Origin of the sequence: Bradyrhizobium sp. 164 (assembly GCF_023073715.1) — a bacterium.
GTDB lineage: Bacteria > Pseudomonadota > Alphaproteobacteria > Rhizobiales > Xanthobacteraceae > Bradyrhizobium.
In genome coordinates this window covers 285,386-343,056 of sequence record NZ_JADPKA010000026.1, presented here as the reverse complement: position 1 = coordinate 343,056, position 57,671 = coordinate 285,386, and the positions used below count along the sequence as shown (strand labels likewise).

Below are 57,671 nucleotides of genomic sequence, written 5' to 3'. Positions count from 1 at the left end.
AACAGCTTCCTCTTCCCGATTGAGATCAGATATTCGGAGTCGGCGACCGGGATCCGAGGTGAACTTACACTGAACCGTACCCACACCTGTCTTTGGATTTTTCGCCGATGCCATGAGAAATACGGCGTCTTGTCCACCGTCTTGCGCCTCCCGATAGATTGAAACGGTGCGCCCGAGAACCTCTTCACAGACTTGAGCGCCAAGATCCTGAAATGCTTTCCAGCCGAGAGTATGAAGTGCCAAAGACGTCCAAGGACCCTGAGCCTGCGCGACCACCCGATACCCCCAAAAAAATAAGATTAGAACATCCGTTGGATTTTGTGACCTTGAGTTTATCACTATCTTTTATTTTGAGCAGGCAGGACTATCCGTCTCCATACTTGATGCGGTCCCGACCACCGATTGCGCGTTAAGACTCGAAAGGCCCCGCGAGTGTACCTGCGGCGAGCTTCCTGTCGCCTGGATATCAAGCCGCTAGAGGTGGCTCGGCCGCGACTATCGCAGCTGATTCACCGGCGGCTTTGCGCAGGAACCGGGCGAGCGCTGCCTTTCGGGAATCTCGATCGAGAGCGTAAGCGGTGTGTTTAAATTCCTTGCCGTCGAGAAGACCCCGAATGTAACCTGAGATCGTATCTGCCGCCATGATGAGCGCCGTATCGAGTGTGTGGATAATGTGGCCAGTGTCGGTTACGATGGTTGACGCTTTTTTTGGGCGCCCGCCTTTTCCAAGTATGAGACCCGTCTTTAGGTCGGTGAAATAGAGGTCGCAAAGTTCCTTCACTGTGATCGCACTATGATCCAGCTGACGCTCCTCGGCCGGATTGTCGCCTTGCGCAACCCGCCCTAGCTGAACTTTCGCCTCTTTCCTTGCAAGCTCCGGCGTCCAGACGCCATGCTGGCCGATAGTGTATCGACGCGAACGACCGGCCGAACGATACTGGATCAGGTAGCTACGTTTGCCTGATGCGAACACCCGAAGACCAAAGCCAGGCAGTTCATCATCCCAAATGACGTAGTCTTTCACCCGGGCTTCCGCGGCGTCGACGATCCGCTTACTGAGCTTTGTCATCGAATCCCTCCGACTTGAAGCCCGTTTCCGCGTAAGCACCACGTAAGCAGTTGGGGAGAAATCGGGGCGAGCAGCAGGGTAGGAGCTGCGGGCCGCCGCTTCCAGTTTCCATAACGATTTTAGTAAGATAGCGAAGCATTGAGTGCCCTATCGCAATTCAGCGTAGGGCAGGTTAAATTGCTCCGAAGGCAAAGGTCACACGTTCGAATCGTGTCGGGTGCGCCAGATTCTCCTTTATCTTTCAGCGCGGTATGGACGTGCGGACTTGAGCTTGATCTCTGCCTTATTCCAGCGAGTAAGCAGTCCGGAGGAAAATCCGTCGCCGAGTACATAAAACCCGGCAACTAACGACATCGGTCGAAAAGCAGCCGAACCCGCGATAGTTCATCCAAATCTTTCGCGTGAGGCATTTCGTGAGCGCCTGAGCGAGTTCAGTTCGAAAGTCCACGACCTTAGGTCGGGCGAAAGCGACCGATATCGCGGAGACTCGAACGAGGGCGCAATTTGGCGCTACTCTCGTAGCACGGTCGCAATCGCCGTAGCCAGAACCACTATTCTCACCTACGTGGTTCGTATCGTGAGGCGCCGGGCTAACGTTAGATTCAATTTGGTTCAGTTCGGAGCGAAGCAAGACAGCACGATAGTCTGGTGCACAAAAATCCTACCCGCTATCCTGCCTACACGTTTGGTCACGGCTCACCTGCAAGTGATCAAACGTGATCTTTTTCTTTCCGACAGCTGATGCTGTGTCTACGCGCTTTTCAACGTTCGCCTAATGCTGCTGTCGGAAATCAGCAAACCATATATGCGCCGACTGGGCAGGGAATCGTTTCGAGACCAGAGCGCCGAACGTGTAAAGCAAAAATAATGATCCGCTCGGCATCACGCTGACGCCGGCGATGTCGTCATACTAGGGCGCAGGACGATTTGAAACACGGCGCCCTGGGGTGAATTAGGGAAGGCCAACAAGTTTCCATCGTGAGATTCGACGATGGAACGGCAAATCGACAGACCCATCCCCATACCCTCAGGCTTAGTCGTGAACAGTGGGTTGAATATCTGATCGATATCTTGCGGCTCGATGCCTTTTCCGGTGTCCGAAACCGATACCGCTACGCCGCCATCCTCGTTCAACTCAGACCTCACGCCTAAAATGCGAGGTCCCTCCCCGACCGCGATCATTGCTTCGATGGCGTTTGTGATCAAGTTCAGGAGCACTTGCTGAAGTTGGATTCGGTCTCCCATGATCTGCAGTAGCTCTCCGCGCGATTCTATGCGAACCAAGATCCGCTGCTGCTGTAGATCACTATGTACAAGGGTCAAGGTTTCCTCGATAAGCATATTGATGTCGAGCCAGGTTCTGATCTGGGCGTCCTTCTTGAAGTTCGCCCGAATACCTTCCATCACCGCGCCCGCGCGACGACCATCCGCGACGATCTCCTTGAATTGCTCCTTCGCTTTATCGGGCTCAGGCGTCGTGCGATCAAGCCAACGCAGGCCCGTCTCCGCCCTGGTAATAATTGCAGCAAGTGGCTGTTTGATCTCGTGAGCGATCGTGGCTGCGACCGCATCGCCAGTGATCAGACGCGCGCCGCGCTCGCGACTCTGGGCCCGGACGGCACCAATCAGGCGCGCATAGACGATGGTGATCTCGTACAGCAAGACAAACAGAATGAGACTGCCGGACAGCAAGCTGCAGGTCCTGCCGGCATACCAGCCAAGGGTGAAGCGCGCCGAAACCGGAAAACTGCTTATGAGAACTTCCGTCAGGAAAACGAGCATGACCACCATCAACCAAAGATCGAGCAAGGACTTCCGCCGGACCCAAAGCAAGATAATGGCCAGAGCACTCAACAGCGCTATGATCGCTGCGGTATAGTACCACAAACCAGAAAACATTACTGCATCGATCATGAAGCTTGGCAGGTACGGCTGGAGAGCTATCAATAGATATGTCGCCGCAGATATGCTGGCTGCCGTAACAATAATGCACGAAAGGATAGCCGAACCCGCAGAGAATCTCCTCAGTCGCATCGCAGGCTCTGCATCCTTCAACAACGCATAAACAATGACGAACACGGGAAAGCCGGCGTGCCACAGGGTGTAGAGCCAGACCGTAATCTCGGAAGAACTCCCGCCCAGAAGGCCACGTGGGGCAAACACACCGGGAAACGAGAGGAGCCAGGGGATTACCACCAGCGCGGTCCAGACATAACCGCTTGAAATTACCAGAAGCGCACGCGAGCGAACTATGGAGAACTGCGTGAACAGCAAAACTGCGGTAATCGAGTCGCTCGCGAACATCGCCATGCCATAAAGAGGCACCAGGGCGTCTATTGCCGCCAGTCTGACCTGCTGTTCTCCTGTCGCCGATATGAGAAACGCCGCCAGCACGATCACCAGTGCGACGCTGAGGGCGAGTTTCTGCTGCGTCCTGCTGGGCGGCAAGTTCGAGAGAACCAGGTCTCCCTCGCGCGAAGCCATCGATATCCTCTCGGGCTGCAAATCTCAGAGCCTTCAACACCATCGGGTCTTAACCGGCACCAATCACTATTTAGCTCGTCCCAGACACTAGCCTTGTCATTCGTGGATCGACCATAGGCTCACGGAACTCTTGCAGGCAGTTCGATGATAAGTCTGGCCCCGCCAAGGGTCGATTCGTTGTCGGCCCGAATGAGCCCGTTGTGTGCTTCAATGATCGACCGCGCGATGGGTAAGCCCAGTCCCATCCCCGTTTCCTTGGTCGTAAAAAAACTGTCGAACAGGCGCGGCAGATGCTCGGCGTCGATGCCGGGGCCGCTGTCCTCGACAACGCAGCGGACCGTTTCCGCATCGATCTGCTGTGTTCGAATGACAATTTTCCTGTGCGCCTCTTCCGACGTGGTCATGGCTTGTATCGCATTGATGACAAGGTTCACGATAACCTGCTGCAATTGGGTGCGGTCGACCATCACCTTCGGCAGGTCGGATGCCAAATCGAGCGAATTCGACACATTCTTCGATTGGAATTCCTGATGCAACAAAACCGTGCATTCTTTGATGATGTCAGCGAGCGCAATCTCCGACCGCCGGGGCGCCCCCTTGCTTGCCATCGTGCGAACACGGTCGATGACGTCTGCTGCCCGTCGCGCATCATTGACGACACGCTTCAGGACTTGCTGCACCTTCTCGAAATTGGGCTCTGGCTGGTCTAGCCAGCGCAGTGCAGTCTCACCGCTTGTCAATATGGACGCAAGGGGCTGGTTTACCTCGTGCGCGATAGACGCCGTCAATGCTCCAAGGCTGACGACCCTGCTTACATGCGCCAGCTCGGAGCGGACCTTGTCGCGCGCATCTTCCGCGAGCCGACGTCGTGTGATGTCCTGAATCGCACCGAGACATTCCAGCCGGCCATCGTCGTGTCTCACCACACGCGCGCACACCCATAGATATTTGACTCGACCATCCGGCATTTTTAGCCGCAATTCATAATCCGGATTGTCAAATCCCGCACGCACCTGATCCAGGTAGACACTCGACATTCGGCGATCTTCGGGATGGGTACGCTCACGAAGCAGATCGAACGTCACAACGGTAAAGGGTTCGAGCTCCCAAGTCCGCTTCAGTTGATCTGAAAACGTGATCTCATCCGTCGCTACTTCCCATGCAAAAGTACCCGTTAGACTTATCCGTTGACCTTGCGTGAGATAGAATTCACTTCGCTTGAGCGCGGCTTCAGCCTGTGAACGCTCGATCGCGATACTGGCTAGGTGCGCAACATGCGCAATCACTTCCTGGTGATGCGGAGACGGACTACCCGGCCGTTGCTGGTACACGCAAATGGTGCCGATGATCGGCCCCTCCCGCGAGCAAATTGGCGTACTCCAAACCGCTCGAAGCCCGTGCTCCAATACATGGCTGCGACAAGGAGCCTCCATCCAGCGCGGGTCCGATTCAATGTCTTCAGTGATCACCTGCGCATTTTGACTGATTGATCGGCCGCGCGGGGAGTCATCGGCAGCAACCAATACTCCCTCGATTGGCTGGGTGTAGCCGGCTGGGAGAGAGGGCGCGACGCCGAATTCGAAGGTTTTGTTGCGGCCATCGATCGGATAAATGCCGCAGTGGCAATCCGGCGCGGCTTCCTCAAAAAACCTACACAGCGCGGCGAGCACCTCCCGAAGAGGTCGCCCCGATGCGATCAACTCCAATACGTGCTTCTCTCCCGCGAGATAAGCCTCTGCCTGCTTCTGACGTTCGACCGCTTGCGCCAAATCGCCATAGAGATAGGCGTTTTCGAGAGAGATTGCAGCTTGTAATGCCAGCAGCTTCAGTACCGTAGCTCGGCTCGACGTGAAGACGCCGGGAGTGAGATTGTTCTCAAGATAGAGCACGCCGTTTATCCTGGCTTCGTTGACAAGCGGCAGGCACATGACAGACCTTGTCCTGCGGCCACGCACATACGGATCCACGGAATGTGTCGGGTGAACCGACGCATCGTCGAGAATCACGATCTCCCGAACTCGCCTTACATATTGAACGATTGTTTCTGGAAACAGTGCTGCGGACTCCTCCGGTCGACGGACGACGATGCTATTTTCGCCGACGATCGCTTCGGCTTCCTGCCGGAGTGTATTCCCGCGCGATAAAAGCAACACGCCTCGCTCAGCGCCCGCGTGCTCGATCGCCAGGCGCATGAGCGTATCGACCAGTTTCCCTAGCACCGTCTCACCTGACAGCGCTTGCGACACCTTGACCACGGTCGCAAGATCGAGGTGATCGATCCCGGTTGCGATCGTCGCCGCGGCGGCATGTGTGGGCTCGATCTCCCGCAGATAGGGATAAAGCGTTTCCAGTTGGCGCACCTTGCCCTCGGCGCCCCACCGTCGATAGCAGGACCGGGCCTCCCGCAAATAGGTATGCGCGATCGTCTCAAATCCGCGCGAGGCGTAGAAGCCCGCTGCAAGCTCACTGGCGATCGCTTCATTGTTGACAAAACCGTTCGTGCGCGCGGACTGAATCGCGCGCTCGTACAACCTTTCGGCCTCCAGCTCACTGCCTTCAATGCGCGCGATCTCAGCGCCAACAAGTGCGGCGCGGTTCTCGAAATTTTCGGGACATCGCATCGCCCAAGCTGCAAGCTCCTTGTAGTGGGCTTCCAACGCCTTCAGCAATTCTGGTCGCTTGTCCTCCGAAGTATCCTCATATTGGGCAGCGAGCGCCAACGCTCCATAGAAGTGGAAGTCCGCCAGCACAAGGAACCCAGGTACTGTCCACAACAGTGTTTGCGCTTTTGATCTGGCGGCGACAGCGGATGGAGTGTCTATGGCATAAAATTGGCCCTGCAGTTTTCGGATCCAATACCAACAGGCCGGCATCGCAAGGCCGGGATCCGCGTCGAGATGCCGCTCGAACTGACGCTCGTCGAATTGATCGTCGTTGAACGATGATAGATCAACCGTTAGGCCCCTGAGCGCTCGGATAAGACCGAGTTGTCCGAGGATCAAGTCGGCGGCGGTGCCGAATCGAGCCTTCTGAACGAAAGCCAATCCGATCTCGGCTTCTCGCTGCACTTCGCTCAAAAGGCTTGCTGCGGCGAGATGAGTCGAAATCATGTTGGCGTAGCTATACGCCACAAAGGTGGGGTCGCCGGTTTCCTGTGCCGCGTTAAGAGCGCGGCGCAGCAAGTCGAAGTTGGTACGTACGTGCCTGGTCCAGGGATTGATGGCGTTCCCGAAGTTTAAGTAGACGCGGGCCTTGAATCGATCGAGCCCACCCTGCTCCACCAGATCGACGCCGAGCTTGCCGAAGCGGAATCCCGCGTCGTAGTTACCGAACCTCGATTGTAGGATCATGCCCAGAAAAACGTAAGCGAAGCAGGACCCGTCGGCATTACCATGCTCAAAGCTGAGATTCGCCATGCGGCCGATGGTGAGGGCAAGTAAATTCCCGTCGATGAAATTAGCTGGGGCGTGAACTGAAGTGAGCACATCGAGCGTGGCGCGATGGTCCACATCAGTCATCGGGGGCAAATTGACGAGATCCTCGACCGGACGCCGACCGAGCAATTGCCAAATCCGCTCGTATTCCTGCGCCACGGTGTCGTCAGTGGGATGGAGCGGCCACTTGATGCCAACATGTTCAAGGCACTCCAGCCCGATTTCGACCGCGCGGTCAGCCCGATCCAAGTTCGTGAACAGGTCCACCCTCAAGCACGTGACGGCAGCGCGGTCGGTGAGACTTCGGGCCCGGCGGTAAAGGGTAGCGAGGTGCTCCTGTGCCGATGCTAAATCGCCCGTGACATACTCGCACTCAGCTCGCTGAAGAGCCAACGCGAAGGCGAGCGCTTGGCAATGTCCCCAATCTTCCTCTGATAGAAGTTCGGCGCCGGCAGTAAAATACGCCAATGCCGACGCATAGGCTGCCGAACTCTTGGCTCTCCTGCCTGCCATCAGATTGAGCTCGGCGAGTTGTTCGCGCTCCCCCGGGGAATAAATCAAGTCGGCACCGCGATTGAGCTGATTGACGATCTCGAAGATGCCATCTTCAAGCGCATCGGTTGCTGTTTGCGACAGCATCAAACGCCCGATACGAAGATGCGCGGCTGCTCGCACGTGAGCAGGTATCAGCGCGTATGCCGCCTCGCGAACGCGATCATGAGCGAACGCGTAGCCATCGTTCAGGCGGACTACAAACCCCGCGCGGACGGCTTGCCAAATTTCTGCATTAGTATCTTCCTTCGATGTCGCGCGTACCATCGCCAGAGTGACGGCGTCAGTCACATGTCCCAAGCATGCAAACAGTTGCATGATTTCTTGGGTGAGGATGGGTAACAGGTTCAGCCTGCCTACCAGGAAGTCCACCACGTTGTCAGTGAAGCCCTTGGCATCTATGCGGCCCAGATCCCAGCACCATCGCGCATCAGCGTAATCGAACGCGATGAGTGCCTCATCCACCAGCGTGGTGATAAACTGAACGACAAAGAACGGATTACCCGCGGTCTTCTCAGATACTCGCGCCGCTAACTGGCCCGCTCGACCGGTCTCACAGTGGAATGAATCCATTATAAGCCGGGTCAAATCGTCAGTCCCCAGGGGAGCGAGGACGATACGTCTCGCCTCCTTTCCGCTTTGTCGGATCATTTCGAGCTTGTGCGTCAGCAGATGCGCAGGCCCGACCTCGTTGTCGCGGTAAGCACCGATCAGCAGCAGGTGGCGGACATCCGGCTGCGTCAGCAAATTCTCGATCAAATCGAGCGTAGCGGCGTCTAGCCACTGCAAATCGTCAAGGAACAATGCAAGCGGATGATCTGGTTGAGCGAAGACGCCGATGAACCGACGGAATACGAGCTGAAATCGAAGCTTCGCTTCCAGTGGCGGCAACTCCGGAACGGTTGGCTGTTCTCCGATTATGAGCCTCAATTCCGGAATGAGATCCGAAATGAGTAGGCCGTTCGGACCTAATGCTTGATGCAGGTCGTCGCGCCACTTGTCCAGCTCAGACTCAGTCTGGCTGAGGAGTTGACGAATGATGCCTTGAAAGGCTTGCGCCAACGTGGCGTACGGTATGTCGCGCTTGTACTGGTCGAACTTGCCCGACGCAAAGAAACCGCGCGGCAGTATCAGAGCCTTGTGCAGTTCGTTGACCACGACTGACTTGCCGATACCGGAATATCCCGATACTAGCACCAGCTCCGGTTCGCCTTTCACCATAACGCTATCAAATGCAGCAAGCAGAGTATCGATTTCACGCTCACGCCCATACAGTTTTTCCGGGATGAGGAGCTGGCCTGCGATATCGTGTTCGCCCAAGGGAAATGGGTCGACCCAGCGACGCGTCTCCCAGTCCGTCAGACAACGCTGAAGATCTCGTTTCAATCCAGCTGCCGTTTGGTATCGGTCTTCCGCCGCTTTCGCGAGCAGTTTGTCGACAACTGCAGATATGGCCGGCGGTAGACTTGGTACCAGATTGTCCAGGAGGGCCGGTTGTCGCGCAATATGGCAATGGATCAATTCCATCGCATCGACCGCATTGAACGGCAGGCTTCCCGTCAGCATTTGGTAGAAGGTGACGCCCAACGCATACAGATCGCTGCGCGAGTCAATCGACCGGTTCATCCTTCCCGTTTGCTCCGGTGCCATGTAGGCAAGCGTCCCGGCGATGAAACCCGGCGGTTCAGGCGGCTGCCTTTCGCGCGGGACGCGCGACGCTACCCCAAAGCCGGTGAGACGGATTTTTCCGTCGCGGCTGTTAACCAGAAGATTGGAGGGCTTTATGTCCTTGTGGACCAGACCTCGTTGGTGCATCTTACTGACAGCTGAAGTGATATCGATAGCGAGGCGCAGGAATCTCTCTGCTCCATAAGGCTCATCTAGAAGGTGGCTAAGCAACTCGCCTCCGGGATCCTCAAGTATCAGAGTAGTTTGGCCATGCTCCCGCAAAAGCTCGAGCGGCCGGAGCGCCCAATTGCGATCAAGATATTCCGCCAACGCGTATTCGCGAGTAAGCCCGTCGAAGTTGGGCGCGGTACGTTCAGAGGCGGCGAGAACGGTGATCGGTGTACTTGGATCGGTATTGGTAATTTGACGCGTGATCCTGCGCAAAAGGATGTCGCCTTCCTGCGACAAAACCTCGACTGCGCCGCGTTCCTCGGCCGCGTTGAACCACACCGTATCGCTCTCTCGTATTGAGAAAATTCTCTCAGCGTCTTGGACGGCGCTTGCTGCGAATCCGGATCCAGAGAGGCCACCAACTGCTGAACCGTGCAACGAAGAAGTCGCCCCATGGCGGCATAAAAACCTGGGATTTGCGCCCGCCCTGGTCAACTTGATGTTCTAACCTTTCACGGCTCCTTCGATGCACCCAATCAAGTCGCCTATTTCAAATGGCTTTCTGAGCAGGCACACGGCACCCGCCGCCTCGGCCTTGGCCTCCAGATTTGCGTCTGAACGCGCCGTGATCAAAACGAAGGGCGTCGTCGATCCCTGAGCGGCGAGGTGTTTCATCAGATCCAACCCGCTCATGCCGGGCATGTGAATGTCCGAAACGACGCAACTGAACGAATTGCCGCCAATAACACGAACATAGTCCTCTGCGGAGGCGTACCCGCTGGACCCATATCCGAGCGAGGACAGCGATTCCACGAGCGCTACTCGGAATGACTCGTCATCGTCGATGACTGCGATTTCGAGATATCTTGCCACAGAGCATCCATGCCCCGAATTGAATGAAGAAACGGGGAAGTGAAACTTTGCACGCGCCCCTGATGCCCAGAAATTATACAAGAGTGTTATAGCGTGCGGCATGTTGATGAAAGCACTGTTGATTATTCAAAAATTGGCCACGGTTTTCAGGCCGAATACGAGGGCGTTCCTGTTCTGGCTCATCCCGCCCGGATCGACAACATACTGAACGTTCGGACGAATCTCCAATCCGCCAAGCGGGCGATATGTGTAATACGCCTCCACGATATACTCGCTGTTCCGGACCGGCACCGGGCCAAGCCCCGCCAAATTCTGCAACGTTTCGGACCAGGCCACCCGGCTGTTCACTTGCGTCATCCCCACGGCAAACCCGATGTCGTCATCCGGCCGCGGCCGGAACAGGCCGCTATAAACCAGGCCGCCTGCAACCTGGGCGTCTGTCAGAGCGGTGCGGCGGTCGGCGACCGTGACGTTGAGGAATAGACTCAAGCCACCGCGGGGATTGACGACCGAATTGCGTGTGATCTGCTGGAGGAAATTGACGTAGGCGCCATATCGGCCTCGGCTTTGCACGAATGGCAAGCCGGTGACAACCGCCGGGCCGCCGGCGATATCGGTGACCACGTCAAGCGCTGACGAGGTATCATACCAGCCACCAAGCTTGTATCCGCCCTGCAGATCGCCGAACTTCGGCAACCACGCGAACTCGACCGGAAGCAGGACACCTGTTGATTCCGAGAAGAACGCCGGAAGTAGCGCTTGCTGGACGCCGAGATATTTGGGGTTCTGGTCGAAGGCAGCGAACTGGAAATACCCAAAGCCCAGGTTGATCTTCAGTCGGGTCGCCCATTGGCTAATCGGCCAATTGTAAATGTAGTTACTGATGATATTGCCGGCCGGCGTCCCGCAAAATGTCAGGTTCTGAAAATCACACGAGAAAGCCGAAAAATCCTCGCTGAACGGCATCCGGCCGATCTTCCACTCCAGCAAACCGTCCGCGAATTTTTGGTTATACCAGAAGCGCGTGAGGCGCGCGGTCCGACCACGACCGTAAATCTCCTGAACTTCCTGCAGTGTGCCGAGACCTGCATCGTCGCTCAAATTGCGGCCGTTACGATCGGTGAAGGTAACCTGGACGCTGCCATCTCTGAGAAGGCCCAGCCGACCAAGGTCAAGGGTCACACCGGCAACCCATTGATCCGCATAAGCGGCCTGGCGCCGGAAGCCGCCGGTTGCATTGCCGGCAATTTCGCCGACGTAACCCAACTGAAAATCCACGCCGCCGGCCTTCAATCTAGTTCGTGCACCATCCCAGTCGCCGAGCAACCAGGGCACCCCTGCCGAACTGTAATCAGTGCCGGTATTGGCAAGGTCTGCGGCCGGCGCGACTGCCGCCCAGAAGTAAATCGTCACCGCGAGCGCGATGACCGGGAAGGTACGTTGTCGCATCGCAAAATCTTCACGACGGGCTCCGGTGGACGTTCTCCCTTCGCCTGACACGCACGTGCGCCCGGCTGGCGCCCCGCCGCAATGACCCGATGATCACGACGCGATCAGCCATCGAACCATGTGCGGAAACACCGATGTGGAGAATCAGACTGAGGCGTTGAGCAAATCATACCGAAGGGTCATGCGACGGCACCCTCCCTGCCCTGTCGTGCCCCAGTGCTTGCCGGCGAGCCTCACCCACCATCATCATACGATAAGCTGATCCGCGACACCGAAACGTAGGATGGCAAAGATCCCGTCGACCGGCTTTTAATCGAACTGTGCCATGGAGAGCGAACAGGGGGAAAACATGAGAACGATCGAGAACTTCATCGCCGCGCCGAACGTGCAGGATCGGAAGCCAAAAACCTTTGCCGCGCAGGAGTTTCAGACGACGATCGTCGGGATGATGGGACATGACCTCCGGCAATCCTTGCAGGTCATTCAGGGAACGTATTCGCTGCTGCGCTCGCGCCTGGAGCAAATGCCGCAACAAGCGTGGTTGGACCGCGGAGAGCGGGCCGTCGCAAAGCTGACCGAGCAGCTCAATTGTCTGGTGGATGCCTTTTACCTGGCCGAGCGGACCAACGCGTTGGAGGTGTCCTCCGTCGGACTTGGGCCCCTGTTCTGGCGGCTCCGACACGAAAACGCAGATGCCGCTATTCAAGCAGGCATCGATCTTCGAGCCGTTCCAACGGATGCCCATGTAATGAGCAATCCGGTGCTGCTCGATTGCATCCTCCAAAATCTGGTGACCAACGCCACAAGATACACGGAGGCCGGAGGGCGCATTTTGATCGGCTGCCGCCGCAAAGGGTCCGAAATAAGGATCGATGTATACGACACGGGTATCGGCATCGCGGGAGACCAGTTGGCTCGAATCTTCGAATCCTTCACGCGTCTTGCGCCCGAACGCAGCAACGGCTTGGGTATCGGGCTCTCTATCGTCCGCCGTGCGATCGATGTACTTGGTCACCGGATCGAAGTCCGATCAGTGGTGGGGGAAGGGTCGCTGTTCTCGATCTACGCCCCTGCGGCAGCGGCGAACACAAACTAAAGTGCCGCCACAATTGGACTTTCTGGGAGTGGCCGAGCCCAGCCACGACTATACATAGGTGTGATCCCCCGTCCGTTTCCATTTGTGCTAACAAATCCGTGAAAAGACGGTGCATGGCAAACGGTATGCGGCAGGCCACAAACGAAAAGCCCCTCGTGCACGTCGTCGACGACGATGCTTCCATGCGCGGCGCACTGGAGGGTCTCTTTGACTCGGTCGGACTGCAGACCCAGACCTATGCCACCGCGAAGGACTTCCTTGCGGCAAACCTCTCGGACCGGCCTGGCTGCATTGTCCTCGATGTCAGACTCCCCGATATGAACGGTCTCGAGTTTCAAACCCGACTGGTGCAGATCGGCATCGGAATTCCGGTGGTGATGATGACCGGATACGGGGACATTCCGATGTCGGTTCACGCAATGAAGCATGGCGCCGTCGATTTCCTTCCCAAGCCGTTTCGCGATCAGGACATGCTCGATGCCGTCCTGGGCGCCATCGAGCGCGATCGACAGCGACGGGTCGTCGAGAACGACGATTCGCGACTGAAAGAGCGCTTCGAAACGCTATCGCCGCGCGAACAAGAAGTGATGTTGCTCGTCACGACCGGCAAGATGAACAAGCAGGTGGCCGGCGACCTCGGGATCAGCGAAATCACCGTCAAAATTCATCGAGGTGCGGCCATGCACAAAATGGGCGCGCGAACTTATGCCGAGCTGGTTCGGATGGCCGATGCTCTCAAACCAACCCTCCGGAAACTCGGCCGATAGCCGTATCCCCGTCAGTCCACTCCTCCGGCAATACGAACCTTTCGTTCGTACGCATTGTGGATCGCCTTTAGTGCCTCTCCGCAGGCGGAACTGGCGGTGAGCAGGCGAGGAAAGATGATCATGACGACATCGGCTCCTTCGCGGAGCTCGAAGTGGCCAATAATCCTGAATTACGCAATTGCAGTTGTCTCGGCAGCAACATGCGTCGTGTTGACTTTTGCGGTATATCCCTCGTGGGGCGCCGATCCTGCAATCTTGTTGTTTCTCTGCGCGGTCATGTTCGTGGCCTTGGCAGCAGGTCCGGGCCCGGCGGCGCTCGCTTCCGTGCTGACCCTTCTTTCTCTCCAGTATCCCCTTCTCTCACCAGACTATCCCTTCGCTCTCCAGTCCAGCGATATTCTCCGACTGGGACTGTTTATCGTGGCGTCAGTGTTTGTTGTGTTGCTGTCGGCTGCACGGAAAAGAACTTCGGCCTCGCTTCAACTGCTGCTCAACGCCCAGCAGATGATGCTCCGGGAATTGCAGGCGCAAAATGACAAGCTGCGCGTCGAAAACGCCGAACGCATCGAGACTGCAACAAGAGCGCAAGGAGCCGAGCAGGAGATTCGGCAGACCGTTGACACGGTCCCAGCACTGATCGCCCGGTACCGGGCCGACGGGTTCATGGATTTCCGCAACAAGAACTGGCGAGAATATACCGGCCTTTCGCAGGACAACTTCGGCGGCCGCCGTTGGGGAAGCGCGCTGCATCCCGACGATGAGGAAATGGTCGAACACGAGTGGCGAGAACATATCGCGACAGGAGAGCCATTCGAGCTGGAACAACGGTTGCGAAAAGCCGATGGAGAGTACAGATGGCACCGTATTCGCCGCGTACCGCTGCGTGACCAAACGGGGGAAGTGATCAAATGGTATGCTATCGCGTTCGATATCGATGACAGAAAGCGAACGGAAGATGCGCTACGACAAAGCGAAGCCGAACTCGCCAAGGCCAGACACGAGCTTCAATTGATCATCGACACAGTACCTGTACTGGTACTTCGCCATCGGGCCGACGGTATCATCGACTACGTCAATGAAGTCGGACGCACATACAGTGGACTCACGACAACGAAATGGACCACGCGCACCAGCATCATTACTCATCCCGATGACATTCCGCGACTTGAAGCCGCTTGGGATGACGCACTTGTTACAGGTGAACCGTTCGAGTCGGAAGTTCGCCTTCGAAGAGCCGATGGCGAATATCGCTGGTTTGTTACACGACGTGTGCCGCTGCGCAGGAACGGCGAGGTTATCGCCTGGTACGCGGCAACCTACGACATCGAAGATCGCAAACGGGCGGAGAGCGAGTTGATCGAGAGCGAGCGGCGGTTCCGCGATGCTCAAATGGAGCTGGCGCACGCGAGCCGTGTGGTCACCATGGGCCAGTTCACCGCCTCGATCGCCCACGAGGTCAACCAACCTCTCGCCGCCCTGCTCACGAATGCTGAAACCGCGCTGCGCTGGCTCGCCCACCAGCCACCCAATTTGGAAAAGACCAAGCCGGCGATCGAGCGTGTTATCGACGACGGCAAACGGGCCGCCGATATTTTGAGTCGAATTAGGGATTTCTCCAAGAAGGCGCCGGTGCGGATGGAGAGCTTGGAAGTCAATGAAGCAATTTTGGACGTTATGGGGCTGACGCGCGCCGCGATGTCAGACAATGGCGTCCTGGCGAAGATGCAACTGGCAAAGGAACTCCCACACATTCTGGGGGACAAAGTGCAATTGCAACAGGTGGTCCTAAATTTGATCATGAACGCCATCGAAGCGATGACCGAGGTCGGGGCGGGATCACGCGAGTTGTCGATCAGCACGAGCAAAGCTGAGTCCGACGGCGTACTCGTCGCGGTACGTGATTCCGGTCCGGGACTGCCTTCAGCGGGCCTCGCGCGTATCTTCGAGGCCTTCTACACGACCAAGTCCAGCGGTTTGGGGATGGGATTGTCGATCTGCCGCTCGATCGTCGAAGCGCATGGCGGCCGTCTCTGGGCAACGCCGAACGAACCTCACGGAGCTGTCTTTTGCATGATGCTGCCCATCGGGGAACAATCGCTTGAGAAGCTAGGCGGATAATTAATTTGCGAAATCTACCCCCTTCAATTTCCTGCAAGTCAGTAGATCGCTCCTTCGATTGGATCGAGATTGATTTATCGGTTAGTGGCTGAAAATGCACGGGCCTACAGTCGAGCCAGACGGCCCGGATCCCCGCGTCGCCGGCGCTGACAATAGCGACGTCAAAGCCGTCCTCCACAATTTCGCAGGCTGCGGTCATCGCATCATTTCAACCGTCCCCGCGCCGCGTAGCCTCAAACAGGAACCAGGTACGCCGCTCGGCTTCATCGATCCAATTTTCCAATAGACTCGCGGTAGCCACATCGCCGTACTCGTCGCAGAGGCCGTGTGTTTCGCGCATGGCTGCGGTGATCTGTCTGTTGTCGCCTCGGAGCTCGGCAAGCATGTCCATCGGCGTAACGAAATCTGCGTCGTTGTCCAGAATACGTTGCAAGCGGCCGATATGCCCGATCGAACGCAATGTCGTGCCTCCGATCTTGCGCACGCGTTCCGCGATGGCGTCGGTCGTGGCGAAGATCTTGTCACCCTGTTCATCGAGGAGAAGGTGATAATCGCGAAAGTGCGGACCGGACACGTGCCAATGAAAATTCTTGGTCTTCAGATACAAGCCGAACACATCGGCAAGCAGGATGTTCAACGCACCCGAGATCTCCCGGATCGCATCCGGCGTCAAATCCGTGAGTGTCTGGAGCGATATAGTCTTCCGCGCCTTGGCTTCTCGAATACTCATCAACTTCCTCCCTTCAGCCGATACTTCCTAAAACGTCAGAATCAGGATCAATTCCAAGACCCCGCCCTCGGGGTACGCAAATTCGCCCGCGTTTCGCGTCGAACCCGCCGCGATAAACGGTCGCCTCCAGATTCAACCGGCTCCGCTCGGCCTCACGCATGCCGGACACCATGTGACCGCTGGATAAAAGACACTCATGCGTGCTGGTGGCGTGGGTCGTCATGCAGATCGTGATATTCGAGACCGAGCGGACCGATCGCCGTCACCTGCGTGACGTATTCGCCGGACTTCGCCCAGTGGAAATGCCAGGTTTCGCCGGGCAGGACGACGACGCTTCCCGGCGGATAGGCCCTTACCTTGTCGCCATCGAAGGTCTTACCGAGCCCGATGTAGAAAACACCTGACATGACCGTGTAGATTCGATCTTCCGGGTGCCTGTGCGGCATCAGCTTCGCGCCGGCGGGCAGCTTGACCCTGACCACATAGGGACCAGGTTCGGCGGGCTGGCCAACCATGATCGCCAGACGAGCACCAACTGGAAACGCCGGGAACGGCTTCCAGTCGATGTCCTCGGGCAGGATCGCCTTGAAGTTGGCCTGATCAGGCTGATGTTTGAGGGTCATCGGCGCTCTCCTTTTCGTGACCATCGAAAGTCTGCGGTCACTGGATCAATTTCGCATCCAGTGTGACCGTCGCATTGAGAACCTTGGACACTGGACAGCTCTTCTCCGCCTCGCCGGCGAAGCGAGCAAACGCCGCGTCGTCGAGATTTGGCACCCTGCCCCGCAAGGTCAGTGCCGATCGACTGATGCGGAACCCCTTACCGTCCGCCTCGAGCGTGACGGCTGCGTCGGTACCGAGTTCCGTCGGCGTGAACCCGGCGCTCTGCAGCACGAATGCCAACGACATCGTGAAGCACCCGGCATGTGCTGCTGCGATCAGCTCCTCTGGGTTCGTCCCCTTTTCATTCTCGAAGCGGGTCTTGAAGGAATAGGCCGTCTCGGCCAGCACTCCGGATTCGCTGAAGAGGTGGCCGCTTCCGGTACGGCCGCTCCCATTCCAAACCGCTTTTGCTTTGCGAATCATGTCACTTCTCCTCGTTTGTTCTGACTGGTTCGGCTCATGCCGGCTGCTTGAGCGCGTTGGTATCGATCGGCATTTTGCGTAGCCGCTTTCCCGTGGCGGCAAAGACGGCATTGGCGATCGCGGGGACGATGCCCGACGTGCCGGCTTCGCCCATTCCACCCGGAGGCTCCGCGCTCTTGATCACGTGCACCTCGATCGCGGGCGCCTCGTTGATGCGTAAGATCTGGTAAGTGTCGAAATTGGTCTGTTCGACACGGCCGTTCTTGAGCGTGATCTCGCCATACAGCGCTGCGGTCACGCCAAAGATGACACCGCTCTGGATCTGCGCTTGCACCGTGTCGGGATTGATTACGGTGCCGCAATCCATCGCGCAGACCACGCGATGAACACGAACGGAGCCGTCCTTTGCGACCTCGACCTCGGCCACCTGGGCAAGATAGCTCCCGAACACGTTTTGCAGGGCAACGCCGCGGCCGCGCCCTTTGGGCAGTGGCGAACTCCAGCCGGCTTTTTCCGCTGCCAGATCGAGCACGGCCTTCGCTCGCGGATTGTGGTCGAGCAGCGCGCGGCGATAGACAACAGCATCCTGCCGCGCGGCCGCCGCCAGCTCATCGATAAAACTTTCGGTGACGAAGACGTTGTGAGAGGGACCGACGCTACGCCAGAACGCCGTCTGAATGCCTAGTGGTTCGGCGCGCACATATTCGACGTGGAAGTTCGGCACGGCGTAGACTAGGTCGATCGCGCCCTCCGTCGTGTCCGGATCGAGGCCATCCTTGAACGCAGGCGGCAGCCAGCGTGCCATCACCGAGGAGCCGGCGAAGCGATTTTTCCAGGCAATCGGTTTGCCGTCCTTGTCGAGGCCGGCCGCGATGCGATCGACCCAATAGGGCCGATACATGTCATGCTGGATGTCCTCTTCGCGCGTCCACACCACCTTCACGGGACCATCGACCTGCTTGCCGATCTCGACGGCGCGCACCGCACCGTCGGCCTCGAGGCGCCGACCGAAGCCGCCACCGATGAGATGATTGTGGACGATCACCTTCTCGACCGGCAGGCCGGCGGCCTTCGCCGCCATCGCCTGGACTCGCGTAATCGCCTGGGTGCCAACCCAGATCTCGCATTCACTGCCTCGGAAATGCACCGTGCAATTCATCGGCTCCATGGTGGCGTGCGCCAGGAACGGCAACTGATACCTCGCCTCGACCCTCGTCGCAGCGTTCGCCAAGGCTTCGTCGGCATTACCAATGGTCTGAGCGACCGCCCCCGCCTTAAGTGTCGCCTGCTCGAGTTCGCGTGCGACATCCTGCGTGCTCAGCCCAGCATGGGCGCCCTCGTCCCACTCGATCTTGAGTGCCTCCAAGCCCTTTTTCGCGGCGCCCATATGATCGGCCACGACGGCGACGGCATCGTCGAGGCGCACGATCTGGCTCACGCCCTTGACAGCCTTGGCTGCGGCATCATCCACGTGCTTCAACCGGCCGCCGAAAACAGGCGATTGGGCCAACGCCGCAACCCTCACACCCGGCGGGCGAGCATCCATGCCGTAGACTGCCGTGCCATTGACCTTGCCCGACGCGTCGAGTCGCTTGGTAGGCGTGCCGATCAGCTTGAACTCTTCGAGCTTCTTCAACACCACATTGGTCGGCACCGGGCCGCGTCCGGCATCTGCGGCGAGTTCGCCATATTTGAGGCGCCGCCCGCTCGATGCGTGGATGACCTCGCCTGCTTCGGCATGACAGGAGGCGACATCGACACCCCAGCGGGTGGCGGCGGCCGCGATCAGCATGACCCGCGCGTTCGCGCCCGCTTCACGCAGCGGCTTCCAGGCGCCGCGAATCGCGTTCGAATTGCCGGTCGCCTGCACGCCCAGCAGCGGATTGGCGTAGAGTTTTTCGTTCGGCGGAGCATGTTCGAGGCGAACCTGCTTCAGGCTGACTTCAAGCTCCTCCGCGATCAGCATCGGGATCGAGGTATAGGTCCCCTGCCCCATCTCGACATAGGGCATGGTCAGCACGATCTGTCCGTCGGTGCCGATACGGATGAAGGCGTTCGGTGCGAAGCTATTGGAACCGAGGGCCTTGCCTTGGCCGACTGGCAGGCTCACGCTCAGCACCAGGCCGCTGCCGGCGACGGCGCTGTTGATAAGGAAATTACGACGAGACAGATCCGCGTATGACGCGCCCGACACATTGCGATCGAAAGCCATCTTCAGCCCTCCTTCGTCTGCGATTGCGCGGCGAGCTTGATCGCCTCCCGGATGCGGACATAGGTCCCGCAGCGGCAGATGTTGCCGCTCATCGCATCGTCGATGTCCGCATCGGTCGGATGAGGTTTGTCCTTGAGCAGCGCCGAGGCGGACATGATCTGGCCGGACTGGCAGTATCCGCACTGCGCGACCTCATGCTCGAGCCAAGCCTTCTGAATCTTCGCACCCGTCGGCGTCACCCCGATCGCCTCGATAGTGGTGATCGTGGACTCGCCGACGCTGTCAATCGTCGTGATGCAGGAACGGATGGCGGAACCGTCGAGATGCACGGTGCAAGCGCCGCACAGCGCCATCCCACAGCCGAACTTCGTGCCGGTCATGCCCAACACGTCGCGCAGGACCCACAGCAGCGGCGTGTCCGCATCGACATCGACGCTGCGCGGGGTTCCGTTGATATTGATGGTAAAGCCCATGATACACCTCCTTGTGTTCCGGACAGGGCCGGCACCACTCATCGTCGCGCCGGGTCGCTCACTCCCTGACCGCCGCTCCGACATCGACGTCGCGTTCGTCGAACACCTCAGCGATCCTCTCAGCCGCCGAGTTGTCCGACATGGAAACCCAGTCGATTCTCGACGTCGCCGGCGCGGTGGAAGCCGCGCGCCATCAGCGCCTTGATCCTGTTCTGGCTCGCGGGACGGCCGAGGGAGGCCAAGAACGCGTCCCACTCAGGCCGAATTTCCAGATCCGCCGGCAGGCTCGCGACGTCGACGAGACGCTTGGTCTCGGCGATGGCCTCCTTGTCGAACGACGCAATGCGCATCGCGAGCGCTTCGACGAACCCGTCGAGTTCGGCGTCCGGCAGCGACCGGTTGACGTAGCCGTACCGTTCGGCGAGGTCGCCGGGGATATCATCGGCGCCGAGCAACACTTCGAGCGCCCGGCCTCTGCCCATCAGCCGCGGCAATCGCGCCATCGGTCCGCCGCCTGGCACCAGGCCGGCGCCGACTTCCCATTGTGACAAAATGGCCTTCTCGCGGCTGGCAAACCGCATGTCGCTTGCAAGCGCGACCTCGCTGCCGACACCGGTCGCTCGCCCCCGAATCGAGGCGATGGATACGACCGGCGCCCGGCTGAGCCGCACCAGCATGTCCGGCAGGGCTTGCAAGCCCGTCGGTCCTGCCGGGATCTTCGCCGATTCTTCGAGGGGCGCCAGGAAATCGTAATGCGTGATGAAGAATCCCTCGACGGCACTGTCGAACACGACGACCTTGACCTCCGGGTCGGTCTCGATTGCGGTGATGACGTCGTTGAGTAGAGGAAGATGCTTCGGGCCGAAGATGTTCACCGGCGGCATGTCGAAGGTGACGCGCCAGTATGATGGCAGGCGGCGCTCCAACTGGATTTGCTCAGTGGTAAACGCTCGTTCCGGACGGTTCATGATGTGGACTCCTGATGTGTGTTTGGAGGAAGAGGCGCGCGCTTACGCGCGAGCGGGGTCATCTCAGATCGACTGGCGCAGCGGCTTGAATGCCGCCCGCATCTCGGCGCAAAACAGCGCCGATTGCTCCCAAGCCGCGAAATGCCCACCCTTGTCGAGCTTGTTGTAATGGATGAGCTTGGGGTACGCCCGCTCTGCCCAGCTGCGCGGGGCTGCATAGATTTCGTCGGGGAAGGCGCTCACAGCGACGGGAATCGTGACACCCCTGACGTCGAAGAAGCCTCCCCCCGTCGAAATCTGCGTGGTGTCCCAGTAGAGACGCGCCGAAGAGATCGCGGTGTTGGTCAGCCAGTAGAGTGTGACGTTGTCGAGCACGTCATCCCGGGTCAGCCCCTCGGTCTTTCCATCGAAGACGCGCGAGATCATGCCGTAACTCCGGATGTCGTGATCCAGCATCCACGCGGCAAGGCCGACCGGCGAATCTACGATTCCATACAGCGTCTGCGGCCGGTTCGACATTTCCTGGGCGTAGGCCAAGCCGTGCCTGTAGAAGTCATCGAGCTGGTCCCACGCATGTTTTTCATCGGCGGCAAGCCCGGCGGGGGGCGGACCCCCAGCCGAAAGCGCTTTTGAAACATCGGCTGGAACCGTGGCCGCCATGTTGGTGTGAATACCGAGCAGTCCCTGAGGCTGCTGCAGCGCCATCACTTCGGAGACGGCATTGCCCCAGTCCCCGCCCTGCGCCACGTAACGCGTGTAGCCCAGGCGTTGCATCAAGGTTGCCCATGCACGGGCAATGCTGACCGGGGTCCACCCGGGCGCCGTCGGCTTGCCGGAAAAGCCGTGGCCCGGTAGCGAGGGGATCACCAGATGGAAAGCGTCCGCTGCGCTGGCGCTGTGCGCCGTCGGATTGGTCAGGGGATCGATGATTTTCATCTGCTCGATGACCGAGCCGGGCCAGCCGTGGGTCACGATCATCGGCAGCGCATTGTCATGCTTCGAGCGGACGTGAATGAAATGGATGTCGAGTCCGTCGATCTCGGTGACGAACTGCGGCAAGGCCTTGAGCCGCGCTTCCACCTTCCGCCAGTCGTAATCCGTCCGCCAATACTGCGCGAGCTGCTGAATGGTCCTCAGCTGCACGCCCTGGGACGGATCGGCGACGGTTTCGCGGTCCGGCCAGCGGGTCATCATCAAACGTTCGCGGAGGTTGACCAGCCCCTCCTTAGCGATGTCGATGTGGAAAGGACGAATAGCCCCACTTTCCGCGGCCGGCGCCGGACGCGCGGAGAACAGGCCGGCTGCACTTGCGGCCGCGATGCCCATTGCGGCCGTGCCGAGGAACTGGCGGCGATCCTGACAATTCTCGACGTCGGCGGTCGCCTGGTTCGGTGGATAAGGGAGATGTACCATGTCACTTGCTCCTGATGCAGCTTGTTGGATCAGCTCTTGCTGACGTCGATGATGGCTTGAGCAAAGGCTTCTGGTGCCTCCTGAGGCAGATTGTGACCGACGCCGCCCTTCACGAGGCGATGCAGATATTTGCCGGCAAATTTTTTGGCGTAAGCGGCGGGGTCCGGATGTGGCGCACCGTTCTCGTCGCCTTCCAGGGTGATGGTCGGCACGCCGACCTGCGGCGCGGCAGCCAGCTTCGCTTCCAGCTCGTCCAAGTCTGGATCGCCTTGGGCCAATCCGAGGCGCCATCGATAGTTATGGATTACGATATCGACGTGGTCAGGATTGTCGAAAGATGCCGCGCTACGAGCGAACGTCGCGTCGTCAAACTGCCATTTCGGTGACGCAAGCTTCCAGATCAACTCGGCGAACTCTCGCCGGTATTTGGAATACCCCTCACGGCCACGTTCCGTCGCAAAATAATACTGGTACCACCACTGAAGCTCGGCCTTCGGAGGCAGCGGCATCTTCCCTGCTTCCTGGCTCCCAATGAGGTAACCGCTAACGGACACGAGGCCCTTGATGCGATCCGGCCAAAGTGCGGCAACGATATCGGCGGTGCGGGCTCCCCAATCGAAGCCGGCGACGGTTGCCTTCTTGATATTGAGTGCGTCCATCAAGGCAATCGTATCGACGGCCAAGGCAGACGGCTGTCCCGTCCTCGCGGTTCCGCTCGACAGGAAATTCGTCGAGCCGTAGCCCCGCGCATAGGGAACAATCACTCGAAAACCCGCTGACGCGAGGCGCGGAGTGACCTTACCAAAGCTGTGAATGTCATAAGGCCAGCCATGCAATAAAATGACCGCCGGTCCGTCGATGGGACCTGCTTCGACGTATCCGACGTCGAGCACACCGGCATCGATTTGTTTCAACGACGAAAACGAACCGGCTCCCTCGGATTGCGCCAGCTGGATGGTTCCGTCGAGGGTCAGCCCTGCGTTGGCAACCCGAACCGGCAGCAGTTGCGTCGTCGCCAACGCGCCGGCGGCGACCTCAAGAAATCGCCGTCGACCGAGGATCCCGTTTTTCCCAATCATGTGCGTTACCCTCTCATTTCGCCCGCTGCTATCGCCGCGTTGGCGTGAGGCACGAGCGGCGTCGGACGGAAACATGTCCGTCCACGCTCGTCCGAGCCATTCAACGTTGGGAAGATTTCACTCACATCAACGTATGAGTGATTGGCGCTCAACGTATGAGTGAGTGACGCGGCGTTAGTCCGCTAAGAACACCCTCACTCGTTTTTCGCAAGTTTCCCGAGATCCACCTCGATAATAAGGCGCGACGGAACGAGATGCGCCGGCACATCGCCTCGTAGTGCCAGACGCGCTTCATTCAGTGACCGCAACGAAGGAGACAATCATGAAAGTGCTGATGGTGATCACATCCCACGACCAACTGGGTAACACCGGGCGAAAAACCGGCTTCTGGCTCGAAGAACTTGCCGCTCCCTACTACGCTTTCAAGGACGTCGGCGTCGAGGTAACACTGGCATCGCCGAAGGGCGGCAGACCGCCGCTTGATCCAAAGAGCAATGAACCGGAAAACCGCACCGAGCTGACGCTCCGATTCGAACAGGACGAGGACGCGCAAGCCGATCTCGACAAGACCGTTCGCCTAGACACCGTCAGGCAAGAAGACTTCGACACCGTCTTTTACCCGGGCGGCCACGGTCCAATGTGGGATCTCGCCGAAGACAAGGACTCCATCAAACTGATCGAGTCCTTCATCGCGGCCGGCAAGACAATCGCTGTCGTATGTCATTCCACGGGCGCTCTGCGTCATGTCAAGACGCCCGACGGCAAGCTCCTGGTGCAGGACAAGGAAGTTACCGGCTTCACCAATGGCGAGGAAGAAGGGGTCGGCCTCACCAAGATCGTACCTTTCCTTGTCGAAGATGAGATGCTGAAACTGGGCGCGATCTTTTCGAAGAAGGTGAACTGGGCGCCACACGTCGTCAGCGACGGCTTGCTGATCACGGGACAAAACCCGCATTCGTCAGGTGCGGCGGCGAATACGCTGATGGCGGCGGTGAAGCAAAGGACCAAGCCAGCTGTCACGGCGCGCACTTCGTAAATCGCGATAACAACCGGTCGTAGTGACGGGTCGCCTGCGAGCGGCACGTTTGATTGGAGCTTCACCACGGCGCCCGTCACGCGACTACTGCACCTGGAGCGGCTCGGCTCGCCGGCGGCTCCGTCAGAGAGTCTGAGGCTTCAAGGGAGTACGTTCGATGTCGCACCACTATTCCGGACCGAATGTGGGGTTCCCTCGTGGGGACGCGCGCTTGGACTTGACCGACCTGTACGCATTCCCCTCACCTGTGGATGCGAGCAGATCAGTACTCATCATGAACGTCCATCCTTCCTTCAGCCTGCTTTCGCCGGCGCCGACCACGCCCGAGCCTTTCGCCGCTGACGCGATCTATGAATTCAAGATCGACACTAACGGGGATGCGGTGGCGGACATTGCGTACCGCATATGTTTCTCAGCATTTGCAAACGGAAAGCAAACCGCGATCTTGCGTCGGGTCGAGGGCGCGGAGGCCGCCGAGACCAGTGAGGAGGGCGAGCTCATTGAAGAGTGGCCGGTCTCGATGGATAGAGAGGCGCTCGTGGTGGAAGCCGATGACCATCGATTCTTTGCCGGCTGGCGGAGCGATCCGTTCTTTTTTGATCCAATCGGTGCCATGAACGATTTCCACTTCAACGGCAGAGACAACTTTGTCGACAAGGACGTGTGCAGTATCGTCCTCGAGTTGCCGCGCTCGGCTCTCGGAGCCAAACCGTTCGGTGTCTGGGCGCGGACGGTTGATCGCGCCAACGGCACCTGGATTCAAGCCGACCGCGGTGCCAAGCCGTCGCAGTCCATTTTCTTGACCGGCGACGCCAGTGGCGACTATCAGGCGTCGGAGCCTGCCGGGGACAGTCGCTTCATTCCGATTTTTGCACATTCGCTGGAGCATACGGGAGACTACGCTCCAGTCGATGCGCTGCGCTTGGCCGCAACACTGCTGCCCGACATCCTGCATTTCGATCCCGCACTTCCCGCCTCGTATCCGGGCAACGGCCGGGCGCTTACCGACGACGTCCTCGATCACTTCCTTTCGCTGCTGACCAACGGAAGAGTGAAATCTGACGGTGTGGGCCCGCATCGAGATTTGCTTGCCGAATTTCCCTATCTGGGCCCACCGCACACGGCCGCCGCCGAACGATTCAACGCGTACGAAGCACTGCATGGAGGCTCCAATGCACGCAAAGACTGAGAAAGCGCAGATCCGTCTCGCCCGTTCGTCACCGAGCTACTGGCGGGTCACGTTCGATAATCCTCCGTTGAACGTCATGGGCCCGGAACTCGTTCGCGAGTTTGGAGAGATCATCACCACCGTTGAGGCGGACAGGGATGTCAGGGTGCTGGTGTTCGAAAGTGCGGTTGGCGGATTTTTCCTCAATCACAGCGATTTCAACGCCGACTTCAAGGAACTGACCGGCATGCCTCAAGGGCCGACGGGACTTGAAGCGTGGCCGGACGTCCTGGTCCGCATCACGCACCTTCCCGTCGTGTCGATCGCCTTGATCCGCGGACGCGCCACCGGAAACGGAAGCGAGCTTGCTCTGGCCTGCGACATGAGCTTTGCGAGTCGCGAGAAGGCGCTGCTGTCGCAGTGGGAAGTGGGGGTTGGCCTCGTCGCCGGCGGAGGGCCGATGGCGCGTCTGCCGCGGCAGATGGGCAGGCAAAGAGCCTTGGAGGTGCTGCTGAGCTCCAATGACATCGGAGGCGATCTGGCTGAAGCTTATGGCTATGTGAACCGGTCGCTGCCGGACGCCGAACTCGATGAATTCGTCGATGCCCTGGCGCGGCGCATCGCGTCGTTTGACAAATGGGCGATCGCAAACACGAAACGCCTCGTGAATGCCGCCAGCCTGCCGCCGGACGTCGAGATCGCTGCCGGCTGGGACACGTGCATGGCCTCGATCCCTCGACCGGCTGCGCAGGGCAGGATCAAAGCTTTGTTCGAGCAGGGATTCCATAAGCCCGGGGACGCAGAAGATCGCCTGGGAATCTATGTGGGGCGGCTCGGGCACAGAGGCTGACGAACTCGAAGAGCCCGAAGCTAGATTTTCCCTTCCGCGCAACACTGATCAGAAAGGACACTGTCATGGATTTACTCGCCTTCGCAAAGGACATCGCCGACCGCGTCGAAGCGCAGTCGGCCCGCACCAAGGTTCCGGTTGCCGTTAGTGTCATCGATGTTCACGGCAACGTCCTTCTCCAGCACCGCATGAGCGGAGCGCCGCTGTTCTCGATCGAGATATCGGAGCGGAAGGCCTACACATCCGCGCTGGTGGGACTGCGAACGGCCGATCTGTCACCGCTGGTGCAGCCCGGACAGGATCTCTTCCCGCTGATGGGCCTGTCCGGCGGAACGTATTGTTCGATGGGCGGCGGAGCGCCGCTCACCCGCGAGGGCCAGTTGGTCGCGGGTGTCGGCGTCAGCGGTGGCACCGTCGAGCAGGACGTCGCGATCCTTGAAGCCGCGCTCCGGGAACCGGCGGCCACGCGCAAGACCGACATGAAACTCGAAGTTGTCATCATCCCCGTCGCGGACGCCGATCGCGCCAAGCGTTTCTATGACGATCTCGGTTGGCGGCTCGACATCGACTATTCCGCCGGCGACAATTACCGCGCGATCCAGCTCACGCCGCCCGGTTCCGGGTGCTCGATCATGTTCGGCAAGAATGTGAGCACAGCTGCGCCCGGCTCGGTGAAGGGGCTGCATTTGATCGTTTCCGACATCCAGGCCACCCGCGAGGACCTGCTTCGCCGTGGCATCGCGGTGAGCGAGCTATTCCACGACACCGGCGGCATATTTCACCATGCCGAAGGAAAAAGTCTGCTCAGCGGCCCAAATCCGCAACGAAAGAGCTACGCTTCTTACGCCTCGTTCAGCGACCCGGACGGCAACGGCTGGGTGTTGCAGGAAATCACCGCACGATTGACCGGACACATCGAGGACAGCGACACAAGTTTCACGCCTGAACTCACGAGTGTGGTTCGACATGCGGCAGCCGGCAATGGAGCTACGCTGTGAATACATCGGCCCTGCTTGCCCTCTCGGCCGCATTGACCTGCATGAGCACCAACGCACCGGCGCAAAACATGACATCCAGCCGACAGTCGATTTCCTATCAGAGCGTCGAGATCCAGGGCCTTGATATCTTCTACCGGGAAGCGGGGCCGGCCAACGCACCGACCGTACTGTTGCTGCACGGCTTTCCTTCGTCATCGCGGATGTGGGAACCTTTGCTTCCCCTCCTGGCCGACAACTATCATCTCATCGCCCCCGACTATCCCGGCTTCGGCCATAGCAGCGCACCCTCCCTGTCAAGCTTCGAATACACCTTTGATAATCTCGCAAGCGTGATGGATGAACTCACGACCAAACTCGGCATTACGAACTACGTCCTGTTCATGCAGGACTATGGCGGCCCCGTTGGCTTCCGCATGGCGCTCGCCCGCCCGGAACGCGTCCGCGCCCTTATCATCCAGAACGCGGTTGCGCACGAACAGGGCCTGAGCCCGCTCTGGGAAGCACGGCGGAAGTATTGGGCGGATCCGGCCCACGAGCTTGCGAACCTCAAGGCCAACTTCACGTCCTTTGAGGCGACGCGCCGGCGGCATATCGGATCGAGCCCTCATCCCGATCGTTACGATCCGGATACGTGGACCGACGAGTACTCCTTTCTTACCCGTCCGGGCCAGGCCGATATTCAGACCACGCTGTTTCTGGATTACCGGACCAACGTCGCCTCCTATCCGCGCTGGCAAAACTGGCTTCGCGAGGTGCAGCCGCCGACCTTGGTAGTTTGGGGGAAATTCGACCCCTCCTTCACCGTTGCTGGCGCGACTGCTTATGCCGGCGATGTGCCGAAGGCGGAAATCCATATTCTAAAAGCGGGACATTTCGCACTGGACGAAGCTACTGACCAGATTGCGTCTCTGGTCCGCAACTTTCTCGAACGCCTGTAGCTCCACAAAAAACATCGTTGATTCTATGGTGCCGCAAACAAGTGAGGTCCGGGCAGACTTTCCTCGCGTCAATTACCCGACGCTCATCGTGTGATTGCGCTCCGTAAGATTCTCCCGATTTTCACCGTTTTGACCTCTTACTCAAAGATTTCGATTGCAATCCGGTCCGCCCTCAGGCCAAAGTTCCGAGAATACGTCGGAAGAAGGCGAGTTCCTGGTGGACGATACCAACCGAGAACTGCAAGCGCTCGACTTAATTCCGTTGCAGACTTGGCGGAGCCGCGCCGACGGCTTCACGGAATATCTCAACAAGCGTTGGCTCGACTACACTGGCATGACATTGGATCAGGCGCTCGGCTGGCAATGGTTAGCCGCGATCCACCCTGACGACCTGCCGGCGTTGTCCGATACATGGGAAAAGGTCCTCGCGTCCGGGAAACCCGGCGAAGCCGAGGCGCGCATGCGCCGCTTCGACGGCGTGTATCGCTGGTTCCTGTTTCGCGCAGAACCCTTTCAAGACGAAAGCGGAGCCGTCGCTGCTTGGTATGGGACAAATACCGACATCGAGGATCGCAAACACGCAGAACAAAAACTGCGGGACAGCGAACTTAACCTGCGCCAGCTGACCGAAACCATTCCAGAAATGCTTTGGAGCGCTACTTCGGACGGAGCGATCGATTACTGCAATACTCGCCTGCTCGATTACACTGGCTTCTCGGCTGAAGCAGTCAAAGGCGATAACTGGATAAAGCTTCTTCATCCAGACGATATAAATCGCGCAGCCCAAGTGTGGCTCTCCTGTGTCACGACCGGAGCACCGTACCGAGTTGAGGTTCGCACCATACACGCTGCCGACCGTACCTATCGATGGTGCGTAACGAACGCGCTCCCATTGCTCGATGAACAGGGGCGGATTCTAAAGTGGCATGGCACAGTTGTGGACATGCACGATTGGAAGCAAGCGCAAGAAGATCTACGCAATACGCAGGCGGAACTCGCTCACATGACGCGCGAAATGACGATGGGGGAACTCGCAGCGTCGATTGCGCACGAAATCAACCAACCGCTTGCCTCGATTGTAACGAACGGCGAAACCGGCTTGCGCTGGCTGGCTCGACCCGCGCCAGATGTCGCGAAGGTCCAGGATCTCACTAAGCGCATGGTCGCCGATGCGCGACGAGCGTCCGAAATCATCGACCGAATACGCTCGATTGTTACGGGGCGAAAGGCTCAGCTGATTCGACTATCGCTCGAAGACGTTATTGAAGAATCGATGGTCTTTCTGAAACAGGAATTCCAATCTAGAGGCATCTCCGTTTCTCTCGATCTAGCAACGGAGCTTCCCCACATCGTTGGCGACCGTACCCAGCTTCAACAGGTAATCGTGAATCTAGCCGTCAACGCGATGCAGGCGATGGCAGACCCTGGTCGCCGCAACATCCATATTCGAACCACGCTGTCGGACCCTGAAACGGTGTGCTGCGCCATCGAAGATAGCGGCGCGGGAGTAGACTCCGCTGCTTTCCCCCATCTTTTTGATAGCTTCTTTACGACGAAAGAGGCTGGAATGGGAATGGGTTTGCCCATCTCCCGTTCGATCATTGAAGCACATGGTGGTCGGATTCGAGTGGAAAACAACTCTACACTCGGCGGAGCCCGCTTCAGCTTCGACTTGCCAGCGAACCGTAGGGGTTAATCGCGGAAGGGGCGCAATCACGCTGCTCGCGACGACAGGCGGTCAATACGGCGGAGCTTTGCGTTGTCGCTGCATCTTTGCCGCTTCGATCCACCACATCAGATCGTCGGCAAAGCGGGGAAACGCCCTTTCGAGGGCCTCGCCGCCGCCACCGGTTGGCGCGCCATTAGCGTCAAGGGTCTGTGCAATGGGGCCGACGGAAATCGTGCCTGAAACCACCACCATCCCCATCTCGGAAAGTGTGCCGTGCCAGGCCGTTGCGGCCCGTGCTCCGGAAAAACGTCCCGCCGAATAGCTCGCGATCGCAGCGGGGCGCCAGAACCATTCCTCCAGAAAATGATCCGTCAGGTTCTTCAGCCCGGGCTGCATACCCCAATTATATTCGCCGGTGACGAACACGAAGCCGTCGGCATCGCGAATCTTGCCGGCCAGGAGCTGAAGCTGCTCGGGAGCTTTTCCCGGCGGATACTCCTTGTACATTCTGTCGAGCATCGGCAGGTTGACCGCCTTGGCGTCGATCAGTTCGACGGCATCGTCCCGGCGTCGCAACCGCTCAACCAGGAATTCGGCGAGGCGGATGCCCATCCGGTCGGAACGATAGGAGCCGTAAAAAACCAGGATTCGATTGCTCATTGCGGCCCCCTTCGTTGTCAACACTCAACTTAGGCGGCCGCGACCAACCGCAGCAGATGTGGAAAACACCGCGTCAAGATCGCAATGGTTCGCCGGCCTGCTCGCGGACAATGTACTCAGCGTACCAGTCCGGCCAATTCTCGTCATGCCCGCCTGTTCGTTTCTCATGCTCGCCATGCGCGGCCGCGGCGCGCCGCAGGGTGGCAGCGAGGTCTGCTGCCGAAGCAAAGGCCGTGTTACCCTCGACACGACCGGGAAGCCGTGCGGTAATTTCCTGGAGCAACCAACCATTGCCGTCCGGATCGCTGAACGAGGCCAGCGAGAAATAGCTGCGGCGTTCGGGGTCCGGGCCACTAAGACGGACACTCCCGAACAAATGCGGCTCGTCGGCTCCGTTGTGTACGTCACGACCGCCGTGAAACGGCCCGCTGACCTTCACGCCGCGGCTGACCAGGTCCTTGCACGCAGCATCGATGTCCGAGACGATCAAATACAGTCCCTTGGCGGAACCGGGCGCCGCGGCGGTGATATTCGTGCCGAAGATGACCGAAGCTCCGGATCCGGGCGGCGTGAACTGAATCACGCGATAGCCGTCATCAGAGGCGAAATCGGCGTCGAGCCTCCAACCCAGGCTGCTGTAGAACTGTTTCGCGCGATCGACGTTTGAGATGGGGAGGACTACGATCTCGAGCTTCATGTCGAGCGTCCGCGCTTGAGCAGGATTCATCATGGTTATCTCCCTGATGCTGGTCACAGTTCAACTACACGTGAACACAGAATCTCTAGCTGGCCACTCATACATTGATATGACCCGCTTCTTCCGAAGGTCGAATGGAAAAGCGCACTTAACATCAGCACCGTAGAGGGACTTTATTGGGCCATTCGAGATGAAATGAAGTGCGGTCGGTGGCTCATAAGGACGCAGCCAACGCTTGCGCCAGAGGTGGCTTGCAGCGAGCCTTACCGGGATTCACCTCCAGGTTTCGGTGATCATCGTTGGGAAACGTGATGGGACGCTTGCTTTCAGTCAATGTCGGCCTGCCCCGCGACATCACTTGGCAAGGCAAGACCGTCCATACCGGCATCTGGAAGGCGCCGGTCACGGGGCCGCGCATGGTGCGCCGGCTCAACATCGACGGCGACGGACAAGGCGACCTGAATGGCCACGGCGGCGAGCGCCGGGCGGTATTTGTCTATCAGATGGATTCCTATCGCTACTGGCAGAGCCATCTGGGACGAAACGACTTCATTTATGGGCAGTTCGGCGAGAATTTTTCCGTCGATGGCCTGTCGGATGCCGAGGTGTGCATTGGAGACCGCTACCGGATCGGCGGCGCCCTGTTCGAGGTGACGCAACCGCGCGTTACCTGTTACCGGCTGGGCATCCGCATGAACGAGCCGGAAATGGCCGCGCTGGTGGTCAAGCACGGCAGACCCGGGTTCTACTTTCGTGTGCTGGAGGAAGGCGAAGTGGCGGCCGGCGACGAGATCACGCAGGTCGCCTCCGGACCTGAGCGCATGAGCGTGTCCGAAATTGATGCGCTGCTTTACAAACCGGGCCATCCCCGCGATCAGCTGGAGCGCGCGCTACGCATCCCGGTGCTGAGCGTTGGCTGGCGTCGTTCCCTCGAGGCGTTGCTCACCCAGCAGCGCAACGGCGGCGCGACGACAGGAAATGCCGGGCTCGGTGTCGTGTCCGGCCCGCCACCGGCGTGGCGAGGATTCCGTCCGCTTCGCGTCTCGCGCAAAGTGCAAGAGAGCGGGAGCGTGACTTCGCTGCTGCTCGAACCTACGGACGGAGAACCTGTCGCAGCACCCCTCCCCGGACAGTTTGTCGTGCTGCGGCTTGAGCCGGAATCAGCGCTTGCGCTGATGCGCAGCTATTCGCTGTCGGGAGCGCCCGGCGCCACGACCTATCGCGTGAGCGTCAAGCGGGAAGCCCATGGCGCCGCGAGCGCCTACATTGATGACCGCCTGCAAGTTGGCGACATCGTGCAGGCAAGTGCGGCGCGAGGGGATTTCACACTGCGGCCGGGCGACGCGCCGGTGGTGCTGTTGAGTGCCGGGATCGGCGTGACGCCGGTGCTCGCGATGCTCCATGCGCTGGCGGCCGAAGGCTCAGCGCGGGAAATCTGGTGGCTTTACGGAACCCGTAACGGCCGCGAACATCCGTTTGCCGAGGAAACGCGCGGACTGCTCAATACACTTTCCCACCACCACAGCTATGTTTGCTACAGCTCGCCCGATCCCGAGGATCGGGCCGATGTCGATTTCGATGCGGTTGGGCACCTGAGTGTGCGGGTGCTTGGTGAACTCAACCTGCCGCGCAATGGCGATTTCTACATCTGCGGACCGTCGAGCTTCATGAGCGATCTGACTGCCGGACTCGAAGAGTTGGGCGTCACGTCAGATCGCATCCACACCGAGACGTTCGGCGCCGGACCGTCCATTACCCCAGGTATTGCAGCTGAGCCGCGTCGGCCGCCGCATTTGCCGGCAGGCGCTCCCGGCTCAGGACCGATGGTTTCGTTTGCCCGCAGCGCTCTCAATGTCCGCTGGGGCCCATCGTTCCCCAACTTGCTCGAGCTGGCCGAGGCGTGCGACGTACCTGTGCGGTATGCGTGTCGAACCGGGGTTTGCCATACCTGCGAGAGCGGACTTGTGGCAGGGAAAATAGGCTACCGCCCGGACCCGGTCGACGCCCCAGCGGACGGCATTGTGCTGATCTGCTGCGCGCAGCCCGAGGGCGACGTCGTGATCGACTTGTAACGGCATCCGTCCTGCACGCTTACGCTTTCCAGACGATGGAGGACTTCAGATGCGATCCGACATAGTGCCCGGAGCCATTTTCCCCGACTACGAACTCAGCGATCACACCGCAAAACATCGAAAGCTCTCCGAGCTACAGGGACAGGACCCCATGGTGCTCGTCCTTAGCCGCGGCGCCTTCTGCCCGAAGGACCGCCGTCAGGCCGAAGGTTTGCTGCAACTTCATCGTGAGATGGAGGTCGGCTATTGTCGGCTGGTGACGATCAGCACCGATAACATTACCCAGACCAACGAAAACCGCAGCGGAATAGGCGCACACTGGCCCTTTCTTTCCGATCCGCGGCGCATCGTTCAGAAGGATCTCGACATCGCCGAATACACAGATCCCGTCAACAATCCGATGATCCCGCATGTGATCGTGCTGGAGCCCGGCCTTGTTATTCACAGGATTTACAACGGCTACTGGTTCTTCGGGCGGCCCACGATCGAAGAGCTCCGTCAAGACCTGCGTGTCGTCAGCCAAAAATGCCGGCCCGACTGGGACATCACCACGCCCGAGCTTAAAGCCGCGTGGCAGCAAGGCCGCAAGGAATCCTTCTATCCATACGGCAAGACCTTTGCTCAAACTCTCGGCAAACAAGATTAGGAGCAGACGCTGTGTCCGCTCCACATCTCTCACCTGCGAACGAAACATGGAGGTTGCCATTCTTGTCCTCGCAGCTCCGCGCCACGCAATTCAGTTCACCGCGACCCGGGGAATAAATCCGGGTACGCCGGTCTTCACCACCGAGTTGAACCGGACATTCGTGGTGATGCGGTCCCGAATCTCCTGCATGGCGTCTTCAGGCAGGATCGAAATGTCAAAGTTCTCCCGGATGCGCTGCGGTTTGGTCGAGGTGGTCAGGAAAGCGGTGCCACGCTGGATGGCCCAGGCCAGCACCACTTGAGCCGGCGTCTTGTGCACACGCTGCGCGATCGCTGTAATCACAGGGTCAGCCAGTACGTTTGGCTCCATGGCATGTCCCACCGCCGCAAACGCTTGCAGTACGATCCCATGCTCGCGGCAGAAGTCGAGCAGTTCCCATTCGGGGAGATACGGATGCGATTCAACCTGAACGACCGACGGCTTGATCCGCGCAGCCAAAACAATCTCCCGCAGCTTGTCCAAGGTAATATCCGACAGGCCGATCGACCTGGCGTGCCCGTCGTCCACGAGGCGCTCCATCGCTTGCCATGTCTCCAGCAACGTAACGCCGGAATCGTAGATGACCCGACCCTGCTCGTCCCTCGGATCCTGCTCGTCGCCGGGTTTGAAGGCAAAGGGGGTATGGACGATGTAGCAATCGATATGGCCGACTTTCAGTCGTCGACGGCTGCCGTCAAAGGCAGGTTTGACCCGTTCCAGACGATGATTGGTGTTCCATAGCTTGGTGGTAACGAACACGTCCTCGCGCCGGACAATCCCCGCTTTGAACACTTCCTGCATCGCCTCGCCAACCGCTTCTTCATTACGGTAGCGTTCCGCGCAATCGAAATGTCGAAATCCGGCTTCCAATGCCGTCTTGGTAGCCTGGCTGGTCACGAGCGGGTCAGGGATCAGGGTGCCAAACCCCGCAGCAGGCATCAAAACAGATCCATGGTTGAGGCGAATACTCGTATTGCGAAGCGTGTCGGGTGTGGTCATCGGAGTACTCCTTCATTTGACGCTAATTGGCTGGCCGGGCTTGTGGAGAAACAGGACGAGCGGACTGACGATCAGCATGGCGAACATCAGGATCTTGAACTGGTCGATGACGGCGACGACGGCTGCCTGCTGGGTGATCATGCCGTTGAGCGCGGCGAGGCTCGGTTTGGCGATCAAGCCCGCGACATGAGCGGCGGGGCGAAAGGGTGTTAGGTTCTTGGCGAGCGCCAGGTGCATGGCCTGGGTGTTGCTGTAGAAGAACATCTGGACCACCGCGATGCCGATCGTGCTTCCATAGACGCGCGACAGGATCAACAGGGATGTGCCTTCGGGGCGGAATTTCGGATCGAGCGTGCTGAACGCCGCCTTGCCGAGCGACGGAAGCAAAACGCCGAGACCAGTCCCCTGAAGCAGGGTCGCTGCGACCACCAGCCACCGATCCATCGCCGGCGAATAACCGAGCATCAGCGAATTGGCATAGACCACCGCCGCCATGCCGCCGAATATGAACAGCCGGTTGTCGATTCGTGCCGGAGCGAAGCCCATCAGCGCCACCGCCCCCACGAGCGTGACACCGCGTGCGAGGGTCATGTAGCCGGTGGTATCAACCGGATAATCGAGCAACTCCTCCAGCATCGGCGAAGTCAACGCCAGGGTCGGCAGCAGGACGAAGCCGACGGCGAAGAACATCACCGTTGAAAGAATGAAATTGCGGTCCTTGAACAGCGCCTTGTTGAGAAAATGCACGTCCCTCGTCATGACGTGCACGATGAAAAGATAGAATCCCAGCACCGAGGCGGCCGCTTCGGCCCAGATTTCCGCCGAGGCGAACCATTCCGCGCGTTCGCCGCGGTCCAACAGCATCTGCAGGCCGATCATGCCCACCGAGAAGCTCGCCAGGCCGAAGAAATCGAACGGCGGGTTCTGCTCCGCTCTCTTTTCGGGGAGGAACAGCGCCACTGTCAGGGAGATGAAAGCCGCCATCGGCAGGCTGAAATAGAAGATCGAGCGCCAGCCGTGATATTCGCTGAGCCAGCCGCCGATGCTCGCCCCGCTGCTGATACCGAGCACGATGCACACCGACCACGCCAAGGTGATCCGGGCATGACGCGGCTGCGGCAGCACATCCAGCAGGGTCGCCAGCGACAAAGGCGCCAGCGTGCCGCTCGCGGCTCCCTGGACGATCCGGGCAAACACGAACTGGAGGGACGTCGTCGCCAGCGTGTTGAGGATCAAGCCGACCACGAAGACGGCGAGAGCCACCTGATAGACCGTCTTGCGGCCATAGCGCCCTGCGAGCCAGCGCGCCATTGGCATGACGGTGGCGCCCGCCGCCATATAGGCGGTAAACACCCAGCCGACCTCGTCGTTGGCCATCGACAGCGTGCCCTGGATATGTGGCAGGGCCGCATTCGGGAGCGAGATGTTCACCGCTTCCATGTAGGTCGCCATCAGCGCCGCCGCGGTGACTACACGATGGCCGTCGGCTGCAGCGGTCAATGGGAGTGCGGCACTCATTTGACCTCCGTCGCGAGCGCGGGTTGCAGCAGATGGAGCCAAGTCCGGCGATAGCCGGTGTCGACTCGCGCCGTCACACTGATGCCCGAGAACAACGGTCGACTCGGATCGACCTCATCAAGCTCGAGACGCACCGGCAGGCGCTGGACGACCTTGACCCAATTGCCGGTCGCATTCTCGGGCGGCAGCACCGAGAAATCCGATCCGGTGCCCGGACTCATACTCACGATGTGGGCCTTGAACGTACGATCCGGATAAGCATCGACGTCGATCGTCGCTTCCTGACCTGGACGCATGTGAGTCAGGCCCGTTTCGCGGAAATTCGCCTCGATCCAGATGCGTCGGCTCGACAGCAGCGAGAACACGGGCGCTCCCGCATTGACGAAACCGCCGACCTGCAAATCGTCGACCTTCGTTACGATGCCGTCGTCAGGCGCCCTCACCGTCGCATAGGAGAGATCGAGCCGGGCGCGGTCAAGCTGAGCCCTGGCTGCGCGAACCGTCGGGTGGCGGTCGATCTCGATGTCCGGATCGCCGTTCAACGCAACAACGGTGCTGGCGATCTGCTGTTCGATCGATGCGATGTGCTGACGGGCGACCTTGAGATTCGTCTCGGCTCGCTCGTAGACCGCGCGCGGGGTGAAATCGGAGGCGACCAACGCTTTCTTGCGGTCATACTCGCGCTCGTCGAAAGCCGCCGAATCCCTGGCCGACTGTAGTTCGGCCTGTTGTTGGCGATAGGTGGCTTTCAGCGCCTCGATTTGCAGGCGCGCGCTGCCGAGATGCGCATCGGCTTGATCGACCGCAATCTGGTAGGCCTCTGGATCAATCCGGAACAGGACCTGGCCCTGCCGAACCCGCTGATTGTCCTCGACGGCGATTTCGACCGCCTGCCCGGCAACCCTGGCGTTGACGGTCACCTTCGCTGCGCGAACGAAGGCGTTGTCGGTGGAGACATAAGGCTCGGCAGCGAGATACACAGCGGCGCCGATGGCGGCCACCAGGATCGGCACCACCAGCATCAGCGGCCGGCGCAGCCGCTCCCTGACGCTCCTTGCGGGCACCTTGGCCACGCGGACGGGCGTGGCGCCGTCGATAACCCGATCGAATTGCGTCTCTGCGGCAGCGTGTCCCGGTGCCACAGAGCCAACGGCGATGTCCGAAATCTCCCGGAACTCCTTGCGGTCGCCCATCCCGCCGGCGACAGGCGCAAAACCCAGCGGCATCGAAAGCCCTCACTTCTATTTTTGTAACGTTTCCTACAAATACGGTACGGCAACGTCGCAATCAAGGGTCCCGCCTATTGAATTTTGTAACGATCAATATAAATAAAGGAACGAACAGGCATCGACCGGGATTTTTTCCGATATGGCACGAAAAAGCAGCGAAACCGGACCTGCCCGCCGCGGACGGCCGCGGGCCTATGACACAGAGGCCGCACTGAAGCGGGCAACGGAGACGTTCTGGAAGACCGGCTACTCCGGCACTTCGCTGGACAGCATCGCTACCGCGACTGGCATGAACCCGCCGAGCCTCTATGCGGCCTTCGGCAACAAGCACGCGCTCTATCTTGAGGCGCTCGCCCGTTATTGGGAGATCAGCCTGGCCGCCACGCGTGAGGCTCTCGCGCAGGACCGTCCCTTGGACGAGAGCCTGATGCTTGCCTTTGAGGCGGCGCTGTCGATCTATTTTTCAGGTAAGGGAAGCGCGCGCGGCTGCTTCGTGATCGGGACAGCGGTCGCCGAATCCGTCGACGATCCCGCGATCCGAAGGAGCGTCGCGGCGGGACTGCGGATGATTGACGCCGATTTTGAAGCCCGTTTCCGCACAGCACATGAGAGAGGCGAACTGAAGCCCGATGCGGATCCCGCTTCGCTTGCGGTCCTCGCATCGGCCACAATGCATGCCATCGCCATCCGCGCTCGGGCCGGCGTTCGCCGTGCCGAGTTGAGGGAGATTGCCCGGAAGGCAGTGAGTGTAATCTGCGGATGAAAGTCCGTGAGGCGACCGTTGTTGCAAGCAGCCCTCGCCCGCTGCGCGATGAGGATGGCTCGTACATTTGTCGTTCTTCCTCCGTTGAAGGCTGCGGCCATCCTGCGAGCCCCTGGCGTGCGCGGCTATAGAACCCTCGACGGAAGCCGGTCATATCAAGGTATGAACGCCGCCGCCCGAGATTGATCCGAGGGCATCAGCCAAGCGCCGACACCAGGCACGTGGCACCTTAGGGGTCACGTATCAGGCGAAGCTGTTTCGTCTTCGAAAGGCGAGAAGGGCAACGCCCAGAAATACGATGACCGCCGCGGCTGCCATGCCCCCGCGAGCGACCATGAGCAGTGGAGAAGAAGGGCCGCCCCGCCGCGCCTCGGCGACTTGTTGTTCAGTGACGGCGGTATCGGCTGCTCCATAATGGGTGAGCACGTAATTGCCCAGCGCCGCAATGTCGCGATCGCTGAGTGCATTGATATCGGTCGTGCGACCGCCGAAGCCGGGCATGAAGGCCTGTCTTCCCGACGTCGTCCGGTTCACGCCGTACAGGATGGCCGCAATGAGGTTAGTCGCGTTCTTCGCGCCAGTGGCAGAGTTCCAGAACAGGCTCGGATAGTAGCCGTCCCTGCTGCCCCGACCTTCAGCCGAATGGCAGGAGGTGCAATTACCTTGAAATAGCTCTGCACCACTCGGATCGGATTCGCTATCGGAACTGATGGCCGCGCGTCCGCGCAACTGTCCAAGCTCGGAGGACATCTTTCCGGCCGTGAAGCGGGAAGTGTCGGCGGCTGGGTCGGCGACGGCCGGAACGCTCTTTATATAGGCCGCGATGGCGTCGAGGTCCGCAGCCGCAAGGTGCTGGAAACTGTGTTCAACCGCTTCGCCCATGCTTCCGGCCGCCTGCGCCTTTCCGGATAGATGTCCCGTGCGCAGATACGTCACCAGATCTCCCTTGGTCCAGCTTCCAATGCCGCTTATCGGATCCGAAGTGATGTTCGGCGCGTACCAGGGACCGACCTGTGCGCCCGACAACGCACGGCTCGCCTCCTCCTGCATCAGAAAGCCGCGCGGCGTGTGACAGGTGCCGCAATGCGCGGCGCCCTGCACGAGATAGGCGCCACGATTCCATTCTGCCGATTGATGCGGATCCGGCGCGAAGGCTGCCGTGTCCAGGAACAGCAGGTTCCAGGCCATCATCGACGCGCGAATGTTCATCGGAAACGGCAGCTCGGTCGAGGGCCAGCGCTGTTCGACGGGCTTTACCGCCCGTGTGAAGTACAGGTAAAGCGCATGCGCATCATCTTCGGTGAACTTCGCATAGGACGTGTATGGCATTGCAGGATAGAGGCTGGCGCCATCCCGTCGAACTCCGCGACGGAGCGCCCGCGAAAATTCTTCCTCGCTGTAGTGGCCAATCCCGAAATCGGCCGACGGTGTAATGTTGGTCGAATAGATAGTGCCGAGCGGCGTCGAGATGGGCAGTCCGCCGGCGAACGGTTTGCCGCGTGGCGCCGTGTGGCAGGCACTGCAGTCAGCGGCAATTGCCAGATACTCCCCGCGCTTGACCGCAGCCGCCGTTTCACCTGGCGAATCAGCAGCCTGGCAAATGCCGGCCGCCGTAGTCACGGCGAAACAGATGAGCAGCGCGCTGAGGTGGTGACTGGAGTTGACCATGATCAGCCATGCCTGAGTTGATTGGTGATCGCGTCAGCCGCCTTCAGCGCCAGCGCCGTCATGGTGAGCGTGCTGTTCGAAGCCGTTGCGCTCGGCATCGCACCGCCACCAGGCAGGAACAGATTCGGATGATCGTGGGCGCGGCAGTCGGCGTCTACCACCGCTGTCGCCGGTTCGGCCCCCATGATGCAGCCGCCCATGATGTGGTCGCTGTTGAGAAACTCGGGCGACAGCTGGAATTTGGTGGCACCGAGTTCAGCCGCCAATTGCTGCAGTCGCGGCACGGTGTATTCCTTGGCGCTTTGGCGCACATAGTCGCCGACATCGTAATGGATATTGGGTTTGTTGATGCCGAGCCAATCCTTCTTGCTGGACAGCGTCAGACGGTTGTTTGCGGAAGGCAGTATCTCATGCTCCACGGTCAACCGCGCGGTACAAGCGGAAAGCCGCCGGATCTCTCTGTCCAGGGCCTTGCCTACCAGCCCTTTTTTCAGCGCGGCGGCTGCACCGAGGGGACTGCGAGCAAAATTTTCCATACGGAACATCGCGCCGGCGTGGCGGCCGCGGAAATCGCCTTGCGTGGTATTGAGAATGCTGCTGCTCTGAACCGGACCAACGCCTGTCCATAGTGGTTCGCTAAGCTCCAGCTCCGCTGTGAGCTTCGGCTGATCCATCATGTTGCGCCCAACCTGATCGGAGCTGTTCGCCACGCCGTTCGGATTGCGTTCGTTCTTTGACAGCAAGAGCAGTTTCGGCGTCTCGATGCCGTTGCAGGCAATCACGAACAGCCTAGCCGTGACTCTGTGCGAGCGCTTGTCCGGATCGAAATAGTGAACCGCTTGAATCGAATTCTTCTCGCCGGTCTCGATTCGATAGACGACGGCGTTAGCCAAAATCTTGCCGCCTTTGGCCTCGATCTTCGGCAACGCCGTCGCCGCATCGTATTTGGCGGCGATCGGGCATACCGGAAAACAATTATTGTTGCCGCAACACGCCGGCCGGCCGTCATAGGACACGCCGCTGTTGCGCGCCTGGGGCGCCGGCAAGTTGATCATCCCGATTCTCGCGGCGGCCTCGGTGAAGCGATGCTCACCGGGACCGAAGGGAATTGGCCCCATGGGATAGGGTTTTGAACGCTTTCTATTCGGCGGCCATTGCAGTGCGGGATCCGATGGACCGCTCACGCCGATCGCATATTCCGCGCGCGTGTAGTAGGGCTCCATAATTTCGTGGCTGAATGGCCAGTCCCGGCCGACCCCATAAAGGCTTTTCAGGCGCATGTCCTCGGGCGTCAAGCGCCAGCAGATTCCGGCCCAGTGCCAGGTCGCCCCTCCCGCATAACGGACGTAACCCTGGAGATAGGCGCGCGCATTCCGTCCTTCCAGTTGAAGGTATTGCTCCTGCTCTTTGGCCGTGCGCGTCTCGAGATGCGGCGCCCACGGCTTCGGCGGATAAGGCGCATTCCAATGAAACAGCCGCAGGCTTGGCGGCAGGTTGCGGAAATTCTCGACGATACGCCAGCGATCGACCCGAGGACCGGCCTCGAGCATCAGTACGGACAGACCGGCGTCCAGGGCGTGTTGCGCGATCAGGCAACCGACCACCCCGGTTCCCACGACGACGACGTCTGCACTGTAATCGTTCGCCATCTGGATAATTCCTCTCTCGAGAGACCACCGCGTTCAGAATTCAGGCATGTTGCTCAGTGGGGGAGCCTCAACCGCCCATCCGTTCGGCCCGGAGATCGCGTAGGAGGGAATGGTCATCACGTCCCGCGTCGGCTGGAACATCAGCGCATACTCATAGGCGAACACCTCGGCATCGGGCGCGTCGGTGACGACGCCGAGATACCAGGCGGAAATGATCGAGAGCGCGGTCTCTTTCAGCGGACCGTCCGGCACATCGGCGAAGAAGTCCTCGACGACCCGCGCGTTCTTCTCTCGCGCGATGGAAAGAAGCCCGTCGATTTGTAGCGCCAGCGATGGATTCAACGCGCTCATCGCGGCGCCCATGCGCTTCCCGACCTCCGCGTTGAGGCGATGCGGAACCAACAGCGACGAAATTTCCATGAAGCGCGCCGCAGATTCAGCGGACCACGAGGCCGCCGCCGCAATAGCTGGCAGCGTTGCGAGCGCGGCAATCCCGCCGATTACGAGCCCGCCGACCAACACTTCGCGGCGCGCGAGTTTGAATGCCGTAGGAGAATCGTCGCGGTACCGGCCGGGCATATACGTATCCCTCGCTATCAAACTGTCCCCACCACATCGTGCAAGCGACCGGCATGCTCGGCCATACAACCCTCGGCGAAAGCCGATCATATCAAGGTATGAGTGATCATCATGAGGCGACGACTGGCGCTATCGATACCGGCGCCCCACCTGCAAGGACGGCGTCGAACTAAATGAATTCGCTACTGTCGCGGTGGACGGTTAAAATGATGACGAGGGCGAGCATATGCTGAACGTACGGAAAGAAACTGACAGTCTCGGCGTGGTGGAGGTGGCAGGCGATAGCCTTTGGGGTGCGCAGACTCAGCGATCGCTCGAACATTTCAGCATCGGGCAGGATTTGATCCCGCGCGAAATGATCGTGGGCTACGCGATCCTGAAGAAAGCCGCGGCTACCGCCAATCGAGCCGATAAGCGGCTCGACGATGATCGTTACAGGTTAATCAACCAGGCCTGTGATGAGATTTTGGCTGGCCAGCATCACGACATGTTCCCATTGCACGTATGGATGACGGGCAGCGGCACTCAGTTCAATATGAACGTCAACGAAGTGATCTCCAATCGTTGTTGCCAGCTGGCCGGAACGCCACTTGGCAGTAAAACGCCGGTGCATCCGAACGATCACGTCAACATGGCGCAATCGTCGAACGATACGTTCCCGTCGACGATGTATATCGCTGCGGCGATTAACGTTAAGCAGCGCCTGATACCGGCAGTTTCGGATTTGCACAGGGCGGTAAGCGTGAAGGCCGACTTGTGGCGCGATATAATCAAGATCGGGCGAACTCATATGCAGGACGCAACACCGATAACATTGGGTCAGGAATGGTCCGGCTATGCCGGGTGTTTATCTGACAACCTCGAACGCGTCGAAGCTGCCTTGCATGGCGTATATCAGCTCGCACTGGGAGGCACCGCCGTGGGGACCGGCATCAATTCGGCGCCAGGTTTCGCCGAAGCCGCTGCCGCCGAGATCGCGCGGCTCACGGATTTGCCATTTGTGACCGCGCCCAACAAATTCACGGTCCAAGGCGCTCACGACGCCCTTGTTCAGTTGTCCGGAACGCTTCGTACCCTAGCGGTGTCCCTCTACAAAATTGCAAACGATATTCGCTTGATGTCATGCGGACCTCGCGCCGGCCTCGCCGAGTTGTCGATCCCGGAAAACGAGCCTGGTTCGTCAATCATGCCCGGGAAGGTAAATCCAACCCAGTGTGAAGCGCTGACCATGATCGCGGTGCAAGTGATGGCAAATGACGTGGCAGTGGGCTTTGGTGGCGCGGGAGGCTATCTTGAGATGAACGTTTACAAGCCTCTTATGATTTACAATATCGCACATTCCATCACGCTTATAACAGACGGATGCATCAATTTTCGAAAGTTCCTGGTGGAAGGGACCAAGCCGAATCTCAATAAAATCAATGAATACCTGGAGCGATCCTTGATGCTCGTGACGGCGTTGGCACCGGTGATCGGATATGACAAGGCATCAAAAATTGCGCATTTCGCGATAGACAATGATCTCACGCTTAGAGACGCGGCATTGACACTGGGCTTCGTCACCGATTCCCAGTTCGATCGGATAGTCGATCCCGTGAAAATGGTGAGGCCTTATGTAGCGCACGACGGCTCTACCACACAAAGAGCGTGATCCTTTGCATCTCGATTCCTTGCTCGCGGCCGGGATAACATTCAGACACTGGATATCAATCCGATGAACTCTAACGAGCGTTCTCAATTGGTGCTCTCACTGGCCGGGGTTCTCTACACCAACGGGCAGTCCACCGAGCAGGTTGTTACCGCTACCGAACGACTGGCCTCGGCGATCGGAGTTCGTGGGAGACTTCTGCCCCGCTGGGGTGAGCTAGTATTCCAGGCGGAGGATCAAGAAGGATCACTAATGCGAGGACTCGCTGCCCGCCCCGTGGGCGTTAATATGGATCGTGTGGCTGCTGCAATGCGGCTCGTAGACGCGGTTGAAGGTGGCCGGCTCGATGTCAATGCGCTGTCGGAGCACATCCCGGGCGTCTCCACACGATCATCGGTGCCGACTTGGATGTTCGCGTTAGCTGCTGCGACTGGAGCCGTCGCTCTGGCGGTGATATTCGGTATTCAGCACCTGCTTCCCGCCCTGTTGATATTCGGTAGTGCAACTGCCGGCGCTTTTCTGCGCCGCAGGCTGGCATCTTGTAGCGAAAGCGTATTCATCCAACCTTTCAGCGCGGCGTTGCTGGCCGGTCTCATTGGAGCATTAGCAATACGCGCTGGGATAAGCTCCTCACTACGCCTCGTTGTCGTCTGCCCCTGCATGATGCTGGTACCGGGCCCTCATTTTCTCAACGCGGCGCTCGATCTGATAAACGGACGCATCAGTCTCGGCGCTTCTCGTCTGATCTATGCATTTCTCGTCACCACGGCAATCTGTATAGGGCTGTTGGTCGGACTTATACTGCTAAATGCGTCGCTGCCAATTGATCCAGGCAGCAGGGCGGTTTCCCTTTGGGAGGACATGATCGCCGCGGGTGTGGTGGTCGTCTGTTACGGAGTATTGTTCTCGATGCCATCGAGCATGCTGATCTGGCCGGTCACGGTCGGAATGGTAGCTCATGGGTTGCGATGGCTGGTATTGTCGGTTTTCGCAGCAACCCCGGCTATTGGGGCGCTGGTCGCGGGCCTCGCTGTTGGAGCAGTGCTTACCCCGGTCTCACGGCAGTGGCACATGCCGTTTGCGGCTATTGGCTTCGCGGCCGTGGTCTCGATGGTCCCCGGTGTCTATCTCTTCAGAATGGCGAGCGGCCTCCTCCAAATTGCGGACAGCACGCAAACGAGACCAGAACTTCTCAGCGCCACGATAGAAGACGGCATCACTGCTACGGCAACCATATTAATGTTGTGTCTTGGTCTCGTCATCCCAAAGCTGACGATAGACCACTTTGCGGATCGTCGAGCACTTAGAGGAACGACCTAGATCCTTGCGCTGCCGTTGTGCCAGCATCCCCAAGTCGCTTTCCAATAGACCTGCCGTGAGGCTAGGGATGGTCGCGAAACGATAGCCGGAAAGCATAGGTGGGAGATGCATGATCGAACGGTGCGAGTGGCGCTGGAGCGCCATTGGGAGGCTTCGGACGCAGGCCATTTCAAGGTCGAACATGAAATCTACCACGAGGACGCCGTGCTTCATTATCCGCAATCCGGCGAACGGATCCGCGGCCGGCACAACATTCAAGAGAGCCGCTTCGTCCAGCCAAGCAAGAAGCGGTTTACGGTCCGGCGAATGATCGGCAGTGGCGATCTCTGGGTCACTGAACTCGTACTTAGCTATGACGGGGTCCCATCCTACGCGGTGAGTATCATGGAATTCCGCGACGGACTGGTGACCCATGAAACGCAATATTTCGCCGATCGGTTTGACCCGGCGCCCTCACGAGCGCATCTCGTTGAGCGAGTCACGACCGCGAATTCTTAGGGCCGGCAAGGCGGAAAACTGGAGCAGGGGTACCGATCTACTAGAGCGCCCACTGGCCTCGCCCCCGCTATTCGAAGGCAATGTCGGACTCATTGTCCGCTCGAATGTGCCCTCGTGGGCTGGCGCCCTCAAACTTGGCCCGTGAGACGGGCTGAGCGGTCAAGTCCTTTCGATCAGAACGCACACGTCTGGAGTGTCGCCGTTACTTCGCTCGGACTGCCTTCAACGCTAGATATACTGCTGACGCCTGGATCGAGATCCAGAACTGTTGTGCTAATCCGGTCTATTCGAAGGGGACCCATGTTCTTTGAAATCCGGAATAATTAGTACCGGCGGGTTCATCATAACCTTTTCGGCTGCTGTAGAAGATGAGTGCCTCAGCTGAAACCCGACGGCGAGAGAAGCAATAACTCCAGCTACCATTGCGACATAACCTGAAATTGGCACATCGACACCGTCTGCGAGCCTCCAGCCGAGATAACCAACGACACAGGCGGCAAACAAGACCGATACCAACGCAATCAAGATGATCCATGAGCCCACACCCAAGCGTGCCGACGTGGTGGATACGCGCTCCTCACTTTCAATGCAGCTCATCGAAAACTCCTCCCTCCATTTGTCGCGTGCAGTTGCTCCATTTCAACTTCACGTTCGTGCACTCTCCTATCCCCTTCGCCAATGCTGCAGCGACCTCGTATCAAGCCACTAATGTAACGCGACCAGCGCCACTGAACGAACAGTGTAGACCCGCTTCTTTCCGGACCATTCAACGTTGGGAAGATATCGCTCACATCAATGTATGAGCGATCGGCTCTCATTGGATGAGTGAATGCCGTGCGGTCAGTCAGCTAAGAGGAAGATCATTTACTTTTGCACGACGTCGGTCGTCCCGATTGAGCTGAAGTTGCACCCACATGTTTCGGAGAATGTCATGTCGACCCTTTCCTATGCTTCTGAGCAAAAAGCCAAAGCCAGCCTTCTCCCGTCCCAGCAGGCAATCCGGTGGGCGGCGCTCGCGCTCGCGGTAGCGCTCGGTGTCGTCGCGGCCGCCTATTTCGGCCACTACTACCTCACCACCGGCCGCTACCTGGAAACGACCAACGATGCCTATGTCAAAGCCGACTCTACGATCATCGCGCCGAAGGTCTCAGGGTATATTTCCGAAGTGCGCGTTGCCGACAACGAAGCGGTAAAGGCTGGACAGCTTCTGGCGCGGATCGACGATCGTGATTTCAAGACCGCATTGGAACAGGCCAACGCTGATGTCACCGCCTCCGAAGCTGCGGTGCGCAACCTCAACGCCCAGATCGAACTGCAGGAGCCGTTGATCCAGCAGCAGGCAGCGGAGGTCGACGCGACCGAGGCCAATCTGAAATTCGCACAGGAAGAGCGCACCCGATACGACGGCTTGATGAAGTCGGGTTCTGGCACCGTACAGCGCGCACAACAGACGGACGCAGCTCTGCGCGCGCAGACCGCGCAGTTGCTGCAGAGCAAGGCAGGCCTGATCGCCGCCAATAAGAAGATCGAAGTGCTGTCAACCGAGCGCGCCAAGTCCGTCGCGCAACTCGACCACGCCCGAGCCGTCGAACGGCAGGCAGCGCTGAATCTGTCCTATACGCAGATCACCGCGCCGGTGGACGGCTTCGTCGGCGCACGCTCGCTCCGGGTCGGCCAATATGTGCAGGCCGGGACCCAGCTGATGGCGGTTGTGCCGCTGGATGCAGTTTATGTGGTCGCCAATTTCAAGGAGACCCAACTCACCCATATGCGAAATGGCCAGCCGGTCGATCTGTACGTCGATAGCTTCCAATCCACCCCCCTGAGGGGCCATGTCGACAGCCTGTCGCCGGCGAGCGGTCTGGAATTCGCGTTGCTGCCGCCCGACAACGCGACCGGTAACTTCACCAAGATCGTGCAACGTGTACCGGTAAAGATCGTACTCGACGACCGGAGCCTGAACGGGCTGCTACGCCCGGGCATGTCGGCTGCACCGACCGTCAACACCAAGTCGGCAGCCGTCGCCGAGCGCAAGACCGAGAAGCGGCTCGCCTCGCGCGGCCCTTAGTCCGGCAACCGAGCGAATGTTCCCCGCACCCGAGCAGACAATCATGAGCACACTGCAAACGACGCCCGACGCCATTCCACCAAGCGAAGCTGAACCAACGGAGGCTCCAGCTGCTCCTGCCGTCTCGGCGAAAACCTGGCTGGCGGTGATCGGCGCGACGCTCGGCGCCTTCATGGCGGTGCTCAACATCCAGATCGTCAATGCCTCGCTTGCCGATATTCAGGGCGGGATCGGCGCGGGGATCGACGACGGCGGCTGGATCTCGACCTCTTATTTGATCGCCGAGATCGTGGTGATTCCCCTGAGCGGTTGGCTTGCCCAGGTGTTCTCTGTGCGCGTATATCTCCTGACCAACGCCCTGCTCTTCCTGGTGTTCTCGGCCGCTTGCGCGTTCGCGCAGGACTTGCCGCAGATGATCGCGCTGCGCGCCGTTCAAGGGTTTACCGGCGGCGTGCTGATCCCGATGGCGTTCACCCTGATCATCACGCTGTTGCCAAAAACAAAGCAACCGATCGGCCTTGCGCTGTTCGCGATCTCCGCCACGTTTGCGCCCGCGATCGGGCCGACCATCGGTGGCTATCTCACCGAGAATTTCGGTTGGGAATACATCTTCTATGTCAACGTCGTGCCGGGCGCGATCATGATCGGCATGCTCTATTTCTCGCTGGAAGCAAGTCCGATGAAGCTGTCGTTGCTGCGTGAAGGCGACTGGCTGGGCATCGTCACCATGGCGATCGGACTCTCGGCGCTGCAGACCGTGCTTGAAGAGGGCAATAAAGATGACTGGTTCGGTTCGCCCTTCATCGTCCGTTTCGCCATCATTGCCGCGATCGCGCTGCCGCTGTTCGTCCTTATCGAACTGACGAGTAAGAAGCCGTTGTTGAACCTGCGTCTGCTATTCCGCCGCAATTTCGGTTTCGGCGTTCTCGCGAACTTCCTCCTCGGCGTTGCCTTGTACGGATCAGTTTTCATTCTTCCGGTCTATCTCGCCCGCGTCCAGGGCTACAATTCAGAACAGATCGGCATGGTGCTCGCATGGACCGGGCTGCCGCAACTTGTGCTGATTCCGCTGGTGCCGCAGCTGATGAAGCGCGTCGATCCGCGCATCGTGATCGGCATCGGTTTTGCGCTGTTCGCCGCTTCCAACTTCATGAACATTTACATGACCAACGACTACGCGGCTGATCAACTGTTTTGGCCGAACGTCGTCCGAGCCGTCGGTCAGGCCCTTGCGTTCGCCCCGCTCTCGGCGATCGCAACTGCCGGAATCGAAGCGGAGAATGCTGGGTCCGCGTCCGCGCTGTTCAACATGATGCGCAATCTTGGCGGCGCCATCGGGATTGCCGCACTGCAGACGCTGCTGACCAAGCGCGAGCAGTATCATTCCAACGTCCTGATGCCATCGGTTTCGCTGTTCGAACCGGCGACCCGCACCCGGATCGATCAGCTCACTGCGTATTTCGTGAACCACGGTGTGATCGACCGCGTGGACGCCGTGCATCGAGCATATGTTGCAATCGGCAAGATCTTGCAGAAGCAGGCCTTCATCCTCGCCTTCAGCGACACCTTCTACGTGCTCGGCGTGGCGCTAATCGTCGCGCTGCTGGCGGGCCTTGTGCTCAAGAAGCCCGATCGTCTCGATTCCAGCGGCGCGCACTAATAAGACTAAGTTGGAGTCGAACTATGAGTCTGGAACAATTATCCCGTGAGAACGTGACGCTTTGAAGGATCCAACAGCAAAGGAGGCTGATCGAGCGCATAAGCTCTTTGTGCCGCCAGATGGTTCGAGCGGAAGCTTTGCGCCAGAACCGGCTGTCGATAACTCGCATTGCGTCTCAGGATTATGCAGCTAAGCGGCGCTCCTCCTCGGCCGTCTCTTGATCACCACTTGAAGCCCTCTTCAGGAATCGAGCCAGAGCGGCCTTGCGTGAATCGCGGTCCAACGCATAGGCGGTCTGCTTGAACTCGATGCCGTCTAGGAGTCCTTGAATGTAGCCGGAGATCGTGTCCGCAGCCATAATGAGTGCGGTGTCAAGCGTATGGATATACTTGCTCGTTACCGAACCCTTTGCGTGGCCTACTAGGGCCGCGATGGTCACCTCGGTAAAACCGAGATCGTTGGCGATGCTCGCAAAGCTATGACGCAGGACATGGGGAGTAATATCGGATAGCGGGGAGTCCTCGAAGAGATGCTTCCAATGGTTCGGAAAGCTGCCGAAGGCGTTGTCTTCTCCCTGCCCCGGGAAGACGTATGTGCCGACATTGTCCGTGCGCCGTCGCTCGAGATATTCGACGACCGGCAGGCCAATGGGACGAATGGATTCTCCCTCCTTGCTGTCCTCCAACCGCAAGCAACTCGACTCGGTGTCAGCTTCCGTCCACATCAGGCCGATCATCTCGCTGCGGCGGCAGCCGGTCAGCGCAAGCTGGCGAACGATGTCCACAATCGTGGCGTACTTCTCCTGCTCGGCGGCGTCGCGAAGCATCCGACCGAGTATTCGATACTCCGCCTCCGATAGCCGACGCTTTCGCACGTTGTCCTTTGGCTTGCGGATGCCATGAGCTGGATTGGTTTCAATAATGCCCATTTCGACGGCGTAGGTGAGGATACCGCCGAGAAGACCAACGGTGCGGGTGGCCGCTCCAGCTCCGCCGCGAACGACGGCTTTTCCGCGCAACTTCTTAGTCTTGACCGAAACCCGCGTCTTTCCGGCCATGATGTCCTTGAGGACTTTGTTGATATCGGTCTTGGTGAGATCCTTGACCCTCCGTGTTCCCAGAAGGGGAACGATGTGACGCTCGATACGGCCAGTATCGGTGACGATCGTTGAGGCTTTCTTCGGTCGTCCGCCCTTCCCTAGGATGAGCCCGGCCTGGAGATCAGCGAAATAGCGGGCGCACAGCTCCTTCACGGTGATCGCCTTCTGATCGAGCTGCCTATCCTCGACGGGGTCGTCACCCCCAGCGACGCGACCCAATTGCACCTTTGCCTCTCGGCGTGCAGTCTCGGGCGCCCAAGCTCCGTGAGGCCCAATTGTGTAGCGTCGGGAGCGACCACCTATTCTATATTGGATGACGTAGCTGCGCTTGCCTGAATTAAAGACCCGGAGTCCGAAGCCCGGCAGCTCGTCATCCCAGATAAGGTAATCCTTCTCTTGAGCTTCCGCCGCCTCGACGACCCTCTTTGTGATCTTGACCATGACATTCCTTTGTTCCGGACCCCGATCTCTCGCGTAAGCAGTGCGTAAGCACGCGGGAGAATATCGCGGCGGGTTTTCGGATAGGAACGTCGCTGTTGTTGTCGAGAATATCCAGTTGCTTCAGCTGGATAGCGTAGTGTAGCGTGCCCTATCGCATTTTTCGGATGGGCACGTTATCTTGCTCCGAAGGCAAAGATCGCCCATTCGAATTCCGCCGGAGCTCGAGGTCGATGGCTCAACAGTCCTGGCTAGATCGGGTGAAACTGAATTGCAAAAACCCGGGCCCGCGCCCTGCAGTGTGTGCCGCACGAATGGATGGCATGCCTCTTCGTCGCAGCCGTTCACGCCTAGGGCGTCGAGATCAATCCACCAGGCGTTGCAACTATCCAGCGGTTGCCCCAACGCACGATAGAGTCGATCCGCCCGATGCCGGGGACCACGTCGCCCCGTGCTGCCATTCGAATCCCATCGGGCCCTTCGAGCACCGCCGTTCCACCGCGAACGTCAAGGACTGCCCACCCCCTAATAGTCGTTGGTCTTGTCTCGGGGACCGACATGAGCGGCCCCGCAGACCCAAGCGAGCCGGTCACAGACATGTCCGCCTCGCCGGCCGAAGAAGCTTGGTTCGAAGCTTCCGCCGATTGCGCCCCACTCGACGCTTTGGCCAAGGGCTTCGGAGCAAGGCTCGCGCTTGTTGTGGAGGGCTGACCTACACCAGGCGGTGTTCGCGAGTCCGAGGCTGATGCTACCTTTCAAGCGCTTTCGATCCTGCCGCCTGACTTTGTGTCCGGCATGCGGCGCGAAACGGTCTCTACCTGAGCAATTGGGTTGAGAGGCGAGATAGTTGCAGGACCGTACCAAGCACCAGCCCATCCCAATCCGAAGCCCCCAGCCAAGGCGGCCACGACGAGCCAAAAAGTGCGTTTTGCAAGGCCGCTCGGCGCCAATAGCGCCAGGACCTCATCTCGATTGGAGGTCGAGAAATCTGATTGGTCGAGAGTGACGGGCCGGGTCGCGACCTCGCAACTGCCTTGATCCGCGACAGTCTCGAACCTTTCCAAGGTATTGGCATGATGCAGTTGCATGCTCGGGTCCCTTGTGGTCCCCAATGATCGTGCCGGGAACTAAATCAACCCTTAACAGCCGATGCATCTCGGCACGAATAAATCAGCGGCGCATCACACGCAGAAGACCAAAGGAGTGATGTCTGGCGGCCCCCGGAGCGACCAAATGACGGTGGGACTGTGTTTTGCAAGCGCGTCCGCTTCCGAACTCGGCATCAGCGCGTTGATCGCTCCGACTTCGGCGGCCCCATCCCGGAGCTCCATAGCCGCTTGCCCACGCTAGCCAAGTCGATGTTGCGCAGTTTCTCGCGGTCGCGCCAGTGGCTAACGATGCGTGCCCTCGCCCGATCCTAGCAGAACTTATCGTAAGTCGGATCGAGTGCGCACTTTCGTTCGACCTACAAATGCGCGGCGTTGTCGCGCTGGTGTAGTCGCTTCATCACTTACTGTGGGTGCCGCGATCGAGTCCTTGGGCCATTCGACGGATGTCTCCAGCTTCGTAGAACGTCCGCTCGCGTCTAGAGCCTGTGTATTGGTGTCCACGCGTCCAAGCTACTGGAGTGCGGGGACATACATACGAGCGCCAACATGTCAGTTCGGCGTATGCTCGCGTCTCGGCGATGACCTCAGAAAGCAAACCCTACCGGCTCGCACGGGCGTTAGAGCGAGACGTTCCACCGCCAACGCAAGCCGTGGTGAATGAAGATTGCCCGATAGGGCTGTTCGATGCTGCGGCGCTGGCCTTCGTGTTCTTTCAGTCGGAGAAGCCAAACGGATGCCAGACAAGGAAAGGATGTGGGGTTGGCCTTCTTTCCAACGCGGTCGCGCCCGCAGCGCTCAATTGGTCTGCCGCTTTTGAACCGAAGTCTGGTCGATTAGGAAGTCGTCCAACTTCCCGCCGCCTCGAAGCTGCGGCCGCAGCCAGCGAGGCAGCCTGCCGCGACCCGACCATGTCTCCGCCGGGTTCCTTGGATTGCGATATTTGGGACGAACGGGCGGGTATGGACGGCGCTTACGATCGAACCTTGTGGCCTCGTCAGCGAGTCCAATCTTGTGGAGCCGTTCCTCCAATTTTGCTTTTTGCACTAACATTTTCTGAGTAAGGCTGGCGGTGACCTGCTGATGAAATCTCCAGAGCTCGTCAAGGGAGAGCGAATTGAAATGGGCGGCGTTCATGGCTCGATCCGAATTCTTGGGAGAAGGCCCAGCAAACAAGTCGGGTGTATTCGTATCGCTCTATTTTTCATCGTCTCCTGTTTATGTTCGGCAAGGCCATGCCGATCCGGAATTGAGAATTGCGACAATGTCCTCAGTGCTCATATTTCGGCAGCCATACAAGGCGAAATCTGAGACAAGTCCCTCATGCCAGAGACTGCCCGGCATTGGGCCGAACGTCGCCGCTCTGTTGTCGCAGGTTCAAGCTCTCGACATTCAAACAACAGATGACATTCGCTCGGGCTGTCTTGATTTATGAGCTTGCGAGTAGCTGCATCCGATTGATGGTGGGACAGACACAACTAAATGAAGCGGCCAGAAGACGGCTCTACTGGCTCAGTCGGCGAAGATCGAGTTTGCTTATTGCAGAGACGCGCAGGAAGGCGGCGCATTTATTTGGAGAAACTGATTTGAAATTAGGGATTGCAGATGATGGAAAACAACCGAAAAGCTCACCGTGTTCGCTTTGAACACAAGCATACGGTCAGCATCATGGGTGTCCACGGGACGTGGCGGCGAAGCTGACCCTTGTCGATGCCTCTGCAATGGGTGCCAAGCTTGAGGTTGACGGCTCGACAGATCCCCTGAAAGCACAGGAATTCTTCTTGGTTCTGTCCTCCACGGGTCTGGCATTTCGGCGCTGTAATTTGGGTGGATGGTTCTCACGTCGGAGTTCAGTTCGTCACAGAAGACAAAGAGTAAACCGAACGCAGAGAAACGTCTCGTCGGTTCACAATGAGACTTCAGATTTATCCATGCTCGCTCAGACGACTGACAGGCTTGTTGTCGACGATTCTTCAGGATGAATTGGCGTTGCGCGGCGTGCATTCATTGACGCCATCCGACTATCACGAGATCATAGAGCAGTTGATCGAACACCTTAGAGATCTGGAGCTTAACTTCGCCGGCCGCGAGTTGGCTGGGAAACAGCCGAGTAGCCTCATGCCGGACTGACACCGGGCATTTCGGGATTGGCTGCCTCGGACGTCGCGCTGCAGAGTCTAGAGTTGCTTTCCAATTCTATAAACCAAACCCGCGGCCGATTCGCGGATAAGCCTGACCGCGGCCTCAGTATTACGCCCCCTGAAGAGCGCTCCATCAACCTGAGAAAAGATGCCCAGGTTGCCAAGAATCCGTCGACGATAGATTTAACGAGATTACCGCGATGCTTCTTTACGATCCCGCTTGCCATTTGGTGGTGTTGGTCCAACAACCGACGCCATGCTAGGTCGCCCATCCTGGCTGCGCTGCGGGTCGAATCGACGATGTCGGTGAATAGAATCGTGATCAAAACTCGCTCGAAATCATTCGATAAATTCTCATGATCTCCCGTGATGAATTCTTCGATATCGCCGAGAAGTGCCTCGGCATCGCCGAACCAGAAGGCATGTCCTCCGTTTGAGTATTCAATGTATTTGGCATTCGGGATGCGCTCCGCCAGATCACGCCCCGCTATCGTCGTGAAAGCTGGAGATCGAGCCTTGAGGATCGTATCCCATTCCGAAAGCCATATCGTCGAGCTCGACGACGGCTCACGCTGGCAGGTGTTCCCTGGTGACGTCGACATCACCCTCGGCTGGACGCCCGAGACCGATCTCAGGCTGACCCGCATCGATGGCGATGTAAGCGACCAGGTTCTAGTCAGCAACGATGATGACGGCCGCGTCCGGGTTCTGCCCGAAGGCGCGCTTTGGCCGAAGGACCACGTCAAGGCGAAACTGGGATCGACGCGCAGGAGCAGGCGGGCGACAAAATGACGGCGCGCCATTCGCGACAGGATCCCATCAACCCGACGGCTTCGAAGACATTGCGAAAGCAAGTGAATTAGTCGCTTCCGGCGACATCGATGACGTGATTCCGAGAGGTGCCCAATTGTTTGTTTACACCGCCGAAGCTGAAGGTTAGCATTGGAACAACCAGACGTAATTTGCCGATATGTGAAGCCGTTCACGGTCAGACGCGCTTCGGTAGTGCATTGATACAGTGAATGATCCCGCACCTCGGGAGGGCAGTTTTGTCTACTCCCCTTTTGGACCAGCGGCTCCAAGGCTTCGCCTCGAACTTACTCTATCAGGAGCTGGCGGACGGAGGTGACGCCGAAGGCTTTCGCTTTCGCGACATCGACGGAATCGTTCTCTTCGTCGACATCGTCGACTCCACGTCCATGACCGATCTGGTGGCCGCGTCCGGTCCCGATGGCGCCGAGCGGCTCGGGGACGTCCTCAACGACTATTTCCGCTGCGTGATCAACATTGTGCTGGCGCATGGCGGCGACGTGGTGGGCATTGATGGCGACGCCGCGATCGCGCTTTGGCGCGCCGCCGGATCGACGAGCACCCCGGCCGTCTCAGCCGCACGGGCTGCAATTGGCCTGCGCGAGGTCCAGCTCCATTGGCCGGTCCAGCCGCCCGCCTCGCTTCGCCACCGAGTGACGCTGGTCGCCGGCAAATTCACCTCGGTCATTCTTTCCGGCAACAGCGGGCGGCGCTTTCATGTTCTCGCCGGCGAGCCGTTGCGCACGATCAGCGCGATCTCGCACGAGGTCGAGCCGGGCGAGGTGATCGTCGACGATGCGGTCGCGCAAATGCTCGGCGCCGCAGCGAAGCTCGAACCGATTGGCTCTCACGGCGAAGCGATGCACGCCGCGGCACGCCTCGACGCCTTGGTCGACACGGGGCCAGCGGATCGCGGCCCGGCGCCTGGTCCGATTCCGCTCTCGTGGTCCACGCCAAAATCGTTCCTGCCGCGCGTGGTCGTCGCGCGCGGCCAGTCCGATCTCGTAGCCTGGCTGACCGAATTCCGGGCCGTGAGCCTTATCTATGTTCGGCTCAGCGCACCGGAGCTTCCCGACGGCTCCGCCCAGGCTCGGCTGCAAACGATGTTCGAGGTCGTCGCGAAAGCCGCGGAGGCGCTCGATGTCGAAATTCTGCGGGTGGTCGCTAACGAAAAAGGCGTCATCGCACTCATCGTCTGCGGCTTGCCGTCCTTCGGCTCGGAAAGCAATGCGGCTCACGCGGTCGGGATCGCCGAACGCATTCGTGAGGACGCCTCGAAGCTCGGCATACCGCACTCGCTCGGCGTGGCGACGGGCCGCGTATTCTGCGGCCTGGTCGGCAACGCGGCGCGACGCGACTACGTCTTGAACGGACCCGTCATGAACTACGGCGCGCGGCTCATGCAGGCCGCCGACGACGACGTGCTCTACGATGCCGAGACGGCCCGCGCGGCGAGCGGGCGGTTCGCCTTCTCGCCAGCCGAGGAAATCTCGGTCAAGGGGCGCGGGCGTCCGCTTGCCGTACACCGCCTTTCGCAGGCATTCGCGGCACCTGCGCACTCGCCCGCCGGGCAGAAAGCGCTCGTCGGGCGCGATGCCGAATATGCGGAATTGACGCGAGGGCTCGGCAGTGGTGAAGGCGGCCTCGTCGTTCTGGAAGGCGAACCAGGCGCTGGCAAATCCCGATTGCTCCAGGCCTTGCGTGAGGCGGCCGAACGCAGTCGCCACACGACGATCGTCGCTGCCACGCACGTGATCGAGCGCGCGACGCCCTACTACGTCTTCCGCAATTTCGTGCAGCAATTGCTGCGCGAGCCCGGCGACCGCGAACCCGTGAGCCCGCCTCTGCTGCGGACACGACTTCACGAGGCGCTTGCCGAAACTGACCTCATCGAGAAGGCGGCCTTGATCGAGGACGTGATGCCGCTCGGATTGCCGAGCAGCGAACTTGCTGCCCAGATCAAGGGCGCGGCGCGACAGGCGGGCATAGAGGATATCATCGTTGCGCTCGCCGCCCGAAGAATGGCGGATCGGGCCCCTTTGATCCTGCTCGACGATTTGCAC

45 protein-coding genes and 2 pseudogenes (2 of these 47 running past the window's edge) are annotated in these 57,671 nt (G+C 59.3%); 21 read left to right on the top strand and 26 right to left on the bottom strand.

Annotated features, from left to right (window positions below; all coding sequences use genetic code 11):
• The 6 genes and pseudogenes from IVB01_RS09585 to IVB01_RS09560 form a co-directional block, all read right to left on the bottom strand.
• A protein-coding gene (locus IVB01_RS09585; RefSeq protein ID WP_247494460.1) for a hypothetical protein crosses the window boundary here: on the bottom strand, window positions 1–276 show its start. Its footprint begins 1,989 nt before the window's first position; only the first 276 of its 2,265 coding nucleotides appear in the window; the start codon lies at window positions 274–276; its stop codon lies beyond the left edge, outside the window.
• Between the two features lie 400 nt (window positions 277–676).
• Window positions 677–1,069: pseudogene (locus IVB01_RS09580) on the bottom strand (Arm DNA-binding domain-containing protein); the annotation flags it as partial.
• A gap of 882 nt (window positions 1,070–1,951) precedes the next feature.
• On the bottom strand, window positions 1,952–3,553 hold the full coding sequence (locus IVB01_RS09575) for an MASE4 domain-containing protein (RefSeq protein ID WP_247494459.1): 1,602 nt from the start codon (window positions 3,551–3,553) through the stop codon (window positions 1,952–1,954).
• Window positions 3,554–3,672: 119 nt separating this feature from the next.
• Complete coding sequence (locus IVB01_RS09570; RefSeq protein WP_247494458.1) at window positions 3,673–9,717, bottom strand: ATP-binding sensor histidine kinase; 6,045 nt, start codon at window positions 9,715–9,717, stop codon at window positions 3,673–3,675.
• A 165-nt stretch (window positions 9,718–9,882) separates the two neighbouring features.
• Entirely contained in the window at window positions 9,883–10,251 is a 369-nt protein-coding gene (locus IVB01_RS09565) for a response regulator (RefSeq protein ID WP_247494457.1), read from the bottom strand.
• A gap of 126 nt (window positions 10,252–10,377) precedes the next feature.
• A complete protein-coding gene (locus IVB01_RS09560; RefSeq protein ID WP_247494456.1) occupies window positions 10,378–11,700 on the bottom strand; it encodes a carbohydrate porin in 1,323 nt (440 codons plus the stop codon).
• 349 nt (window positions 11,701–12,049) lie between these two features.
• Between IVB01_RS09560 and IVB01_RS09555 the strand changes: the two genes are divergently transcribed.
• From IVB01_RS09555 to IVB01_RS09545, 3 genes are all read left to right on the top strand, one after another.
• Window positions 12,050–12,796 carry a HAMP domain-containing sensor histidine kinase gene (locus tag IVB01_RS09555; protein ID WP_247494455.1) on the top strand — a complete coding sequence of 249 codons (747 nt, stop codon included), beginning with the start codon at window positions 12,050–12,052 and terminating at the stop codon, window positions 12,794–12,796.
• A gap of 113 nt (window positions 12,797–12,909) precedes the next feature.
• Window positions 12,910–13,563 carry a response regulator transcription factor gene (locus IVB01_RS09550; protein WP_247494454.1) on the top strand — a complete coding sequence of 218 codons (654 nt, stop codon included), beginning with the start codon at window positions 12,910–12,912 and terminating at the stop codon, window positions 13,561–13,563.
• Window positions 13,564–13,677: 114 nt separating this feature from the next.
• Entirely contained in the window at window positions 13,678–15,681 is a 2,004-nt protein-coding gene (locus tag IVB01_RS09545; RefSeq protein ID WP_247494453.1) for a PAS domain-containing protein, read from the top strand.
• A 208-nt stretch (window positions 15,682–15,889) separates the two neighbouring features.
• Here the strand turns inward: IVB01_RS09545 and IVB01_RS09540 are convergent, their stop codons facing one another.
• From IVB01_RS09540 to IVB01_RS09505, 8 genes are all read right to left on the bottom strand, one after another.
• Entirely contained in the window at window positions 15,890–16,411 is a 522-nt protein-coding gene (locus tag IVB01_RS09540) for a DNA starvation/stationary phase protection protein (RefSeq protein WP_247494452.1), read from the bottom strand.
• A gap of 194 nt (window positions 16,412–16,605) precedes the next feature.
• Window positions 16,606–17,034, bottom strand: coding sequence for a cupin domain-containing protein (locus tag IVB01_RS09535; protein WP_247494451.1), 429 nt, complete (start codon window positions 17,032–17,034; stop codon window positions 16,606–16,608).
• Window positions 17,035–17,071: 37 nt separating this feature from the next.
• Window positions 17,072–17,497, bottom strand: a complete 426-nt coding sequence (locus tag IVB01_RS09530; protein WP_247494450.1) for an OsmC family protein — start codon at window positions 17,495–17,497, stop codon at window positions 17,072–17,074.
• Between the two features lie 34 nt (window positions 17,498–17,531).
• Complete coding sequence (locus IVB01_RS09525) at window positions 17,532–19,709, bottom strand: xanthine dehydrogenase family protein molybdopterin-binding subunit (RefSeq protein WP_247494449.1); 2,178 nt, start codon at window positions 19,707–19,709, stop codon at window positions 17,532–17,534.
• Between the two features lie 2 nt (window positions 19,710–19,711).
• A complete protein-coding gene (locus tag IVB01_RS09520) occupies window positions 19,712–20,182 on the bottom strand; it encodes a (2Fe-2S)-binding protein (protein ID WP_247494448.1) in 471 nt (156 codons plus the stop codon).
• A 119-nt stretch (window positions 20,183–20,301) separates the two neighbouring features.
• Entirely contained in the window at window positions 20,302–21,150 is an 849-nt protein-coding gene (locus IVB01_RS09515; protein ID WP_247494447.1) for an enoyl-CoA hydratase/isomerase family protein, read from the bottom strand.
• Between the two features lie 63 nt (window positions 21,151–21,213).
• Window positions 21,214–22,563 (bottom strand): epoxide hydrolase, encoded by a 1,350-nt coding sequence (locus tag IVB01_RS09510; RefSeq protein ID WP_247494446.1) that lies wholly within the window; start codon window positions 22,561–22,563, stop codon window positions 21,214–21,216.
• Window positions 22,564–22,592: 29 nt separating this feature from the next.
• Window positions 22,593–23,642, bottom strand: coding sequence for an alpha/beta hydrolase (locus tag IVB01_RS09505; RefSeq protein ID WP_247494445.1), 1,050 nt, complete (start codon window positions 23,640–23,642; stop codon window positions 22,593–22,595).
• A 322-nt stretch (window positions 23,643–23,964) separates the two neighbouring features.
• Here IVB01_RS09505 and IVB01_RS09500 point away from each other — a divergent pair, with 322 nt between their 5' ends.
• The 6 genes from IVB01_RS09500 to IVB01_RS09475 all read left to right on the top strand — a co-directional run bounded on the left by IVB01_RS09500 (window position 23,965) and on the right by IVB01_RS09475 (window position 30,328).
• On the top strand, window positions 23,965–24,678 hold the full coding sequence (locus IVB01_RS09500) for a type 1 glutamine amidotransferase domain-containing protein (protein ID WP_247494444.1): 714 nt from the start codon (window positions 23,965–23,967) through the stop codon (window positions 24,676–24,678).
• 157 nt (window positions 24,679–24,835) lie between these two features.
• A complete protein-coding gene (locus IVB01_RS09495; RefSeq protein ID WP_256464835.1) occupies window positions 24,836–25,867 on the top strand; it encodes a DUF4331 family protein in 1,032 nt (343 codons plus the stop codon).
• On the top strand, window positions 25,839–26,696 hold the full coding sequence (locus tag IVB01_RS09490; protein ID WP_247494442.1) for an enoyl-CoA hydratase/isomerase family protein: 858 nt from the start codon (window positions 25,839–25,841) through the stop codon (window positions 26,694–26,696). The genes IVB01_RS09495 and IVB01_RS09490 overlap by 29 nt, the downstream gene beginning before the upstream one ends.
• 65 nt (window positions 26,697–26,761) lie before the next feature.
• Window positions 26,762–27,694, top strand: coding sequence for a heme-binding protein (locus IVB01_RS09485; protein ID WP_247494441.1), 933 nt, complete (start codon window positions 26,762–26,764; stop codon window positions 27,692–27,694).
• Window positions 27,691–28,632, top strand: coding sequence for an alpha/beta hydrolase (locus IVB01_RS09480; RefSeq protein ID WP_247494440.1), 942 nt, complete (start codon window positions 27,691–27,693; stop codon window positions 28,630–28,632). Before IVB01_RS09485 ends, IVB01_RS09480 begins: the two co-directional genes overlap by 4 nt.
• Window positions 28,633–28,849: 217 nt before the next feature.
• Window positions 28,850–30,328, top strand: a complete 1,479-nt coding sequence (locus IVB01_RS09475) for a PAS domain-containing sensor histidine kinase (protein WP_247494439.1) — start codon at window positions 28,850–28,852, stop codon at window positions 30,326–30,328.
• A gap of 42 nt (window positions 30,329–30,370) precedes the next feature.
• Here the strand turns inward: IVB01_RS09475 and IVB01_RS09470 are convergent, their stop codons facing one another.
• Together IVB01_RS09470 and IVB01_RS09465 are read right to left on the bottom strand one after the other, a co-directional pair.
• Window positions 30,371–30,961, bottom strand: coding sequence for an NADPH-dependent FMN reductase (locus IVB01_RS09470; protein ID WP_247494438.1), 591 nt, complete (start codon window positions 30,959–30,961; stop codon window positions 30,371–30,373).
• 73 nt (window positions 30,962–31,034) lie between these two features.
• Window positions 31,035–31,691, bottom strand: coding sequence for a VOC family protein (locus IVB01_RS09465; protein WP_247494437.1), 657 nt, complete (start codon window positions 31,689–31,691; stop codon window positions 31,035–31,037).
• Between the two features lie 278 nt (window positions 31,692–31,969).
• Between IVB01_RS09465 and IVB01_RS09460 the strand changes: the two genes are divergently transcribed.
• Window positions 31,970–33,730 carry an MOSC and FAD-binding oxidoreductase domain-containing protein gene (locus IVB01_RS09460; RefSeq protein ID WP_247494436.1) on the top strand — a complete coding sequence of 587 codons (1,761 nt, stop codon included), beginning with the start codon at window positions 31,970–31,972 and terminating at the stop codon, window positions 33,728–33,730.
• Window positions 33,731–33,779: 49 nt separating this feature from the next.
• Complete coding sequence (locus tag IVB01_RS09455; protein WP_247494435.1) at window positions 33,780–34,376, top strand: redoxin domain-containing protein; 597 nt, start codon at window positions 33,780–33,782, stop codon at window positions 34,374–34,376.
• 90 nt (window positions 34,377–34,466) lie between these two features.
• Here the strand turns inward: IVB01_RS09455 and IVB01_RS09450 are convergent, their stop codons facing one another.
• Genes IVB01_RS09450 through IVB01_RS09440 form a run of 3 tightly spaced genes read right to left on the bottom strand, consistent with a single transcriptional unit; the run spans window position 34,467 to window position 38,158 of the window.
• Window positions 34,467–35,414 (bottom strand): aldo/keto reductase, encoded by a 948-nt coding sequence (locus tag IVB01_RS09450; RefSeq protein WP_247494434.1) that lies wholly within the window; start codon window positions 35,412–35,414, stop codon window positions 34,467–34,469.
• Window positions 35,415–35,426: 12 nt separating this feature from the next.
• Window positions 35,427–36,932 carry an MFS transporter gene (locus IVB01_RS09445; RefSeq protein WP_247494433.1) on the bottom strand — a complete coding sequence of 502 codons (1,506 nt, stop codon included), beginning with the start codon at window positions 36,930–36,932 and terminating at the stop codon, window positions 35,427–35,429.
• On the bottom strand, window positions 36,929–38,158 hold the full coding sequence (locus IVB01_RS09440) for an HlyD family secretion protein (protein WP_247494432.1): 1,230 nt from the start codon (window positions 38,156–38,158) through the stop codon (window positions 36,929–36,931). The genes IVB01_RS09445 and IVB01_RS09440 overlap by 4 nt, the downstream gene beginning before the upstream one ends.
• 142 nt (window positions 38,159–38,300) lie before the next feature.
• On the opposite strand from IVB01_RS09440, the gene IVB01_RS09435 reads away from it, so the two are divergent.
• On the top strand, window positions 38,301–38,924 hold the full coding sequence (locus IVB01_RS09435; RefSeq protein WP_247494431.1) for a TetR/AcrR family transcriptional regulator: 624 nt from the start codon (window positions 38,301–38,303) through the stop codon (window positions 38,922–38,924).
• 243 nt (window positions 38,925–39,167) lie between these two features.
• On the opposite strand, the gene IVB01_RS09430 is transcribed toward IVB01_RS09435, so the two are convergent.
• Genes IVB01_RS09430 through IVB01_RS09420 form a run of 3 tightly spaced genes read right to left on the bottom strand, consistent with a single transcriptional unit; the run spans window position 39,168 to window position 42,910 of the window.
• Window positions 39,168–40,592 (bottom strand): cytochrome c, encoded by a 1,425-nt coding sequence (locus tag IVB01_RS09430; protein ID WP_247494430.1) that lies wholly within the window; start codon window positions 40,590–40,592, stop codon window positions 39,168–39,170.
• A 2-nt stretch (window positions 40,593–40,594) separates the two neighbouring features.
• Window positions 40,595–42,241 carry a GMC family oxidoreductase gene (locus IVB01_RS09425; RefSeq protein WP_247494429.1) on the bottom strand — a complete coding sequence of 549 codons (1,647 nt, stop codon included), beginning with the start codon at window positions 42,239–42,241 and terminating at the stop codon, window positions 40,595–40,597.
• Window positions 42,242–42,274: 33 nt separating this feature from the next.
• A complete protein-coding gene (locus tag IVB01_RS09420; protein ID WP_247494428.1) occupies window positions 42,275–42,910 on the bottom strand; it encodes a sorbitol dehydrogenase family protein in 636 nt (211 codons plus the stop codon).
• 136 nt (window positions 42,911–43,046) lie between these two features.
• On the opposite strand from IVB01_RS09420, the gene fumC reads away from it, so the two are divergent.
• From fumC to IVB01_RS09405, 3 genes are all read left to right on the top strand, one after another.
• Window positions 43,047–44,471: a class II fumarate hydratase gene (gene fumC / locus IVB01_RS09415; RefSeq protein WP_247494427.1), complete on the top strand. Its 1,425-nt coding sequence runs from the start codon at window positions 43,047–43,049 to the stop codon at window positions 44,469–44,471.
• 63 nt (window positions 44,472–44,534) lie between these two features.
• A complete protein-coding gene (locus tag IVB01_RS09410) occupies window positions 44,535–45,788 on the top strand; it encodes a threonine/serine exporter family protein (RefSeq protein ID WP_247494426.1) in 1,254 nt (417 codons plus the stop codon).
• Between the two features lie 105 nt (window positions 45,789–45,893).
• A complete protein-coding gene (locus IVB01_RS09405) occupies window positions 45,894–46,286 on the top strand; it encodes a nuclear transport factor 2 family protein (protein ID WP_247494425.1) in 393 nt (130 codons plus the stop codon).
• A gap of 273 nt (window positions 46,287–46,559) precedes the next feature.
• Here IVB01_RS09405 and IVB01_RS09400 read toward each other — a convergent pair whose 3' ends face one another.
• A complete protein-coding gene (locus IVB01_RS09400; RefSeq protein WP_247494424.1) occupies window positions 46,560–46,883 on the bottom strand; it encodes a hypothetical protein in 324 nt (107 codons plus the stop codon).
• 334 nt (window positions 46,884–47,217) lie between these two features.
• Here IVB01_RS09400 and IVB01_RS09395 point away from each other — a divergent pair, with 334 nt between their 5' ends.
• Together IVB01_RS09395 and IVB01_RS09390 are read left to right on the top strand one after the other, a co-directional pair.
• Window positions 47,218–48,354: an HlyD family secretion protein gene (locus IVB01_RS09395; protein WP_247494423.1), complete on the top strand. Its 1,137-nt coding sequence runs from the start codon at window positions 47,218–47,220 to the stop codon at window positions 48,352–48,354.
• Between the two features lie 43 nt (window positions 48,355–48,397).
• Window positions 48,398–50,014: an MDR family MFS transporter gene (locus IVB01_RS09390; RefSeq protein WP_247494422.1), complete on the top strand. Its 1,617-nt coding sequence runs from the start codon at window positions 48,398–48,400 to the stop codon at window positions 50,012–50,014.
• 181 nt (window positions 50,015–50,195) lie between these two features.
• On the opposite strand, the gene IVB01_RS09385 is transcribed toward IVB01_RS09390, so the two are convergent.
• The 3 genes from IVB01_RS09385 to IVB01_RS09375 form a co-directional block, all read right to left on the bottom strand.
• The gene (locus IVB01_RS09385; protein ID WP_247494421.1) at window positions 50,196–51,554 is read right to left on the bottom strand and encodes a site-specific integrase; all 1,359 of its coding nucleotides are present in this window, start codon (window positions 51,552–51,554) and stop codon (window positions 50,196–50,198) included.
• Between the two features lie 752 nt (window positions 51,555–52,306).
• Entirely contained in the window at window positions 52,307–52,639 is a 333-nt protein-coding gene (locus tag IVB01_RS09380; RefSeq protein ID WP_247450688.1) for a hypothetical protein, read from the bottom strand.
• An 816-nt stretch (window positions 52,640–53,455) separates the two neighbouring features.
• On the bottom strand, window positions 53,456–53,794 hold the full coding sequence (locus IVB01_RS09375) for an H-NS histone family protein (protein WP_247279952.1): 339 nt from the start codon (window positions 53,792–53,794) through the stop codon (window positions 53,456–53,458).
• Window positions 53,795–54,262: 468 nt separating this feature from the next.
• Here IVB01_RS09375 and IVB01_RS09370 point away from each other — a divergent pair.
• The 4 genes and pseudogenes from IVB01_RS09370 to IVB01_RS09355 form a co-directional block, all read left to right on the top strand.
• Window positions 54,263–54,535: pseudogene (locus IVB01_RS09370) on the top strand (PilZ domain-containing protein).
• A gap of 81 nt (window positions 54,536–54,616) precedes the next feature.
• Window positions 54,617–54,787 (top strand): hypothetical protein, encoded by a 171-nt coding sequence (locus IVB01_RS09365; RefSeq protein WP_247279951.1) that lies wholly within the window; start codon window positions 54,617–54,619, stop codon window positions 54,785–54,787.
• Between the two features lie 527 nt (window positions 54,788–55,314).
• Window positions 55,315–55,590 (top strand): hypothetical protein, encoded by a 276-nt coding sequence (locus IVB01_RS09360; protein ID WP_247279950.1) that lies wholly within the window; start codon window positions 55,315–55,317, stop codon window positions 55,588–55,590.
• 230 nt (window positions 55,591–55,820) lie between these two features.
• Window positions 55,821–57,671, top strand: the beginning of a protein-coding gene (locus tag IVB01_RS09355) for an AAA family ATPase (protein WP_247494420.1). Its footprint extends 2,283 nt past the window's final position; the window shows 1,851 of its 4,134 coding nt (coding positions 1–1,851); the start codon lies at window positions 55,821–55,823; its stop codon lies off the right edge, out of view.

Excerpts from the sequence above, each read along its gene's own strand:
- IVB01_RS09575 (WP_247494459.1), bottom strand. The coding sequence starts at position 3,553 with ATGGCTTCGCGCGAGGGAGACCTGGTTCTCTCGAACTTGCCGCCCAGC.
- IVB01_RS09560 (WP_247494456.1), bottom strand. The coding sequence starts at position 11,700 with ATGCGACAACGTACCTTCCCGGTCATCGCGCTCGCGGTGACGATTTAC.
- IVB01_RS09555 (WP_247494455.1), top strand. The coding sequence starts at position 12,050 with ATGAGAACGATCGAGAACTTCATCGCCGCGCCGAACGTGCAGGATCGG.
- IVB01_RS09550 (WP_247494454.1), top strand. The coding sequence starts at position 12,910 with ATGGCAAACGGTATGCGGCAGGCCACAAACGAAAAGCCCCTCGTGCAC.
- IVB01_RS09545 (WP_247494453.1), top strand. The coding sequence starts at position 13,678 with ATGATCATGACGACATCGGCTCCTTCGCGGAGCTCGAAGTGGCCAATA.
- IVB01_RS09540 (WP_247494452.1), bottom strand. The coding sequence starts at position 16,411 with ATGAGTATTCGAGAAGCCAAGGCGCGGAAGACTATATCGCTCCAGACA.
- IVB01_RS09535 (WP_247494451.1), bottom strand. The coding sequence starts at position 17,034 with ATGACCCTCAAACATCAGCCTGATCAGGCCAACTTCAAGGCGATCCTG.
- IVB01_RS09530 (WP_247494450.1), bottom strand. The coding sequence starts at position 17,497 with ATGATTCGCAAAGCAAAAGCGGTTTGGAATGGGAGCGGCCGTACCGGA.
- IVB01_RS09525 (WP_247494449.1), bottom strand. The coding sequence starts at position 19,709 with ATGGCTTTCGATCGCAATGTGTCGGGCGCGTCATACGCGGATCTGTCT.
- IVB01_RS09520 (WP_247494448.1), bottom strand. The coding sequence starts at position 20,182 with ATGGGCTTTACCATCAATATCAACGGAACCCCGCGCAGCGTCGATGTC.
- IVB01_RS09515 (WP_247494447.1), bottom strand. The coding sequence starts at position 21,150 with ATGAACCGTCCGGAACGAGCGTTTACCACTGAGCAAATCCAGTTGGAG.
- IVB01_RS09510 (WP_247494446.1), bottom strand. The coding sequence starts at position 22,563 with ATGGTACATCTCCCTTATCCACCGAACCAGGCGACCGCCGACGTCGAG.
- IVB01_RS09505 (WP_247494445.1), bottom strand. The coding sequence starts at position 23,642 with ATGATTGGGAAAAACGGGATCCTCGGTCGACGGCGATTTCTTGAGGTC.
- IVB01_RS09500 (WP_247494444.1), top strand. The coding sequence starts at position 23,965 with ATGAAAGTGCTGATGGTGATCACATCCCACGACCAACTGGGTAACACC.
- IVB01_RS09495 (WP_256464835.1), top strand. The coding sequence starts at position 24,836 with ATGTCGCACCACTATTCCGGACCGAATGTGGGGTTCCCTCGTGGGGAC.
- IVB01_RS09490 (WP_247494442.1), top strand. The coding sequence starts at position 25,839 with ATGGAGGCTCCAATGCACGCAAAGACTGAGAAAGCGCAGATCCGTCTC.
- IVB01_RS09485 (WP_247494441.1), top strand. The coding sequence starts at position 26,762 with ATGGATTTACTCGCCTTCGCAAAGGACATCGCCGACCGCGTCGAAGCG.
- IVB01_RS09470 (WP_247494438.1), bottom strand. The coding sequence starts at position 30,961 with ATGAGCAATCGAATCCTGGTTTTTTACGGCTCCTATCGTTCCGACCGG.
- IVB01_RS09465 (WP_247494437.1), bottom strand. The coding sequence starts at position 31,691 with ATGATGAATCCTGCTCAAGCGCGGACGCTCGACATGAAGCTCGAGATC.
- IVB01_RS09460 (WP_247494436.1), top strand. The coding sequence starts at position 31,970 with ATGGGACGCTTGCTTTCAGTCAATGTCGGCCTGCCCCGCGACATCACT.
- IVB01_RS09455 (WP_247494435.1), top strand. The coding sequence starts at position 33,780 with ATGCGATCCGACATAGTGCCCGGAGCCATTTTCCCCGACTACGAACTC.
- IVB01_RS09450 (WP_247494434.1), bottom strand. The coding sequence starts at position 35,414 with ATGACCACACCCGACACGCTTCGCAATACGAGTATTCGCCTCAACCAT.
- IVB01_RS09445 (WP_247494433.1), bottom strand. The coding sequence starts at position 36,932 with ATGAGTGCCGCACTCCCATTGACCGCTGCAGCCGACGGCCATCGTGTA.
- IVB01_RS09440 (WP_247494432.1), bottom strand. The coding sequence starts at position 38,158 with ATGCCGCTGGGTTTTGCGCCTGTCGCCGGCGGGATGGGCGACCGCAAG.
- IVB01_RS09435 (WP_247494431.1), top strand. The coding sequence starts at position 38,301 with ATGGCACGAAAAAGCAGCGAAACCGGACCTGCCCGCCGCGGACGGCCG.
- IVB01_RS09430 (WP_247494430.1), bottom strand. The coding sequence starts at position 40,592 with ATGGTCAACTCCAGTCACCACCTCAGCGCGCTGCTCATCTGTTTCGCC.
- IVB01_RS09425 (WP_247494429.1), bottom strand. The coding sequence starts at position 42,241 with ATGGCGAACGATTACAGTGCAGACGTCGTCGTCGTGGGAACCGGGGTG.
- IVB01_RS09420 (WP_247494428.1), bottom strand. The coding sequence starts at position 42,910 with ATGATCGGCTTTCGCCGAGGGTTGTATGGCCGAGCATGCCGGTCGCTT.
- fumC (WP_247494427.1), top strand. The coding sequence starts at position 43,047 with ATGCTGAACGTACGGAAAGAAACTGACAGTCTCGGCGTGGTGGAGGTG.
- IVB01_RS09410 (WP_247494426.1), top strand. The coding sequence starts at position 44,535 with ATGAACTCTAACGAGCGTTCTCAATTGGTGCTCTCACTGGCCGGGGTT.
- IVB01_RS09405 (WP_247494425.1), top strand. The coding sequence starts at position 45,894 with ATGCATGATCGAACGGTGCGAGTGGCGCTGGAGCGCCATTGGGAGGCT.
- IVB01_RS09400 (WP_247494424.1), bottom strand. The coding sequence starts at position 46,883 with ATGAGCTGCATTGAAAGTGAGGAGCGCGTATCCACCACGTCGGCACGC.
- IVB01_RS09395 (WP_247494423.1), top strand. The coding sequence starts at position 47,218 with ATGTCGACCCTTTCCTATGCTTCTGAGCAAAAAGCCAAAGCCAGCCTT.
- IVB01_RS09390 (WP_247494422.1), top strand. The coding sequence starts at position 48,398 with ATGAGCACACTGCAAACGACGCCCGACGCCATTCCACCAAGCGAAGCT.
- IVB01_RS09385 (WP_247494421.1), bottom strand. The coding sequence starts at position 51,554 with ATGGTCAAGATCACAAAGAGGGTCGTCGAGGCGGCGGAAGCTCAAGAG.
- IVB01_RS09380 (WP_247450688.1), bottom strand. The coding sequence starts at position 52,639 with ATGCAACTGCATCATGCCAATACCTTGGAAAGGTTCGAGACTGTCGCG.
- IVB01_RS09375 (WP_247279952.1), bottom strand. The coding sequence starts at position 53,794 with ATGAACGCCGCCCATTTCAATTCGCTCTCCCTTGACGAGCTCTGGAGA.